The following is a 57,671-nucleotide window of genomic DNA, read 5'->3' as shown; positions in this document are numbered from 1 at the left end:
TCGAATTAACATTGATGAAGAATTGTGAGTTTTTCTTAATATAAAGAGCATGGCTTTTTCAGTGTGGCGTTTTTATTATTTGGAGACGTTTAAACATGAATGAGGTATCACATGGAAACCACACAAGAAAAAACGGAAACGCTTACCTTTGCCAAAAGACTGAAGTATTCAACGCGCACCAACCACGATAGTGTCGACTCATTGGTAATGAACTCAGAGCCATTTGCAAACGAAGAAAACTATATAAAGTTTTTGCGTTTACAGCATATTTTTCACTTGTCTGTTGCTCCCTTATACCAAAATGCTGATCTACAGGCCTTGTTTCCTGGTTTGGCTGATCTGCCTCGATTGTCAGCGGTTGAATCGGATCTGAATGATTTGGGCTTAAAGGCAGATGTTGATGCGTCTCTATTAGCAACGCCGACCAATTTGTATCAAGCCATTGGTTGGCTCTACTGTAGTGAAGGCTCCAATATCGGAGCGGCGTTTTTATATAAAGAAACACAGAAGCTGAAGTTTGATGCAGAGCATGGTGCTAGGCATTTAGCTGCTCACCCAGAAGGGCGAGCGCCACACTGGCGTAAGTTTGTAGCTCAATTAGATGCGTTGTCGCTAACGGAAGAGCAAGAAGCACAGGCGGTTAAAGGGGCAATGGATGCTTTTGCATTTTATAAGAAGACATTATCGAACTTGAACTCTTAAAGCCAGTGCTGAAACATAAGTATTATGGCGGCTACTACCACTAAGGGCAGATAACATTATCTGTCCTTTCTATGTTTAATAAGACTTACTTTACCTTAGGCCTCTCCTCTTCTTATCCCTACCATATTGGCTTAGCTACAGAATGGTCTACATTGCTTTTATTTGAATTTCTTTGAAAACATTCGAGTTCCTTGAGGTATGAAAGAGCCTTTTACTCAACTAAATGTCTGTTTTCGTGATAAATCTTATGATCTGTAATAAATTGATGTTATCCAACGTCTAGGATAGTGCTATTGTCAGATCCATATTATTTATAAAAGAGGGTTTTCTATGCGGGGGGTTACTAGTATTCGTGCTCGTCTAAGAGCGAGCTATTTAGTGTTATTGGCATTATTGGTCTTGGTGGTTGTGTTATCCGTCAGTCGTTTTCAGCTTTTGTCCGGTAACATCCGCAGTATCGTTGATGAGAATGCTGCTTTGGTGGAGCTGACTGGTGAACTGAATGTGAATGCGGAAAGCTTGGCAAGTCGTTTGTTATTACTGTTCGTTCTGGAAGAGCGAGATGCTCGGGTAGCAATTTATAAAGAAATTGATGAACGCAATAGAAATCTAGACAGCAGTCTTGAGAAAATGGCTCTGTTGGTACACACCCCAAAAGATAAGGGCAGTATTGAAGGGTTAAAAAAACAACGTAAGGTCTATCAGGAAGCTCTTCAGGCAACCGTCGAGGCGTTAGAGTTCGGTGAACTTGAAGAAGCTAAAAAATTGATGGCTGGTACTACTCGTAATGAATTACAAACGTTTTTAAAACAGACGTCTGCGTTGTCTGAATACCAACGTGATCTGATGCAACAGCGTCAGCAGAAAGTCTTGTCTGAATCTGAATTAGCCATTTGGTTAACGGTAGGTGTTGGTCTTCTCGCGGTTCTAATTGGTTTGGTAATGTCGGTTTTGATCTCTCGCAGCATTGTTAATCCACTGAATTATGTGATTGCCCTGTTAGACAAATTTGCTCATGGTGACCTTTCTCAAAACATTACCTCTGAGCAGAAGGGCGAGATTGGCCAGTTACTCGAGAGTGTTAAGCGTATGCAAATCAGTTTAGCTGATGTTGTCATGAAAATTGATAGAAGCGCTAAAACAGTGGTGAGCGCGGTGGAGGAGATTCGTACTAATGTGGCGGATGTTAACCACGGCTCTAATGCTCAAGCGGTTATGGCGAGTGACATTCAAGGTTCTGTTAGTGAATTGTCTAATGCTGCGAATGTTATGGCAGATCACGTCAGCGTATCGCGTAATCAAGCCGAAGATGCGCATGGTTTGGCCAAACACGGTAAAAAAGTGATTACTTCAGCAGCAACGGACATTACCGCTGTGGCGGCTTATATAGAAGAAACGTCCCAAGCGGTTGCTGAGTTAAATCAAAGTGCCATGACGGTAACTGAATTTGTGAACAGCATTCGTAATGTTGCAGAACAGACGAATCTTTTAGCACTGAATGCATCTATCGAAGCCGCTCGTGCCGGAGAGAGTGGTCGAGGTTTCGCCGTAGTTGCCGATGAAGTTCGGAATTTGGCAACGAACACAGCGGAAGTGACGGCTTCCATTGATAAAGTGATTACCACTATTAGTAGTTTGTCGATGCAAATTTCTAATGAAATGGTGCAAGGTCAAGAAAAAATGCGTCATGGTGTCGCGCAAATCGAAGATGTTGTCGCGCCTCTTAGCCAGTTAGAAGCAGATGCTGCCAAGTCATTAGAAAGTCTCGATGATTTGTCGCAATTAGCTCAACAACAGGCAAGGGAAGCGAATGATATTGCTGAGCATGTCACGCGTATTGTGGAAGTCACAGTCAGCAATGAGCAAACATCAAAACGTTTGAGTAAACTCACTGACGCTTTATCTGGTGCTGCAGAGCAAACAGACGAAGCGACGTCGACGTTTATCTTGCCGGCTAAGTAAGAAGTTTATTCACGTTTAAATATCAAACGATCTAAAGAAAAAGCACCTGCACCACGCCACATTATTAACAAGGCTATCGTTAGCCATGTGGCGTGGGTTGGGTAAGCATCTGGGTAGACAAAAAGCTGAATCACTAAAGTCATTCCCGCTAAACCAAGCGCGGCAAAGCGTGTCAAAAATCCACTCAAAATTAAAATAGGCAAAATATGTTCTGCCAAAGTGGCTAAAGTTGCCGCAATGACTGGTGATAACAATGGCAGATTATATTCATACTCAAACAGAAACAGGGTAGACTCTTTTAAATGTGGCCAGCCTAGCTGCATTTTCATTGCGATAATATCCAACGAAAAGCCTTCTATTTTTGTTTGCCCAGCTTTCCAAAACACCGCAGCAATAGAAAAACGTGCCACGAATAAAATTAAGGATTCGGGTATTTTTTTAAATATATTCTCAGTCGTTTGTAGCATAGCAGACATCATAGGTTGCCCCTTATTATTGGTTTTCTTTTAGGCGCCAGCTTCAGAGATTTTCGTGAGAAGCCTCCAATCAATGAGTTTTGCCAAACTGGAGCCGGGATCAAAATCATTATCGTCAGGTATTGCTTCACCAAATGCTTTACCTTGCATAAGATGCTTGATGAAAACGGCATCTGCGCGACTAACAATATGCACTTCAGCGAACAAATGAGACTTTGACAGAAGTAAGAGCTCGCTTTCCTCTATCCTTATATCAGTTAACGAACAACTTTTGCTATTTTTATGAGCTAGGTAAATTGACCCAATTGCAAATGGCGCAACAAGAATTTGTGTTGTTGGCGATAAGGTAAGGTATAAGTTGGCTGGATCGGATATGTTATTAAATGCCGCTACAACGTCTTCGCGTTCAAGCGTTTTGTTCTCTTGAGCATTAGTAAGCGTCAAAAGACTAAACTCAAGAGCAGCAAGATCACCTAAAAATGACACGCTTTTCGCTGGTTCAAAATGACGAATAAAGTCGGTGAAGTTGTCACCATAATCACTGATTATCGGTGATATAGGGGGATTAAGTTGGATAAACTCACGCGCCATAGCACGGAAAAAATCTTCACCAACAATAGTTTGTGTTACAGGGAAAATATCGGCTAGAGAATCTATTAATGATACAAAAACATTGTTGCGATATACGTTAAAACGCGCTTCTTTTTCGCTGTCTGAGTCGCCTTTCATTGCTTCGTAAAAGTCATTATTTTGATTAAATAAGGCAGATTTAAAAGATTTATTCATCTTCATTTCCCTGTTTAACCGCAGCTCTTATCGTGTCAGCGTGTAGAGCTTCAGCCAATAACTCTGTTAACGCAGGTAGATTGCCATCTCGCTCAATTAATGTTGGACGATCGCCAATAGTAGCCAAGGTATGTCGATATAAATCCCATACGCCTGGAGAGACTGGTTCGTCGTGACTGTCTATTTTTAGCGGAACGATCGGGTTGTTATCTATCGTGTGTCCAGCAAGATGAATTTGCCCGACAGCATTGCTTGGAAATTCATTGATGTAGACGTATGGGTCTGTTTGGTGGTTGAAGCAAGATACTTCGACATTATTTACATCCAGTAGTAGACCACAGCCTGTGCGATGGACCATTTCACGAATGAAGTCGGTTTCACTGCGGTCACAGTGCTTGTATTCGAAATAGGTCGATGGATTTTCGATCAATATACGACGTTTGAGTGCCGTTTGAAGTTGATCAATATGGTCACAAACTCGATTCAACGATACTTTGTTGTAAGCGACTGGCAATAAATCATTTAAGAAGGTGTTGCCATGTGTTGACCATGCAAGGTGTTCGGAAAAAAACTCTGGTTGTATGTCATTCACAAGCTGAGTAACACGATGTAAGTGTTGTTTATTTAGTGGCATTTCTCCACCAATAGATAGCCCGACCCCGTGGATTGTGCAGGCATATAATTCACGAATTTTTTGCAAGTAATGACGTGCAGGACCGCCTTGGCTCAGGTAATTTTCGGCGTGAACTTCAAAGAAGCCGAGGTTAGGGCGAGTATCGAGAACTTCGTGGTAATAGGAAGGCTTAAGGCTAATGCCTGTTTTTATGATAAAGCTCGAAGGCGCAGAAGCGCCTTGGCTTTGAATTGACTGAGATGACATAGGTTATTCGTCTTAGAAGGCTTTTAATTGGCCGTGGCCAGTAGACGATGTTTTAGACTCTAGGTCGGTACAAGTTCCAGCAGGCACTAATTTCCAAGCGTTTGACTGATAATCTGTTTTAGATGTGCCCGCACAAGAAGTACCTGGGCCTGCTGCACAATCATTTTGACCCGCCAATGCAACCCCGTAGCATTTTTCTTTACTGGCCGCTTCAGCTGGAGCTGCAACAGCAGTAAGAGCAATAGCAGTACCAAGAGCAAGAGATAAAGATGTTTTAGTATTTTTCATGGGTAAATCCTCATTCAACATAAAAGGGAAAGACAGAAATATCTTAATTGGTTACTGTTCTTTGACGTTATAGCGATAAAATTTATTACACAAAAATAAAAATTTATTTTTCTTCCGGTTCTTTTGCTTGGGCATATGACTTGGATAATTCTCGAATCGTCTCCATTTGTTTACCAAACTGACGGCAAGGTCCACAAATCGCAGTATGCATGGCAAGCGCCATTTTTTCTTTGGTGGATAAAGGCCGATCGAGCTTCTCCGAAAGCATCTGGGTCGCGTGTTTGCATTTTATCATTTTACGACTTCTCCTTTTGAAACCAGTGATCTTCTAAACATTCTCGTAAGCGTAGACGCGCACGATATAAAGTGACATTTAGACTGCTTACCGACACCTCTTCGTTATGACATATTTCAGGAGTATCCATCTCAAGAAACTCACGCATCATAAATAATCGACCGTATTTTGCTGGCAAAGCATCTAAACATGCATCGAAAATACGCCAAAAGTGCTCATTTTCAACGCCATGATCTGGTTGGTCCCATTTCTTTGGGCGCTCATCCTTTTGCCAGTGACCATTTTCTTCGAATAAGTGCTCTAGTAATGCCTCACCGCTTAGGTTTGGTCCATCTTCGAGTTGGCTTGCTGAGGTATGTCGTTTTTCCTTGCGTAATAAGTCGATGATCTTGTTCTTTAAAATGGAAAATACCCAAGTTTTAAATGCCGCCTGTCGTGCAAAACGCTCAATATTTTGATACGCAGAGAACATAGCTTCTTGTACTGCGTCTTCTGCTAATTGATTGTCTCGCACTTGAAGCTTAGCGAATTTGAACATTTGTGTACGTAATTCTTCAATAAAAACAGCATCTTGAAAGATATTCTTTGCTGCAGACTGATCTACTTCAACAGAAACATTCGCATGTATCATTTAAGCCTCTAGGTGTGCGTAATAGTTAGACGATGTGGGGTTAATATTTATTACAGTACGGGCATGTTATTTTCGCAAATCCTTTCTTATCTGTTTTTGCTGCTTTTTTGACTTTTGCCTATAGCGACGTTGCTTTTTGGGCCTGTGCTTCTGCTAAGTACTCATCTTTCAGTTTGACGTAGTTCAGTCCGGCATACTGAAAGTATTCGATCTCTTTATCATTGAGAGGACGGATTTGTTTCACCGGAGAGCCCATATACATAAAGCCTGTTTCTAGACGCTTACCAGGTGGTACCAACGAACCGGCACCAATGATGACCTCATCTTCAATCACTGCGCCATCAAGAATAGTCGTCCCCATGCCAACTAATACTCGGTTGCCAACCGTACAGCCGTGTAACATCGCCATGTGCCCAACCGTGACATCATCACCGATTGATAACGGATAACCTTCAGGTTTGTAGGTGCTGGCGTGAGTGATATGTAAGCAGGAGTTGTCTTGGACACTGGTTCTAGCGCCAATCGTAATACGATGCATGTCGCCACGAATCGCGACTAAAGGCCAAACGGAGCTGTCTTCACCAATGGTGACATCACCAATAATGACAGCACTATCATCGACCCAAACACGATTGCCAAGTTGTGGTGTTTTACCACGGAAAGATTTCATCGTCATAAATCCTCTCTTATAAGGGCTTGTGAATAGAATGTGTTATTAAATGAAGGAACTATTAACACAATAGGCTTTTATGCATTGAAAAAGTGTTAAGACAACCTATCTTAGTAAGCATAGTATTGACCAATGCATTACAGCGTTCAATTAATATAAAAGGATATCATGATATGTCACAGTCTGTATGGGACGCGACCAGCTTACCGAACTTCACCGACGTCGATGTTGCAAGCATCGAAACAGATCTAGAAAAGCTGTTAAAGCACAACCAAGAAGCCATTGACGCCTGTGTGAGTGAAAACACTAATCCAACATGGCAAAGCCTCGTATTGCCTTTGGATCAACTGCACGATGACCTCAACAATTTTTGGTCACCAATAGGCCATTTGAATTCAGTTAAAAACACACCAGAACTGCGGGCGGCTTATAATGCTTGCTTGCCGAAATTGACCCAGTTTTATACGGATCTTGGGCAAAACAAAGCCTTGTACCAAGCCTACAAAAATCTTGCTGAAAGCGATGCTGCAAAAACACTAACGCAACCACAAAGCGAAGCCTTGAAGCAAACCATCCGAGACTTCGAATTGTCCGGCGTTGGCTTAGAAGGGGAAGCTAAAAAGCGTTATGGCGAAATCAGTCAGCGTTTGTCTGAGTTGGGTAGCCAGTTTGGTGAAAACGTATTAGACGCGACACAAGCCTGGAGCAAGTTAATTACTGACAAAAGTGAACTGTCTGGCTTGCCTGAGTCTGCGTTGGCACAAGCCAAACAAATGGCCGAAGTCAAAGAAAAAGACGGCTGGTTGTTTACTTTAGATTTCCCATCTTACATTCCAGTGATGAGTTACGCCGATAATGCAGAGCTGCGCGAAGAAATGTATCGCGCTTTTGCGACTCGCGCGTCAGATCAAGGTGGCGACATCACATTCAATAATGCGCCTTTGATCGACGAGATTTTGGCATTGCGTCATGAGATGGCCCACATTCTTGGTTTTGATAATTACGCTGAATTGTCTGTTGCGACTAAGATGGCGGACAATGGCCAGCAAGTTATCGACTTTTTGGAAGATCTCGCCAAAAAATCAAAAAGCTCGGCAGAACAAGATCTTGCACAACTAACAGCGTTTGCGAAAGACGAAAACGGCGTGGAAAAATTGAATGCGTGGGATATGACCTACTACGCAGAAAAATTGCGTCAGCATAAGTACAATATCTCCCAAGAAGAACTGCGTCCTTACTTCCCAATGAACAAGGTTTTATCAGGATTGTTTCACGTGGCACAAACCTTATTTGGCGTAGATATTCGCGAAGAAAAAGAATTTGATAGCTATAACAAAGACTTGCAACTTTTCACCATCAGCAAAGACGGCGAAGACGTTTCTCGCTTCTATCTAGATCCTTATGCTCGCGAAGCAAAACGCGGTGGCGCATGGATGGATTCTTGTCGTACTCGTCGTCGTTTGAATGACGACCGTTTACAGCTACCGATTGCGTATCTTGTGTGTAACTTTACACCACCAATTGGCGACAAACCTGCCTTGTTGACGCATGACGAAGTCACCACCTTGTTCCATGAATTTGGTCATGGTCTGCATCACATGTTGACCCAAGTGGACGTTTCATCCGTATCCGGTATTAACGGTGTGGCATGGGATGCTGTCGAATTGCCAAGCCAATTTATGGAAAACTGGTGTTACGAACCAGAAGCGTTGGCTCATATTGCCGGTCATTACGAAACGGGCGAAGCATTGCCACAAGACTTGTTAGACAAAATGTTAGCAGCTAAAAACTTCCAATCTGGCATGCAGATGATGCGTCAGTTGGAATTTTCCTTGTTCGACTTCCGTTTGCACATGGAATACCAAAAAGGCATTTCTGTTCAATCGGTGCTTGATGATGTTCGTAGCAAAGTGGCTGTTACCACGCCTCCTAACTTTAACCGCTTCCAAAATAGCTTCTCGCATATTTTTGCGGGTGGTTACGCAGCCGGTTACTACAGCTATAAATGGGCGGAAGTCTTGTCAGCCGATGCGTTCTCTAAATTCGAAGAGGACGGCATCTTCAATAAAGATACCGGCGTACGCTTCCGTGATACCATATTGGCCAACGGTGGTTCTCGCCCAGCAGCGGAATTATTCGCTGAATTCCGTGGTCGTGAACCAAGCACCGATGCCTTATTGAGACACAGCGGCATCGCGGCATAAAACATAATGTAACTAATAATTGGATGAGGCTGGATACATGGAAGTTGAAGACTTATATATTGTCCAAACGTTAACTGAAAATGCCGATTTTTTAGAGCAACTCGGAACCAAAGAGAAGTTTTGGTTCCGAGATTTACTTTCGAAAAATAACCAACGTACATTATTTAAATATTCTCGACCGAATACTGGAGAGCATTGGTCTGAAAAGTGTGCCGAGCAGTTATGTTTATTATTGGGGTTGCCTCATGTCAACTACGATATTGCGATTCATAATGGTAGGTACGGAGTTACTTCTCCTAATATTGTTGATAAAAATGAACACTTAGTGATGGGAAATGAGCTGCTTCATAGAGATGATCCTGATGAATACCCTCGTCCTGTTGATTTTTATGACAATAAACAAAAAGTGACCAGCCATACAGTTACTAGAGTGCTCGCTTTTCTTGAGTTATCTGCGGTTTTACCGCCAAAGTCAGATTTCGATTTGCATGGTTTAGGTGCGGCGGAAGTTTTTGTGGTTATTTGATGTTAGATGCATTAATAAGTAATCAAGATCGGCATCATGAAAATTGGGCTGTGATAGTTGAATCTCAAGAAGGAAAAGCTACTTTTAGACTCTGCCCAACTTATGATCATGCTGCAAGTATGGGTAGAGAGTTATTAGATAAAGAGCGTAATGAAAGATTGACAACCAAAGATAAAAATCGATCTATAGAGCAGTTTGTGCAAAAAGCGCAATCGCAGTTATATAAACTTAAAACAGACAAAAAACCAATGAAAACGGTTGATGCTTTTATTCACGCAGTGCAGAAATATCCAGCAGCAAAGAAGCACTGGCTATCAACGTTAGACTTGCTCACAGAAGTACACATTAAGAGAGTGTTCGATCGAATACCACCTGATCTGATATCAGATATTGGTAGAGATTTTGCCTACAAGGTGGTTATTGAAAATCGAAAAAGGTTATTAAAATATTATGAATAAACAAACTGCATTCTTAACTTGGCAAGACCCAGACTCAAGAGATTGGCATGTGATTGGCGTTTTAGAGTATGAAAAAGAGCAGTATTCCTTTAGATATACACAAGGAAGCAGAGCGACAAATAACTTTGTTCCTTTTAGTGGAATGGAGAATTTAACCAAGGAGTATAGATCTTCAGGATTGTTTCCTGTTTTCCAAAATCGTTTGTTATCTTCCAAACGTCCGGAGTTTCCTAAGTTTATTTCGTGGTTGGGCTTAAATCATGAAACAGCAAATAGTATGGACGTGCTCACCAGATCTGGTGGCGTTCGAGGCACGGATAATTTACAGCTTTTTCCTAAAATTGAGCTTGGGGAGGGTGGTGAATTTGAACATGTGTTTTTTGTTCATGGTGTCCGATATTTGCCAGAGAGCGCACAAAAACGAATTGATTCTCTTAAGTCAGGAGACGTTCTATATGCATGCTTAGATATTCAGAATGAGTTTGATAATAATGCGGTTCTTCTTCGTACGCAAAATCCGCCAGAACTCTTAGGGTATATTCCTAGGTATTTGTCGTTAGAATTATTCTCTATTTTGACTGAAAATCAGAATACTATGTGCTTTAGTGTGGAGCTAATTTCTAATGAAGCGCCTGAGAGTTATAAATTGCTTTGTAGAGTACAAGGAAGCTTACCTACAGAATTACAGCATAGCTTTATGGCTGGTCAAGAATATCAGCCATTAACCGACTAAGGTAATTGAAATTATGACAGTAAAACGCTTTATCGCAGGGGCGGTGTGCCCTCGTTGTAGTGAGATGGATAAAATTCGTGCATGGCGCGACGATGACGCAGAAAAGCAATATCGTGAGTGCATTGCTTGTGGTTACACGGATGAGCAATCGACCATTGTGCAGGCGCAGCCTACTGAGATTCCAACACGAGTGAATACGCCTCACAGCAGCTCACCTCAAGCAGAAGAAATGGTGATTAATTTTATACCGAATCCGGGTTCGACCAAACACTAGAATAATTACAAATTTGAGGGACCTCTTTGTGAAAATGATAGTGGAAGTTATTGGGAGAGTAGATCAAGGTTATAGCAATCCATATGAGTGCCTTGATGAGAGTGGAAATTCTTTTATCGTTAAAGGCTTGCCTCGCTCGAGTCAAGTGAATGAGTGGATATGTGCTAATTTAGCAAAGGCATTTGGCCTGCCAATTGCTGATTATGAGCTGCTCGAAATACCTGAAGAGCTATACCTTGAGTTAGATTTTGATACTCGGTTTGACTTAGGGTGCGGTCCTATTTTTGGTTCGAAGAAGATTTAATTAGCGCAGTGGTTTGAGCCTAAAACGATGAAAAACATCGTCACTGAAGATGAAAAACTAAAAATTTTCCTTTTTGATTATTGGGTGAAAAATGCTGATAGAAACAGTGATAACACGAACCTTTTAGTTAGTGATAGGCGTATTCGGGTTATCGATCATAATTGTGCTTTTGATAAAAAATACACTAGAGATGATGTTTTTAGTCATCTATTTTATGATCAGATTAACAAAAAGCTGCTCAACGATTTGGCGTTTAGAGCCGAGTTGAATAGACATATGGAAGATATTTTACTTAATTTAAATAACATCATTGGTTCTATGCCAGAAGAATGGCAGTATAGTGATTCACCTGTAAATACACTTAAAGCAGATGTTGATCTTGTTGCAATTGAGAGCACTTTAAGCCGTTATACTGACGATGATTTTTGGTTTTTTGTATGAAAAAATATGCTTGTAAATACGTTGTTCTACGCTTTGCTCCCTATAGTGAAACTGGTGAGTTTGCTAATGTGGGTGTACTTCTTTATTCAAAAAGCCATAACTCCTTCGTATTCAAGTTAGATACTGCAGATATTGGTGCTAGGGTATCAAAATTTTTTCATATTGATGATAGGCAAGTGTTCAAATTTGCAATGACCTCTTATCAGAAAGAATTGGCTTTTGTTCAAGAACAAGTCGCTCATCATCACATGAGTGCAGAAGAGGCCTTTGACTTTTTGGTTAAACCTCGTGCAACTTTGTTGCGTTTCAGCGAGGTTCGAACCCTTATAACGGATTCAATTGACGGAACACTTAATAGTGTATTTGCTCGTATGGTCAGTCATAGCTCAGCCTCTCAGGTCAAAAACAGGCTAAAATTAGGTGGTATCTTAAGGTCTCAACTTGATTCTCTGTGTCTTGAATACCCTTTTAGACGACATAAGTTTTCAAAAAGCGTCTTCGAAGTAACCTATGACTTTACTCAGTTAAGTGAGCAAGGTGAACCGTTGAAGTTGATACAGCCTATTGAAATAAAAGACAAACTTACTGCAAAAGAAATTTTCGAAGTAGTAGGTAACAATGAAGTTCGTTTAAATCGTATGGCTAGCTTAGATTTGCTTCCCAAGAGGGTTCTTCTTCCGTTTTCTTTGAATGAAAATAGGACTAAAGAAGCCGAGGAGGCTTGGTCTATTGTTAAAAGTGAGTTGAATCATTTTGGTGAATTAGTTGATATTCATAATAAATCTGCTATTGAGAAATTTGCCAAGCATTGACCAGACGTAATTGAATATAAAAAAACGGATCGACTTTACAATCGATCCGTTTTTTTATTCCTCCAATTTCATTAAATAATGAACGAAATTTTACGCTTTTGTTAACCAAAAAATATCTAACGGTTCGATAAGGCTTAATGCGGGTAGATCTACTAATTCTTTGTTGAGTAAGTTTACTGCTGTGCCTTGCCCTATGAGTTCGCTTAGTGATTTACCTAGTGGAAGATGTCCCAGCGGCACTAGGTGTTCGCTCATGTTAGCGATGACTAATAGAGTTTTGTCGTCCATTTGTCGTTTGAAAGCAAATAGGTGTTGGCTACCTAAGGAAATTAATTCAAATTCTTGCGCAGCAAAAACCGGATTGGCTTTGCGGATTTGAATCATCTCTCGGATCAGCTGAGCGATTCTTCCCTGCGGCGTTTCAATGTCGGCAGCAAGAGCGAAATCATCCTTGGTGAACTTCTTACGATGCACCCAGCGGCTATCTTTTGCTTTCGTCGGATCGCTTAGGTAATCATTGTTGTTGAGTACGCCAAGGTCATCGCCTTGATACAATAAGGGGATGCCGGGCATGGCGAAGTTGATGCCGTTTAATAGGCGAATCCGTTTGATGGCATGATCGAGCAAAATTGGATCATTAGCTTGTATTGCATTCTCGACACCCGCAAGAGACGCTAATGTGCCGCATACTCGGCAATCGCCATTGACTGGGTTTTCTTGGAACGGAACGCCTGCGGCAAAAGAGCCATCGAATTGTCCGGTATAAAACTGATTCAAGAAATGACGGTGGTCATATCCATTCATGCTGAGACGATCAGAAACAGCATCGTCCCATAGCCAGCCAATGTCGTCGTGACAACGTATGTAGTTGACCCAAGTAGTGTGCTCTGGAATCTTAAAGCTACGTTCTAGTGATTGGTATAATAAATTAGTTTGGCGTGTGGCTAAACTTTCCCACAGCAAGGCCATCATGAGAGGGTTATAAGAGAGTGTACATTCATCAGCGCCAATGTATTTATTCACTTCATCAGGGTGAACAATGGCTTCGGATTTAAAAACCACTTGCGGTGCAGCTATGTCTAAGCAGGCTTTGAATGCTTTGATTAAATTGTGAGCCTTAGGTAAGTTCTCACACACAGTGCCTTTTTCTTTCCAAACAAACGCGAGAGCGTCCAAACGTAAAACATCACAACCATTTAAAATAAGGTGTAACATTTCTTCCACGACAGCGACAAAAACCGCTGGATTAGAATAATTCAGATCCCACTGGAATGAATTAAAGGTGGTCCATACATGGCAGTCTAATTCGGGTGAATAAGTGAAGCTACCGCGACGGATTTGCGGAAATATTTCACGCACCGTTTGGTTGTATTCCATGGCGTCTTGCTCGCCCATGAAGTGGTAGTAGTCTTGGAACTCTTGGTCACCTGATTTGGCAGCTTCTGCCCAACGATGCTCGTCTGATGTGTGATTAAAGACAAAATCCAACACCATGCGGATGCCTTTTTTGTGTAGCGCAGAAGCAAGGTCTTTTAAGTCTTTGTTGGTGCCCAAACTAGGTGACACGGTGCGGTAATCTGAAATCGCGTAACCGCCATCGCTATTGCCTTCCGGCGCTAGATAAAGAGGCATTAGATGAACATAGTTAACGCCTAATGACTCAAAATACGGAACTTTTCCGATCAGCGAGCTTAGATCGTCAGCCAGTAAATCAACGTACACAGCAATGCCGACATTTTGATTAGATTCGAACCAATACTCAGCTTTATCTTTGATTTGGGCTGGGCGTTTCTTCTTATGAAAATCGATAAAGGATTGCAGTAACACCTTAAGGTGGTAATGCAGATCAAAGCAGTGTCCATAAAGCGGGAGAAGCTGTTTGAAGAGTGATGCAAAACCTTTTTCTAAGCGCTTAACAAAGATCGTTTTTTGCTGAGAAGTTAGTTGGCTAAAATCTAATTCGGCTAACAAGCGTTGTTGTGTTCTTTGTGCTTCAAAAGCGAAATTCATGACCATATTTTGCCTTGTAGGACGTACTCGTGAAAAACGACGAGTTATCATTATGGTTACCTAGTCTAGAGCGTTAGGCTAAAAATTTGGTTGGAAAGCAGGCTTTAAAAACAAGGCCAGCGTACTTCGTTTTCCATGTAGAAAACGTAGCTTAAGGGGTATGGCGGGTCAATATGGGGGCTTTCTAAATACTGACTTAATTTCCGAGAAGACATGCTTCTCGGAAATGAATCGTCAGATTAGTTGTCAGCGTAACCGCTGCCGATGGCACTGAAAGGCATATCAAGCTCTAATTCGGGGACCTGTAAGCCAATCCACGCTGGAAAGGTGTTGCTGTTTGGACCTGGGAATACTGTGTATTCGTTTGCCCAAGGGTAGCGCTTTACTGCTTCATTTATTTTCGGAATCAATGTTTCCGCTTTTGGGCCAATAATAGAAAGCACTTTTTCTGGCTTCGCGCCAAACCAATAACGGTCAGGTGTGGTTGTTGTATATTCTGATAATGCTGGCAGTCCGCGGTTTACTCGCCAGCCGACCACTTCATGAACTGTGTATTCAGGGGCGTTCTTTTCTTTGGTTGCCACCCAAGTATGGACTGCAAGCCAACCGCGCCAGTTATAGGCGTCAGCGGCATAAAACTCGATGACTGCGCTTTTTTCTGTTTCTGGTGATGGCGCTATGCCAGCGGGCTCACGGCTGGCGGTACGCCAACTATCGTTCGAAGAGCACGCGCTTAAAAATAGGGTGATGAATAGTAGTCCTAGATACTTGGCCATACTTTGTCCTTTATTTTTGATGTCATTAGCATACGAGCATTGCAGAGAATAGGGAGCAATATTTTTCACATAGAGTGATGATTCCCTATTTCTTGTCGAATACAAAAATTGGATATAAAAAAACGCCAGAAGACTGGCGTTTTAGAGTTTTTGTTTCAATGAAACAGCAAATTAGTTCATTTCAGTAATAAAGTCTTCTTTCGCGCGACGCACTTTTTTCAGATCTTTCAACCAATCACCTTCGTCAGCGCGGTAACCCAAAGGAAGCAGAATAACCGAGCGAAGTCCGCGTTCTGTTAAACCTAGAATCTCGTCAACTTTTGCAGGGTCAAAACCTTCTATTGGCGTGCTGTCTACGCCTTCTTCAGCGGCGGCAATCAATGCGGTGCCAAGACCAATGTAAGCTTGACGTGCAGCGTGTTGGTAATTGACTTCAGCATCGCGAGGAGGGTAAGCGCCTAGAATCATCTGGCGGTAGTTTTCCCAGCCTTCGTTTTTAAAGCCACGTTCGTCGTTTACTAGGTCGAACATATTGTTGATGCGCTCTTCCGTGTAGTTGTCCCATGCAGCAAAAACTAAGAGATGAGAACCATCGGTTATTTGAGCTTGGTTCCAAGCATGAGGGACGATAGCTTCACGCAGCGCTTTATTTTTTACGACGATAACTTCGTACGGCTGAAGGCCGCTTGATGTGGCAGTAAGGCGAATGGCCTCTAGAATACGATCTACTTTTTCTTGCTCAACAGCTTTGCTTGAGTCCATTTTTTTTGTGGCATAACGCCAGTTCAATTTCTCTAATAAATTCGACATTTCAATTCCTTGGTAAGGTTTGTGTATGCAAGCAATATGGGGCTGATTTTGCTTGAGTACAAGTCGGATTTTCTGCAGAGAATGAGGAAGTTGAATGATCGGTTAAATGTTGGATTTGGTAGATATATTGCAATAATATCTACAATAATGCCCTGAAATGGTTCATTTTTGAGGCGGGATGCAGTAAGGTGCGGGCTTGAAAATTTCAATGGACCCCCTTCTAATGACATTTGCTCAAAAACCATCACTGTTTCAGCGTTATCTTCGCGGTAGTTTGGTATTACAAATTGCTATCGGTATTCTTTGTGGCGTAGTGCTGGCCTATGTTTCGCCAAGCCTTGCTTTGTCTACGAATCTGCTTGGTGAGTTTTTCGTCAAAGCACTAAAAGCCATTGCACCCATTTTGGTGTTTTTGTTGGTGATGGCATCGATTGCCAATCATAAACAAGCTCAACAAAGCCATATACGCCCTGTAATTGTGCTTTATATTGCGGGTACTTTTGTCGCGGCATTAACGGCTGTGATGTTCAGTTTTGTATTTCCGACGCAATTAAGCTTGGTCTCTCCTGATTTAAGCCAGAGTGCGCCTCAAGGGATTGGCGAAGTATTGCATACCCTGGTGTTTAAAATGGTAGATAACCCAGTCAATGCGTTGGTTCAAGGCAACTATGTCGGCATTTTAACTTGGGCAATTGGTTTTGGCTTGGGCTTGCGTCATGCGTCAGAAGCGACCAAATCTGCGTTGCAGCATATATCGACCAGTGTGACGGGGATTGTCTCCTTCATTATCCGCTTGGCGCCATTTGGTATTTTTGGCTTGGTTGCCAGCACAATAGCGGCAACTGGCTTTGATGCTCTATTTGGTTATTCACATCTGTTAGCCGTATTAATTGGCGCCATGCTCTTTATCGCGTTTGTGACCAATCCACTGTTGGTATTCTGGAAAATTCGTCGTAACCCGTACCCTTTGGTCTTTAAATGCCTAAAAGAAAGTGGAGTGACAGCATTTTTCACTCGTAGTTCTGCGGCTAATATTCCCGTTAACTTGGATCTTTGTAAGCGTTTGGATTTGGATGAAGATACTTATTCTGTATCGATTCCGCTGGGCGCCACGATCAACATGGCAGGCGCGGCCATTACCATTACTGTTTTAACTCTAGCAGCGGTGAATACCTTAGGTATTTCCTTAGATTTTGGTACGGCGCTATTGCTTAGTATGGTTGCTGCCGTGTCTGCATGTGGAGCGTCTGGTGTGGCTGGCGGCTCTTTGCTGTTGATTCCGTTGGCATGTAGCTTATTTAATATTCCTAATGAGATTGCCATGCAAGTGGTGGCGGTTGGTTTTATCATTGGTGTGTTGCAGGATTCAGCTGAAACAGCCTTAAACAGTTCAACAGATGTGTTGTTTACGGCAGCGGCTTGTCTTTCTAACGAAAAAGCGAGTTGAGATTGAGACTTGCTTGGTAAATAGAGTGTAATAAAAGAAAGGGAAGCATTTTGCTTCCCTTTCTTTTTAGCATGGTTTACTCGTCAACTGGTTGCTTTAAAGCTTGAATTGAGTAGCCTGTTGATCAAGCCGAACGGACAGTTTCTGCAAGTTAGTACTTGATGCTGTGAGTTCATTGGCAATTTCAGAAATTTCTGTTGTTAGCTTCGTTTTATTAACCAACCACTATCATGCTCTGATCTTGACTTGTTTTGCAAGATAGGAGAAGCATGGTGGATTATATAAGAAAGTTATATTTATGCAGGTTGTTTTTTGTACCCTATTAGTCGCTTATCTGATGAAAAATCCCATCTATAACGCCGTTTAAATGATGCAAAACTATTTTATTGAATAAGCTAAGGAGTTTTCATTGAGCAGTACATTCCGGTCTCTCTCTAATCCAAATTATCGTCTTTGGTTTGGAAGTGCAGCGATTTCGAATATTGGCGCTTGGTTGCAACGAACCGCTCAGGATTGGATCGTTATTGCGGAGTTGTCGGATAAAAATGCGTCAGCTGTGGGGCTGGTGGTTTTTTTGCAATTTGCGCCACAAATTTTGTTATTGCCTATCACTGGCTGGACCGCAGATCGTATGGATCGCCGTAAGCTACTTTTTATTACTCAGAGTTTAATGGCAACGCTTGCTTTGATATTGGGTCTGTTGGTGTTAAGTGGCCACGTTGTGCTTTGGCAAGTGTGTGCTTGTGCCTTCGCTTTAGGTTGTGTGGCTGCGTTTGATGCCCCTGCACGTCATGCCTTTGTGTCTGACATTGTCAGTGAGAAAGAGTTATCAAATGCGGTAGGGCTAAATTCAGTGGCGTTTAATTCTGCTCGTTTGGTTGGGCCAGCCATTGCAGGGGTGTTAATTGCTTTGATCGGAACTGGTTGGGTGTTCATGATCAATGTGCTGTCTTTTATTCCGTTATTAATTTCTCTACAGGTATTTAAAAAACGCTTGCCAGCGGTTGTTGCTGATAACAGCAAAGTAGCACCTGATATGGCGAAGTTTTTAGATGGTTTTCGTTATATTTGGCAGCATCGTGAGATGGCTATCATATTGATGATGTCTTTCTTGATTTGTAGTTTAGGGATGAATTTTTCCGTGTATTTATCGGCGATGACGGTCCATGTTTTTCAAGGTCATGCAGATCAATACGGTTTCTTGATTTCCATGATGGCAATTGGTTCTATCTCTGGGGCTATGGTGACAGCAAGCCGTCGTTCGTCACCGTCATTTCGCTTTATGATTTATGTGGCTGCGATGTTTGCAGTAAGCTGTTTTCTAGTCTCTATCAGTACATCATTTTTGGCATTTGCCGCCTTACTTATTCTACTTGGCCTGAGTTTACAGCTGTTTACTACCTCCACCGCATCTTACATGCAGGTGGCTACCGAAAAGCGTTATCGTGGTCGAGTGATGGCTGTGGTGTTGGCAACAGCGCTGGGGAGTACGGCATTAGGCGCGCCCTTAGTCGGCTGGGTGGCGGATGTGCTGGGTGCCCGTTGGGCGATTGGTATGGGCAGCTTCTCTGGCATTGCCGCTGCCTTGTTGGGTTTTTGGTTTTTGCGCAGACAAACGAAAGCTGAATTGAAAAATACAATGCTTTAGTTCAGCGTGAAGTGCTTAAATAAATAGCAGTCGTCTATAGTGATTATTTAGTGTACTTTTTATACATAGCGTCGCATGAAGCGGTTCACTCTTTTGAATAATTCTAAAAATATTGACGGAGAAATCTATGTCACAGCATCTCGTATTGAGTTTTATTGGAGAAGATCGTCCCGGTCTTGTTGAGCGTTTATCTGACACCATCGCTCGTCATCATGGTAATTGGTTAGAAAGCCGTATGGCGCATTTGGCTGACAAGTTTGCTGGCATTCTGATTTTTTCCGTCCCTCTTGAACATCAAGAAGACTTAGTTAATGCATTACAAAATTTTGAATCGTTGGGTTTGCAGGTCACGATTGAAGTGGCGAATCAGAGCGCTTCAGAAGGCTCAACATTGTCTTTGTCTGTTGTCGGCAATGATCGGCCGGGGATAGTGAAGGAAGTTTCTCAAGTGCTGCATTCATTAATGGTTAACGTCAAAGAACTAACCACCACTTGCGAACCTGCGCCGATGAGTTCCGATATGTTGTTTAAAACCGAGATGGTGCTGGCAGTCCCAAAAGATCTACCTTTGTCTGAACTGGAAGCCGCTTTAGAAAAGATCAGCAGCGATTTAATGGTGGAGCTATCTGTTAATCAATTTGCTTAGCGGCTTCATGTATATGCTCTTTTGTTGTTACTTCAGCGCGGTGTTTCATTAAATCGATTGATCATAAAGTCGATTAACAAGCGCAAGCGCAGTGGCATGTTGTTACGATCTCGATAGAGCATTTGGCAGCCTCTAGGTTGGTTGCTCCATTCAGGCAGCACTTGTCGAAGCTCACCTGAGTCAATCAAGGGTTTTGCATGGTAATTCGGCATGAAACCAATGCCAATACCGTCTTGTATGGCGCGAGTGAGTAAACTTATGTCGTCTACTTTGAGACGAATATTGCTGGTTGGTCTATGCGTTTCCAGCTTTCCTGACGTATTGTGTTGTAGCTTCCAAGTGGACATAGGCGAGCATAATACCGTGGGAAACCCTTCCAAGTTGCTGGGCGTTTTTAAACTAGATAGGTCTAAATGGGCAGAACCACAGATAACAAAGCGAATATCCGTTAAGTGCCTGCCAATCCAATGGTCTGCATTATGGTCACCGACGCGAAAGGCGATGTCGATGGCTTCTTCTTCAATATCTATTGTTTGATTCGAAAGGCGTAAGTCTAAATGAATGTCAGGGTATTGGTTTAAAAAGGCATTAAAATGCGGCGCTAGAACATGTACACCAAAATTCACGGGTGCCGAGATCTTAATAGAACCTTTTGCTTGTATTTTATCTTGTAAAAGGCATTCTGCTACATCCTCCAATTCGTCAAAAAGGGGCCGACTTCTTTCGTAATAGCGCTGTCCTGAATGAGTTAGTTGTACTCGATGCGCATCGCGGTTGAGTAATCGAATGCCCAAATCATCTTCCAGCTTTGCGATGCGTCGACTTAATGTGGAAAGAGGTATTTCCAGCGTAGTGGAAGCCTGTTTAAAACTGCCATGCTGTGCAACAGCGCAAAAACAACGCATATCATCAAGGGAATAATTAAATTTCATATTTGGAATCTGTGGTCTCGTTTTTGTCTATTTATACCGTATTTAAAATCTATACACTGTCTCTCATGTTTTCTCAAGTCCTATTATGGAGCCAGATATGAACCGTTCGGCGAATATGAATGCCGTGTTGTTATTAATGTTATGTGCGTTTTTTTGGGGAGCCTGCTTTCCTGTTGGCAAACATGCATTGGGAGAAGTAAATGCGCTAACTTTAGTGATTTGGCGTTTTGCTATTGCAGCTCTTTGTCTTTTTGTTTATGCCAAATGGAAAAACATGCCCATGCCTAGCCTAACGGTGAAACAATGGGCGTGGGCAATTGCTGTGTCGATCCTTGGGGTTGGCGGTTTGAACCTCGGCTTGTTTACTGGGTTGGCGCAAACCGATGCCAGTAATGGCGCTTTAATCATGGCACTCAGCCCGTTAGCAACGTCGCTGATTGGCTCTTTATTGCAACGTAAACTGCCTGCCCGTAGTGCTGTGTTTAGTCTAGTTGTGTGTTTGTCTGGCGTTCTGCTTGTGCTTACCAATGGCGAGTTAAAGCGGTTATTGGGTTTTGAGTTCAACCACGGTGATCAAATGATTTTTCTGGGGATGTTGTGCTGGAGCCTTTATACCTATTTAACGCAAGGCGTGAGCCGCTGGATGCCGATGATTCCTTATACCTTAGTTGGTATGTTATCAGGGTTAGGGGTGATTTCTTTGGTGGCTGCGTTGAGCACAGAGATACACCCTTTACAAGAAAGCTTGCTAATAAGCCGAGGCGTTTTAGGCGACTTATTGTTCATCGGTGTGTTTGGTACCGTGGGTGGTTACTTGTTGTGGATATCAGGCGTCAAGCAGTTGGGTGCTGCCAACGCCTCGTTGTTCTTTAATTTTGTTCCTGTCTTTGCCGCATTGACGGCCTTTGCTTACGGTCAAACTGTGACAAGTTTGCAGTTGCTAGGTGTGGCAATCGTGATAGCTGGTTTATTGCTACCAAGGATCGTTAAATGGCGGCAACAAGGCTTTAACCGTGGGGAAGCTAGGTCGGTTAGCTAAGCGGTTATTAAGTCAGAGTGATTCGATGTTTTCCAAGCACCACTCGGCTCTTTGCAAAACAGCGTACTTTTGTGCGTCGTTTTGCTTATCCCAATTTCCGTAAATCATGCCGATGCGTGGATTTTTTCCAAGCCGCTCTCGGTGTTTCACCATAAAGTGCCAATATAAACTGTTGAGAGGGCAAGACTCGTCGCTGGTTTTCTCTTTTACTTTGTAATGGCAATCACCGCAGTAATCGCTCATTTTGTGTATATAACTTCCGCTTGCGGCATAAGGTTTGGAGGCAATCCAACCACCATCGGCAAATTGACTCATGCCGCGTGTATTGGGCAATTCCACCCATTCGAGTGCGTCGATGTAAATGCCTAAATACCATTCGTCGACTTGTTGCGGCTGAATTTCGGTTAATAAACAAAAGTTACCTGTCACCATTAGACGTTGAATATGGTGAGCGTAAGCATAATCGAGAGATTGCCCAATGGCGCTGGCAAGGCATTTCATCTTAGTTTGCCCTGTCCAGAAATAGCTAGGCAAATCTCGCTCGGCGTTTAATTCGTTCTGTTGTTGATAATCTGGCATGTTGATCCAATACATACCTCGTACGTATTCACGCCAGCCGAGAATTTGCCTGACAAACCCTTCTATTTGTGCAATGTCGATGGCGTCGTTTTCGTGATAAGCCGAGACCGCCGCTTTGATTACGTGTTTTGGGCTGATCAATTTAACATTGAGTGCAAAAGACAAACGGCAATGGTACAGACTCCAACTGTGTGGCGTTTTGTTTGTCATGGCATCTTGAAAACGACCAAAGTTCGGTAGTAAGTTCTCGCAGAAAAAGGCTAATAGGTTCAAGGCGTCTTGGCTGGTCACAGGCCAAAGTAAATTGGATTCGGCATTGCCAAGGGAGGGGATATTGTGACGCTGGAGGCGTTCTAGCAAATGGCGCATATCGTGCTGAAAAGATAAAGGTGTTGGAATCTCGTTTAGGTCCTTTGTCTTGAGTTTGTTCCGGTTAGCGCTGTCGTAATTCCACTTTCCGCCTTCAGGTTGGCCATTCTCATCCATCAAGACGTTAAAACGCTGTCGCATTTTTCGATAGAAGTTTTCCATGCGAACACTGTGCTTAGGTTTGAAATGACGTGAAATGTCCTCAAAAGGCAGTAAAAAATGCTCGCTGTCTACCATGCAAAATTTAGGCTTTAAGTTTCTAGCGATCAGCTGGTGATATTGTTGTAAAACGCGATATTCATCGGGACGTTGTAGTTCTACATGGTCGATATTATGTTGCTTGGCGAGGTTTAAAACTACTTCTTCTAGGCTCTGGTTTTGAGTGTCATCTAAAGTTAGGTAGCACACGTCATGGCCGTTTTCTTTTAAGGCGCTAGTAAAGCGTTGCATTGCAAGAAAAAACGCACAGAGCTTCTGAATATGATGGGTGACATAGGTGGCTTCTGGGTGTAATTCGGCAATTAAATAGAGCACACCTTGATCCTGCTGTTTGAACCAAGAGTGCGTGGCGTTTAGTTGATCGCCAAGGATGACACGCAATGTGTGATAAGAGTTGTTCAATTTGTCCGGCCTTTGTACTTAATCGCTTTGATTGATGTTATTACGCAAATCATCGCTGTTTGGTTCTCTGTCTTCGTCACAGCGTAGTCACAAGGGGCTGAGAAAAGCACTTTTGAGCAAACTCAAATGTATCTATTTGTAATTATTTTGAAAAAAATGACATAGAAATCATAATGTTGAGCGAAAAATAACAAATCTAATTTGCTCTATAGGTCAAATAAAATGACACAGATCAATGAATGGTGTTTTTCGTTCTAAATTGCTATGTGTTTTTGTTAATCACTATATAGTGCTGTTCCCTGATATAAGCCAAATTAATGGTTCAGCTTCATTGACTTCATAATCTAATAAAAATGATAACTGTTGAGATAACATGAAAAGAAACCTACCCGTTTCGAGCACAGAGCGCACTTTTCCGGAAGGCGTTAAACTTATTTCTGTGACTGATCTAAAAGGAAAAATATTGGATTGTAATACGGCATTTGTTGATGTCAGTGGTTACAATAAAAAAGAGCTGATTGGTCAGCCTCATAATCTGGTTCGGCACCCAGATATGCCCTCCGCGGCATTTGACGTGATGTGGACACAGTTGAAGGCAGGTTTTCCTTGGATGGGCCTGGTAAAAAACCGTTGTAAAAACGGTGATTTTTATTGGGTTGATGCCTATGTAATGCCTATCACTGAAAACGGCCACACGGTAGGATACGAATCGGTTCGCATTTGTCCTAAACGGGAAGATGTAAAGCGTGCAGAAACCGTTTATCGAAAAATAAATGAGAATAAATCCAGTTTCAATCCTAGTGGTCTATTTAACCTCGAACATATTTTGCTCGTATTATCCGCCGTGATCATCGGTTTAACCGTATGGCTAGGCTCTTTCGAAAGCGCGTTGTTTCTATTCTCGTTTTTATTGTCTGTTTATGTGGTGGTTTTAAAGCGCCAACAAGGTAAGTTTTTAGGTTATTTACAACATAAATTAGGCAAAGCTGCATTTAAACACCCTGTCGCAACAGCGACTTATACCCGTCAGTCGTCCACTGTTGGTGACATCTCGGTTGGCATTAAAAGCTTACATTCAAGACTTGGCACCATACTTACCCGAATTGAAAACGGTGCCTCTGAAGTCGAAAAAGAAATGAAGATGTCCTATTCCTCTATTTCCAGCGCCAAAGTCAAAATACAGCATCAGCAAGAAGAAACTGATTTAATCGCAACGTCAATGACGGAAATGTCGTCTACCATTTCAGAAGTGTCGCAAAATATCGCAGAAACGGCGGAGTACGCGAGTAAAGCCTCTGATATTACTCAACACGCCGCGATTGCGGGAAATGACGCAAGGCTATCGATTGAGACATTGAACGCCACGGTAATGAGCATTGGCGAGTCGGTGAATCACGTAGCGGCGCTGGCTGATAAAATATCTACGTCGAGCAATTTGATTGATCAAATTGCCGAACAGACCAATTTATTGGCACTGAACGCTGCCATCGAAGCGGCGCGTGCGGGAGAGTATGGTCGAGGTTTTGCCGTGGTCGCTGATGAGGTGCGTCATCTGGCATCCAAAACACAATCATTAACTCAGGAAATCGACAAAGCTATAGAGGACCTATTAAAGGGGGTGAAAGCGACCTCGAAAGTGGCTGAAGAAGGTGTGATTATGTCCAAAGAAAGCTTAAGTAAAGTGGCCGTAGAAGATGAGCTGGTGAAAGAAGTTAATCTTGTTGTCGGCGAGATCGCCGCCCGTTCATTGCAAATGGCGGCCGCTACTCAGCAGCAATCTATCGTGATTGAAGAAACCAGTCATCAAGTACATAAGATCGCGAAGTTAGGTCATGAAAACACACAAAAAATGGAATCCACCGAAGCATCTCTTTTGCGCTCAACAGAATCCACTAAAGCATTGTACGAATTGGTTAAAAGGTTCAAGTAACAGATTATGGCGATAGACAAGGAAGGCTCCCTCTACAAAGCACTGTTTGAAGCGGCAGCGGATGGCATCATTATTATTAATGCTCGTGGCATTATTCAATCTTTTTCGCCTTCGGCTGAATTGCTGTTTGGTTATAGCGAAGCCGACGTATTTGGTCAGAATGTCTCCATATTGATGCCAAAAAGTGACGCAGACCGACACGATGGCTACCTGAAAAACTATCTTGATTCCGGCAAAGCCGCGATCATTGGCAAAGGTCGGGAAGTGACCGCGATGAAAAAGAGCGGCCAACTTTTTCAAATGCATTTATCTGTCGGACGAGCCGAAACACCAGAAGGTCAGCCATTTTTTGTGGGTATTTGCCATGATTTGTCTATGTATCAAAATGTGGTCGAACAATTAGAACGAGTGGACGTTCGTTACCGCAATGTATTTGATTCTGAAGGGCTTTTTATTGTTCGGATTTCCTTGGAAGGCACCATTATTTTGTCTAATAGGTCCTTTTCGCAACAATTTCATACCAATGAAATTGCCGGTGATGACTTTTTAGGTTGCGTGGCATCATCTTCAAAAAGAGACGCGCAGGTGCTGTTTTCGTTATCTGAAAATGGCTTTAAAAATGAATTAAAAATGTCCTTGATGATGAAAGCTTCCTCGTCTCATACGGAAGTAGAATGGCGGTTTAAATTAGTAAAAGACAACATCGGCTATCACATTCAAGGAGTGGGCATTGATGTGTCAGAAAAAGTGGTCGCCGCTAACGAAGCCTTCTTTTTGAGAAACTTTGATTCGGTCACCAAGTTGCCACAGCTCGATTATGTTCAACAGCTGTTTGATGGCAATCAAGTTGAAAACGCCTTGTTTTGTTTTATGGTGTTTGAACTGACGGATTTCGATCGTATTCGAAAACTAAACGGCGAAGTGTTGGCCGATAGAATGTTGGAAGAATTGGCGCGCTCCTTAGAAGATCAAGTCAGTTACCTGCATTGCAGCCGTTTACAAGCCAGCCGATTTTTGCTCATTTTTGTTGTTGATACTACGCAAAATTTGGAGCGGCAAGTAGAGGATAAAGCCACCACTTTACACACAGAATTACAGCGTACCGTTGGAGACATTAGTTCAGATATTCGTGTTGGTAGTGCGTATTTCGCCAAAAACAAAGACACTTTTAGTGACGTGGTTGAGCGTGCGCTGATGGCAATCGAATACTCTCGTCAAAATATGTTGTTTTTATCCTGTTATAACGAATCGATTCACCGAGCCGCAGATCGTAAAAAAGGCATTCAAAAAGCGCTCATCAAAGCCATTAAAAATGTCGAGATTGATGTGTATTTTCAGCCCAAAATTGACCTTAGACACAATTGTGTTGTGGCCTATGAAGCACTAATGCGTTGGTTTAGCGATGACTATGGCTTTGTTCCACCTTGGGAAGTGATCGAAGCCGCGCAAGAGTTGAATCTGCCTATTGAGTTAGACAAGTGCGTGATGAATAAAACCTTGTCGATCATCAAAGCCAATTCATCGATATTTAATGCCGATACGCCAGTGGCGATTAACCTCTCAGCGAAGAGTTTTGGTATGAAGTGTATTATTGATGAGCTGATTGAAAAAATAAACGCACATGACATTGACCCCAAATCGATTGAAGTCGAAGTCACGGAAGATGCCTTGCTCACCATTGGTGATCAGGTGAAATCAAACGCTTCTGCATTGAGAGAGGCGGGAGTCAAAATCTGCTTAGACGACTTTGGTACCGGTTATTCTGCCTTGAGTTACTTAGGAAAATTGCCTCTGGATAACCTTAAAATTGACCGCAGTTTCGTCATCGAGTCGGAGCAAGAAAGTGGCCGTTTGATGTTGGAAGCCATCGTATCAATCGCAAAGTCATTCCATTTAACGGTCACCGCAGAAGGTATTGAGACGCCGGAACAGCAAGCTTTCCTAGCGAACATTGGTTGTGAATACGCGCAGGGTTTTTATTACTCTAAAGCCATTCCAGTGGTGGATATTCCCCAATGGGTAGTACTTAGCCCCGTAACCAATTGAGATTAGAGTGTTACTAGCCTTTTTTGGGGGCCACCCGTTTGGCTGCTTCTGTTTAGTTGCTGCTAAAAACAGCCGCTTAAATGGATTCAGGGGTGGCTATGGAAAAAGCGACAATTCGCTGTTGCATGGAGCTGTCCTCTTTGCGCTCAATGACATCAAGCATCAGTTGGATGAGTTCGTTTGACATGAATTCGGCCGGATGATGTAAACCGGCTGCGATAAGCCCTTGCTGCAAGCCTACGCGAGCTTCCTCTCCCATGTCTCGGCATACGATCTTGATGTCTTTTTGCTGTTCAGTCGGCAATTCACGAATGGCGTTTAAAACCCCAGAAATGCCGCCGCCATTGACAAATATGCCTTTCAAATCCGTATGTTCTTGCAGCGCGTGTTTCACAACTTTGTAGGCTTCATCGGGTTCTTCTTTGGTCAGCAGTGTCTCTAAAACGGTGACGTCAGGGGCCATTTCTCGTATATACGAGCGAAAACTGGAATCTGAGATGTCTTGGCATTGATAACGATGACTGCCGATTAAAGGCACCACGCACGCGCCTTTTTCGGCAAGTTGGGTTAAGAACCAAGCGGCTGTTCGTCCAGCTTTCCAATTGTCGGTACCAACAAAACCTGCGCGGCTTGGCGCAGACAAATCCGAGATGTACGCAACAACGGGTACACCCTGATGCTTTAATTCATCAATAGCGTTGCTGATCAAAGGGTGATCGGGCGTGACAATCGCAATGGCATCCACTTTTTTGCCCAGCTCTAAGAGCTGTTGCGCGATGGCTTCTGGCGCAAGGTTGTCTTCAAACTCGACGGTGGCTTGAATGACGGCATGAGGGTAGCGATCGGCAGCGACCTTCAGGGCGTCGGCCCATTGCTGGTATATCAAACGATGCGACTGTTGCAGTAGAAAGCCCAGTTTTCGGTGGGGTAGATTATCGCGTTTGCGGGCTTTCAGAGTATTGATGCCGTAATAACCAATGTCTTCAGCGGCAACTAAAATGCGCTCGACCGTTTCGGGCCGTACGTGTTCTCGTCCGTGAATCAGTCGTTTTACGGTGGACGCGCTGACCCCTGCATGTGCGGCAAGATCGGTAATGGTTGGTCGCTTCATCGGTATTTCCCCAGTATCAGTCTGTGCTTCTTAACATAGCAAGTGAGAGGGCTCATGAATAGGATCAAAAGAGTTCATTTGTGAGACAAAATTTCATCGTTAAGCTTTCTAATAAACATCAATTTCTGGATTTATTAGTTTATGGTCAAAGTTTTAAATGAATTAAATGGTTCATTTATGGATGGTCTATTTTGAAACCTTAGCTCATTACCGTTCATTTTTCGCTTTTCTCTGTATTCATCAAACGCTAAGTTCTATGAGTCCTTTCGAAGGCATGTTCGATCTGCACAAAAGAAAAATAAAATGGAGGTAGTGACAATGTTAAATGGTGAAAAATGCATAGAACGACCATTACGGTGGGGAATGATTGGGGGCGGCCGAACTGGTCAAGTCGGCTACAAGCACCGCACGGCAGCGTTGCGAGATAACACCGCTTATCAGTTGGTGTGCGGAGCATTTGATTTAGATGCTGAGCGTGGCAAAGCATTTGGTAAGAACCTAAGTGTGGATGAAGATCGTCTTTACGCTGACTATCTTACGTTGATTGCCGAAGAATCACAGCGTGCTGATGGAGTAGAGGTGGTGTCGATTGCGACCCCTAATTTCACGCACTTTGACATCACCAAAGCTTGCCTTGAGGCCGGTATTCATGTGATTTGTGAAAAGCCGTTATTTTTCACCGTGGCAGAGTGTGATGTCATTGCCAAACTAGCAAGTGATAAGGGGTTAATTGTCGGTGTGACATACGGTTTTACAGGGCATCCATTGGTTCATCAAATGGCAGCAATGGTGAAAAGAGGGCTATTGGGCGACATTCGCATCGTGGATATGCAATACACTCATGGGTTTAATTCAGACGATGACCGCCATGCGGGTGAGGCCATGAAATGGCGTACCAACCCGGCCACAGCAGGGCCAACCTTTGTCTTAGGTGATATCGGCACGCATTTGTACTACTTGTCTGAAGTTGTTTTACCAGAGCTGACAATTGACAAGCTGCTGTGTGATCGAAAAGCTTTCATACCCAGCCGCGCACCTTTAGAAGATCATGCCACAGTCTTAATGCATTACAACAATGGTGCCCGTGGGCGGCTTTGGGTGTCGTCTGTAAACGCGGGCAATATGGGGAGCCAGCGTTATCGCTTTGTCGGATCTAAAGCGTCGATCGAGTGGTCGGATACACACCCTGATCAGCTTATCTATGAAGTGCAAGGACAACCTAATCAGATTCTTCATCATGGTATGCCCTACCTTGAGGATGAAGCCCTAGCCGTTGATCGTATGGGGGCATTACACACCGAAGGGCTGGGCGACAGCTGGGCCAATATTTACTTATGGATCGCTCAAGCAATTGATGCTAAGCAGCGTGGTGATGAGGGTTTTCTTAATAGCCATCACTATCCTGGAATCGAAGCGGGTACTGACGGTGTACGTTGGTTGGAAAACTGCGTTCGCTCCGCTGATAACGGGTCGGCTTGGGTCAATTTTGAATAACATTACAGATTAATGGACGCAATAATGAAACTCTCAATGTGTACGGATAGCCCAGGAAATCTTTCTTATACAGAGATGTTAGATAAAGTGGTCGCACTGGGGTTAGAGGGGGTGGAAATGACAGGGGACGGCTGGTCATGATTTGCAATGGTGGAAAGAATTCTTTTCGGTATGTCGAATAGTGGGTTACAACGACTGGGTCAGTTTGGAAATGGAAGACTTGACCATGTCTGTTGAAGCTGGCATAGATAGCTCTGTCGAAGCCTTAAAGCAAACCATCAGCCGTTAACACGACGGCTCAACCACCAAATGCCTCACCTATCTGTGGGGCATTTTTAAAGAGAAGTCTATGCCAGAGTACGTTAATACCGAAATTCCAGTGTCCCGCATTTCCGAAACGGGCATGGGGTTTCGCCATGAAGGAAAAGAATACTTTAGTGTTCACTTTGATCAGGAATTGAGAGTGTATGAAAACCGCTGTCCACATTTTGGCGTGCGATTAGAGTGGATGCCCGATCAATTTTTAGACTCGTCCAGAATGAATATCTTATGCAGCCGACACAGCGCACAGTTTGATATCAAAACCGGATTGTGTCACCAAGGCCCGTGCGTTGGGGATTCTTTACTGCCTGTTCAGCATCAAGTTCATAATCAGCAATTATGGATTAAGGTGTAGCGTGTATGAACAGTGAGATAAGCCCTCTGCTTTGATAATAATCGTACTGAAAGAACGGGCAAGCTGTTTGTAATATTTCCCCACGCTACAGGGTGATAACCGAGTACAAGCCGATCGACTGTTCAGCGGGCTGGAAATGGACTGATACTAGTTTTTGCCTCGTCCTCCATGAAAGCTCTTTAAGGCATTCCGCGCAAGGGTTGGGCTGACGCCGATTTATGTCTTCTAACGACTGCCAGACAAAGCGCCAATGCCGAATGATCGCTTAGTCGTAAGTCTCGTTTTAGCCACACCACAACGGGGTTAAGCGAACGCTCAATAATCATGTTGTGGTCGCTCATTGTGCAGGATAAATTGGCCAGTCGGCCGCATCCACTGAATCCAATTGGGTATCAAATATTTGGCCTTGCCACTTTTGAATAAACTGTTGATTTGGGTCGTATTGTTCAGTTTGTTTTTGCAAATTGAAATGACGGCCACCTTTGGGGTCGGCGCCAACTCCTGCGATGTATTGCCAATTCCCCCAATTGGAACCGACACTGTAATCGAGTAGCTGCTCTTCAAAATACGCCGCACCATAACGCCAGTCGATGCCCAGTTCATAGATCAAGCAGCTGGCAGCAATTTGTCGCCCTCGGTTGCTCATATAGCCGGTTTCATTAAGTTGCTTCATGCAGGCATTTACCAAGGGATAAGGCGTGTTGCCTTGGCTCCATTTGCGAAAGCGTTCAGCGTAATAACTGCCTTGATTTTGTCTTCTTGTTAACCCTCCAGGTAAGAAAAGCTGTTTGCCATAGCGTGTCGCATACCAATGAAAATACTCACGCCATAGTAGTTCGAAATAGATCCAGTATGTTGATTCGTTTGCGCCATGATCTCGCTCGTAAGCGTCGATACTGGTTTTGATTTGTCGAGCTGATAAACTGCCTTGCGCCAACCATGGCGAGAATTTGGTGGAGCTTTCCCAGCCATCTAGTTTGTTACGGGTTTCTTTATAATAGCTTGGTAGATCCGTTGAGAAGTAATCGCTTAGCTGGTCTATCGCAGCGTGTTCTCCGCCAGTAAATGCACTCCTATCTTCTACTTTATCAAGCTTCCAAGGGCGAATGCGTTGAATGTCGAACACCGGAACGGGTGGTAACTTTTGTAAGGCAGGTAAGGGGGCAAAAGTATCTATGTCTTCGACTAAACGACGGAATTTAGAAAAAGAATCAGGTAGTTCTGCTATATCAAAAGGCAACTGAGATGGTGTAAATAGGCTCAAACCATGACCCAAATGAATACGCACATCAGGGTATCGATTCGCTATGCTCTTAAGTGCTTGTCGTTCGTCCCAGCCGCCGTGGTGGTTTCGATATAGATGTGCAATCGGCACTTCGTTGAGCAGTATGTTTAAACTGGTGGCGGCATCTAATGTGCTTATGAATAATGTTTGCCCCAAGGATTGTAATTGCAATGCCAAACTCTGCAGGCCTTGCTTTAAAAAACGACGGCGATTCTTCGACATGCCTTGGGTTGCATAACGACTAGAAGAGCGGTGGTGAGGCTCATCGCAATAAAGACAGACAAGATAATCAACCTCCTGCGCCGCTTTCCATAGTACGCTCTGATCAGCGCAGCGCAGATCTTCTCCGAACCAAACTACACCTAGTTTCATTACATATTCCTGTTTATTCGTGACTCTTAACTTTAGTACGTATCTAAGAGAATATTGGTTTAAAAAATATGCATATCCGCTTTGTATCGATCGCCTCAAATAACTTTGTTTCAAAAGTTGGGTTTTTTAAATGAATTATTTTTTACCATCAAGCAAAAACCATAACAAAAATAGGGGTATAATGAGCAAAATTTTCCCGTTTACGTTAGAAGGTAGTGATAATTATGAGTCTTCCAAATTGCCCAAAATGCAATTCTGAGTATGTTTATGAAGATCAGGCTATGCTGATTTGCCCTGAATGTGCCCACGAATGGAACCCTAATGAAGTTGAGGTTGATGAAGACGCGCTTATTATCAAAGATATGGGCGGTAATTTATTGCAAGAAGGTGACAAAGTGACTTTGGCGAAAGACCTTAAGGTTAAAGGCTCATCCCAAGTATTAAAAATTGGCACCAAAGCGACAATTAAACGTCTTGTTGATGGTGATCACGATATTGATTGCAAATTAGATGGCGGTGGCGAAATGATGCTGAAGTCTCAATTTGTGAAAAAAGCCTGAAGCTGGTCGTTTTATCATCAAAAGAGAAGAGGAAGTTTCTCATTCTCACTTTTAAAATGAGCATAATAATGCTCATTTTTTATTTCGAATAAATACAAATGGGCCGCTATTTATCCAATATAGATGATATTTTGCATGTGTCTTAAGGTGAGTTTGCGGATCAAGTTGGCGTGAGCCGAAGTATGTTAACGTATGTAGAGTCAGTCAAAGGGAATCCCGCACAAGCTATTATCAACAAGATTTTTGAGTCTTTTGGGTCCAATCCAGCTTGGTGCCTATAGAATCGCATGTGGCGTGCTATTTATTGGTTGGAAAAGCTGAGCGCTAGTTTATTCGCTGCATTCAAGCCTTACTCAACCAAAGGCAATAGCCAGTCTTTGACTTCTTGCCATGATGTCGTATTCCCGTTCAATACTCTTCCGAGTAGGCTGCCCAGCAAAATAGTGTAAATCGGTATGGCGTTTGTTTTTCCGACGTATTCAGTCACCAGATCCAGATATTTCTTTTCCACTAGTTGCATATGTTGGTTGTGGTGAATTTGTTCGGCTGTCATGCCTCGGGTGAAATCAATCACCAAATTAAGCTCCCCTTTAAAACGTTCATCAATATGCTGTATCACTTCTAGCAAGGCATCCAGTCGTGTTTCTGGGCTGGTGTTTGGTGGGCAGGGAGAAAACGCCATGTCTTCTGACGTGATGTATTCAATGCACGCGGTGAACAGAGCCTCTTTACTGGCAAAATAATGGTACAGCGCACTTTTAGAAACCTTCAGTTCATCGGCGAGCTGTCGCATACCAAGTTGTGAATAACCATGCGCTAAGAAAACATGACAGGCTTTTGAAACAATGAGCTGTTTGTGTGCTTGGTGATCAATGATCTTTGGCATAAAAAATCTCTTTATTCGTCCATCCGGACTATAAAATAATGACAAAGCAATACGCAAGCTGCTATTTTTATAGTCCAAGTGGTCTGAAAAAGAAAAAGGATGAAATATTATGCGTATTAATTGGAATTATCCGCCAGTCAGGCGTGGTTTGGCGGGTGCGATTGATCGATTTATTGGGCCGGGTGCGACGCCAGCGGAAGTGCTTTTGCAAACGCTATTGCCTTTGGTAGCGGCGCTTGTTGCGGTTGTGTATGGCATGTTGCAGATGCCGGAGTGGTCTTATCTGCAATTATTTATGTGCGGTCTACTGGCGTTAGACATATCGGGTGGGATTATTACCAACGCCACCTCCACGGCAAAACGCTGGTATCACCGATCTGGTCAATCGATCCGCCAGCATATGAACTTTATCTTGTTGCACTTTCTGCAGCTGTTTTTAGTGGCGTATTTTTTTCTGTCGTTTGATTGGGTTTGGCTAATGGTCGCGGGCGGTTATCTAGTGGTGTCGGCCTTGATTATTTTAATGACCAGTGTGTATTTGCAGCGACCCGTTGCGATGATTTTATACAGTATGGCGTTTTTGATATCGCTGTATGGCCTGGCTCAGCCAGAGGGAATGGAATGGTTTTTACCACTGTTTTACTGCAAGTTGTTAGTCAGTCATTTACCGCATGAAGAGCCGTATCGACCTGACAGTGAAAGCTTGTCGTGACTTATGACAGGACCAATGAAGCGTTCAAGTCCGTCCTGTCGGCTTTTAGATCAACGTTTCTTGCTTAGTCGCCAATAGGCTTTGGTGTGGTTGTTCTTTCCCATTACTTGACGTTCATTGCGTAAAAAATGACGAACTTGTTTGCTGAGTCAGACTCAAAAGCCGTCTTCAGATTTACATCGGGCGGCTTTTTGGTATATACAGGTAAGGATAATTAATTAATCATAAATTGATGTTCAAACTTCAAATCTAGTAAAAAATGATCAAAAAAGTACTTTTATAAAACAACTTATAAAAAAATAGTTAAAAAAGTACCTATTTATCATTAACTTGTATTTTTGTGTCAAAATAGTATTAATATTTTGCTTTTATTGTATTTGTTTACTCCCTTCCGACTTCTTACACTCCTTCCCCCATATTTATGATGACAAAAAGAGCAATATGTTTTCTGCATCTTGATTGTGTTTTTGGCGGTTTTGCTTAGGTATTGTATTTCCTTCAAAAAGCACTCTTAAAGTAAATCAGAAAAAGATCGCTCAGAGAGGTGCTTTGTTTGCCTTTCATATAATTCCTATTAAAAGAATAAAGAGATAAGTAATGAATTTTGAAAAGCTAGATAGAGTCAATGAAGAGCAGTTGCCCATTGCAAAGCATAAGTTGCACGGCTGGAAACACTTTTTTGGTTTGTATGCCGGCGAACATGTGGCAGCAACTGAGTTTGTTATTGGTGCTACTTTCGTTGCTCTTGGCGCGAAAACGATGGACATTCTTCTTGGTCTTTTGATTGGTAATATTCTTGCCATTCTGAGTTGGACTCTGATTACAGCGCCAATCGCAACACAAACACGTTTAAGCCTGTATACCTATCTTGAGAAAATAACGGGTCAGTCTATGACTAAGCTCTATAACTGGGCAAACGTCATTATTTTTACCGTTATATCGGCCGCGATGATAACTGTCTCGAGTACGGCTGTTCGCTATCTTTTTAATATCCCTGCGCAATTGAACTGGTACCCGAGTAACTTTTGGTTTGTTTTAGTTGTTCTTGCTGTTGGTGTGGTGGTGGTATTTGTCGCCATGTACGGTTTTAAAGCGGTGTCTGAATTTTCTGGAATCTGTGGCCCGTGGCTTTTTGTTATGTTTGCTTCTGGTGCTCTGGTTATGTTGCCAGCATTATCTGAGTCAGTGTTGGGTTCAACGGTTATTCATAGTTTTAAAGATTTTGTAACGATTGGAGATCAATCGATCTGGACTGGAGTGAATGCTCATGGAGAACCGGGTATCGGTTTGGTCGAGGTAATTGGTTTTGCATGGGCTGCTAATACCATCACGCATTTCGGTTTAATAGATATGGCGTTGTTACGCTATGCTAAAAAGCCAATTTACGCTTTATCGACAAGCGCAGGTATGCTGTTTGGTCATTTTATTGCTTGGGTATCTGCTGGCATTATGGGAGCGGGTGCGGCTATTCTGGTGAAGAAATCTATTATTGAATTAGATCCAGGCGATGTGGCTTTCCAAGCGCTGGGTTTGTCTGGTTTTGTTATTGTTATTATTGCTGGGTGGACTACGGCGAATGCAAACTTGTATCGCGCAGGCCTTGCTGCTCAAGCAATTTTCCCTCATTACTCTCGTAAAGCAACCACACTCACAGTGGGTCTTTTTACTGTGGTGATTGCTTGCTTCCCCTTTGTCTTCAGTAAAATGCTGCCTATTTTAACCTATGCCGGTTTATTGGTAGTGCCTGTTGGTGCCATCGTATTTGCTGAGCATTTCTTGTTTCCGAAGATTGGCTTGACTCGCTATTGGGCAAGCTACAAAAAGCTTACTCATAGTACACCGGCAGTCGCCTCGTGGGGCGCTGGGCTTGTCTTTGGTTTTGGTTTAAATGCACTTGATGTGATGTCTTTCTATTACCTTTTCTTGCCAACATGGTTTTTCACTATGCTTGTGTATACCTTGCTCGCCAAACGCTACGGTGCCAGTGATAAATACCCTAAAGAAGAAGCGGAAATGGAACAGCAGGCACAAGTTATCCGTGAATATCATAAACAACAGGCCATTGAGCAAGCTCCTTATGTAGAGGACCGTTCAGCCTTTTCTAAACTGCTAACAGCCCTGTCATGGTTGAGCTTGTTGATCACCTTAGTGCTGGCTTACAACACCATGTTTGAAAGTGTAAATATGACTGCATACATCAATAATCGTGAGCTTTTTTATACTTATGGTTTTGTCTGCACGATTGTTTATTTTGTCACTGCTTATTGGGCTCTGAAGCGTAAAAAAGCGCTTCAAGCTTAACGATCTATTTTTTACGAGATTTACTTATGAACACGACCATTCAGCTTAATCAAAAAAACCTGCATAACTTACCTGACTCTTTTGTCGTACCTAAGTACGATCGAAGTCAGTTAAAGGCAGGTATTGTTCATATTGGCGTTGGTGGTTTTCACCGATCTCATGAGGCGTGCTACAACGATGACTTTTTGACGCTATCCCAATCAACAGAATGGGGTATCTGTGGAATGGGCTTACGTGAGGCAGATCGTAAAATCGGTGATATTTTAAAGCAACAAGATTATCTTTATACCTTGATTGTTAAGCACCCCGACGGTCGACAAGAAAATCGCGTAATAGGTTCTATTGTCGATTTTGTTTTGGCTAGCGATGATCCAGCGGCGGCGACGGACAGATTAGCTGACGCACAGACGAAAATTGTTTCGCTTACAATCACTGAAGGCGGCTACCATTTTAATCCTGCGACCAATGCATTTGATTTTGATCATCCTGATGTTCAGCATGACTTGGTTAATCCACACGCTCCCAAAATGATTTTTGGCTTTTTGACAGAAGCGCTTAGAAAGCGTCGTGCGAAAGGTTTGCCTGCTTTCACTATCCAGTCTTGTGACAATATCCAGCACAATGGCGATATGACACGTAAAATGCTGCTGGCTTTTGCTGAGAAACAAGATCCAACATTGGCACAATGGATTTCAAGCTCTGTGAGCTTTCCAAACGCCATGGTAGATCGGATTACTCCGATGACTACTTTACAAGATATTACGCTGCTTGAAGAAGCTGGAGTTCAAGATCTTTGGCCTGTAACGTGCGAACCATTTACGCAATGGATTATTGAAGACCATTTCTCTGATGGCCGACCTGATTGGGAATCTGTTGGCGCGCAGTTTGTAGGTGATGTGACGCCTTATGAGCTGATGAAAATTCGCCTTTTAAACGCAGGTCATTCTGTTTTGGGACTATTGGGCTCTGTTCATGGTCATGCCACTATTGATGGATGTATTGCCGATCCTCTGTTTGCTTCTTATGTACGGAGATTCATGGATGTTGAAGTAACTCCTATTTTGGCACCTGTTGATGAAATTAATCTAGACGAATATAAGAGCACTCTAATTGAGCGCTTCGGAAACCCAAATATTAAAGATAACTTGGCGCGAATTTGTTTGGAAAGCTCTTCAAAGCTGCCTAAATTTATTGTTCCAACCATAATGGAAAACCTCGAAAAAGGTGGCAGCATTAAATTCGCTGCTTTAGTAATTGCTGCTTGGTGTTATTACTCGGATAAAGGTGTGAGTAAAAACGGCGTAGCATTAGACATCGTTGATGATATGAAAGCTGAATTACACAGCTATGCCTCAAAAACAGAGCAAGATAGTCTCGCCTTTTTAAAATTGGACAGTGTTTTCGGTGATCTTGTGCAATCCAAAACGTTCACAGACGAGTATGTCGCTATGGTTCGAACCTTGTATACGAACAGAGATATTGCCGCTCAAATGGATGTCTTGCTGGGTGAAAGCCTATTGTTAACGGCTTAATGCTGTTGTTGTAGCCCGTTATATTTTAACAAACCGATATCATTCTTGATGTCGGTTTTTTTTGCGCTGCAGTTTGGAACCCTTTTGTAGTGCAGTATTTTTTTATTAATAATGAATGATAAGTGTTAACTTATTCATTAAATATGAAAATAAGATGTGAAAGGGTAAGTGGGTATGGATATTTCAGATCTGATTGTTTTTAAAGCTGTTGTCGAACACAAAGGAGTGACTCGAGCGGCTGAAGCCTTGCGTCGAGTCCCTTCCAATGTCACCGCACGGCTTAAAAAATTGGAAGGCGAACTTAATGTAGATCTTTTTTTACGAACAAATAATCGATTGTCCGTGACCTCTGCTGGGCTGAGGCTATTGGATTACACGGATAAAATCCTGCAATTGCAAAAAAGCGCTATTGCTGAGTTAACACAGGCGGAACCGTCTGGGTTATTAAGATTAGGTTCTATGGAAAGTAGCGCCGCTTCACGCTTACCAAGCATACTCTCGCGTTATCACGACACTTATCCTGCTGTGCAAATTGAGCTTATGACCTCGGCTTCAATGCCGTTAATAGAACGTGTTCTGGAAGGTGAGTTAGATGTTGCAATGAGTGCGGATCCACCAGACGACCCAAGGTTATCCTGTGTGCATTGCTTTGACGAAGAGTTGGTTCTTATCATGCCGGCCTCATGGCAAGATCAAGAGAAGCTGCCTGACTCGCTCACCATGGTGGGTTACAACAAAGGCTGCTCTTACCGAGATCGTCTGGAAAAATGGCTTAAAAGACAAGAACGGACTTGCGAGCGTATTATTGAGATCCCAAGCTATTACACCATGATTAGCTGCGTTATCGCAGGTATGGGGATCGGTATGGTACCGCGTTCACTCTTGTCACTGCATAAAACTGAAGGGCTGGCTTACCGCACCATTGATCAAGATATTGCCCACGCGCGAACCTACTTAGTGTCACGCAAAGATAACCCTTCGAGTGCGATAACCGCATTTGTGGAATGTACTTTGAATTTGCCTTAGGTACTAAGTCACTTTCAAATATCATTTGAAAGTGACTTTACTTAAATGGGCAACGGCTAAAATTCTTTTTCTGATTCGCTTAATGTTAGGTTTTGCCGCGTTTAGATTGTAGGCGCCAATAGGCTTTGGTGTGGTTGTTCCTTCCCATTACTTGACGCTCATTGCGTAAGAAATGGCGAACTTGTTTGGCTGAGTCAGACTCAAAAGCGGCCCACACCGCATCAATATTAGTGATCTTATCCAGAGCCGATAAGACGCTTTCGCCTTGTTGTTGAGCGGGGCAAACGATGCGCTCTACTTGAGCGTCATGTGGAAAGTCTGTGTGGCTGAAATAAGCTTGTTCCGTTTCATTCTCACTGAGCAAAATGATGTAAGGGGCGATTGGGTTTTGCCATTGGTCTAAAATGCCGGCCAGTGCTGGGTAAGCGGTTTCATCTGCGATGAGTAACGTTTGCCCTTGATGCAAGTGCGGGTGTTTGTCTGTGGCTTCTGAGCGACTGGAAACGATATCGCCTTTACGGAGGCTTTTCGTCCATTGGCTACCTGGCGTGTTGCCATGGGTGAAAATATCAACATGAGCTTGATCGATAAAGTCAGATCCTTCAGATTGCCACGCTTTACGGAGTGTATAGAGACGTACGTCCTTGTTGGCACTCATCAAGAGTTTTTGACGATGCTTATTGGACAAGTGTTTCATGAGCCAGATAAAGGCACGATCAAATAGGTTTTTCTGCCATGATTTTTTGGCTTGTGGCGAGGTCGCTAATTCAGGCCGTTTTTGTAAACTTTTTAACACAAAAGCAAAAGCATGGCCTGGGTAATAATCCGGTAACGGCGTTGAAGATTGCAGCGTTAGTCGGGTGATATTTTGGGTGATATTCTGCGTGTTTATGACTTCAAAATAACGTTTTCCAGTGCCGCTAAAGTCACGACCTTGTTTCACGATTGCCGCATAAGCAAGGTATAAAATCTTATCTTCTAGGCTACCGTTAATGACAAAAGGCGCAAAAATGTCTTGCTGATTCTCTGATGTGCTGTTCTCTGATGGTTTGGCTTCTAATGTGTGAGCTTGAATCAACACCCCCTCTTCAAAGAGGTCCACTATCTTCGCTGACACTATTTTGAATGAGCCGACTAAATGGCTTTCTGCGATGGCCAATACTTCTTCGCTGTGGTCTTGATTAACGTGCTCAAGTATATCGAGTTTGTGGTCTGGGTCTTGAATGGGGGAACGTGATTCCATGTTACCTCTGGTGAGCTGATGGCTAAGGCTTTCAATAAGCATAGGGGCAAATTAAGCCCCTATGCTGAGTGACTGTATTAGTGTTAGTTTTGGTGTTAGAAAGAGCTACAAACGGTACAGGGCACTGATGCCAATCGTACGAGTTTGTCCTACAGTCGCGACAGTACCTTCACGATAATACACCACGTCTTCGTCTGTGAGGTTTTTAACATAGCCTGTTAACGTCAGATTTCCTAATAGATATTGAGCACGAGCATCAAGCACGGTGTGATTGCCAGCCTCATTTGCGTCGCTGTTATCAAGGGTGGAATAATATTGCCCAACATAATTTGCATCGGCGCCGAATGACCAATTGTCACCTAGGTATTGAGTGAAACCTAAGCCAATGTTTGTTTCTGGTGCCCCCGATAACTGGTTGCCTTCATTGGTATCATTGTTATCGATCTCGGAGCGCAATAAACCAACGGAACCGCGTAACTCAAAGTTGTTCGTCAACCAAGTGCTGGCTTCCAACTCGAAGCCATAAGTATGGGCCGCGTCGATATTTACAACGGAAAAGCCACTTGCGGCTTGATAATCCGTGTAGTCATTATAGAAAATATTCGCACTTAATCGTGTGCCGTTGGCAAAGACACTTTTGCTGCTAACTTCGTAAGCTGTGACGGCTTCACTGTCGAATTCATAAGCGTCATTGGTAGAAACATTGATGCCGGTGCCAGAAGGGCTATAGCCTTTGCGAATGCTGACGCCAAGCGTGGTAGCTTTTGATACCGCATGAGTGAGGCCGACTTTAGGAAGGTAATATGTCTGATCTAGGTCTTGGTCGACATCGCTGCGTCCAAAGAAAGAGCCAGTTTTATCAATGTCTTCGTGTTCGATGCGTAATCCTACACTGGCTTGCGTCAAATTAGATAGGGCATAACTTGTTTCGCCATAGGCAGCGGTGGTATTGGTTGTGTAGCTAGTGTCTATGTTTAAGGCGCCTTGTGTGGCATCAATCACAGAATCTTTGCTAGAAGCATAGAGCCCTAATACACCCGACCAGTCAGATTGTTGGCTATTAAAAATAACGCGGTTTTCTAACGAGGTAGTGTCTTGCTGAATGTCATATGTATTGGTGGCGGTTGCAACAGAATAGCCATCTGCGTATAGATCAGAATTACTATGACTGATGTGAAGTGAGTTGGTTAGGCCGCTACGGATTTGATAATCCACGTCCAGTGCAATGGACTTGTCTGTTGAATCTTGTTGGCGTGAGATGGTGCTACTGTTCAAGGTAAGCGTTTGGCTATCAATACCTTCTTCTGTATTACTGGCGAAGCGGATGTGTTCACCGTCGTTTTTATGATGGTTGACGGTCAATTTAGCAGAGAGCTCTGGAATACTAGCAGGCTGCCACAGTAGTTTGCCTCGAATATTAAGGCTCTCTGATTCGCTTAAGTTCGGCGTGTCATCATACCCATTGGTATCATAGTTCAGCCAGCCTTCTCCTTTGGTTTCATCGATGGCGATACGATACGCCAATTCATCTTCAATAATGGCACCAGAAGACATGGCCGCCACATTGTATTTTAGGTTGCCATTTTTGTAGCTTTCTAAACCCGCTTGAACCGCCGCTTCACTTTCAAACGTTGGATCATTGGTATTGATGACAAGGGCGCCGGCGATCGCACTCGCACCTTGTGCTGTGGATTGTGGTCCACGTAAGACTTCTACTTGTTGAGCGTCCCATAAACCGACAGGTGAAAAGTTGTATCCTGACCAGTCTTGAGACGTACCGTCAACTACGGTGGCCACTCGGGCACGAGACCCCGTTATCAATGCCAGACCACCGGTCGCAGCGCCACCGCCAGAAATGCCTCGAACGTTAATGTTACCAAAGGAGCCTGGAATGACATTCGGTGCTTGTGTCGCGATGTCTTTGGCTTGTTTTGTTTCGCCTGTTTCAAGTTCATCAGAGGTTATAACCGTGACCGCTGTGATGGTATCTTTCAAGCTCTTATCCATCTTTTCGCCTGTGATGACGATGGTATCGAGATCCACTTCAGCCGCGATTGTAGGCTGAACCATCATGGCGCTAATAACCGATATGGCGACTAAGGAGAGCTTGTAAGGGTTATAAGGTCGTATGTTTATTGTTTTCGACATTGAATGTTTTCCTTTTGTGAAATAGGGCTAACGAGTGGCATGACTGCATGGCGAAGAAGCCTGCATTGGACTTTCTTTTAGTAAGGGGCGAATAACGCAGGCGATCAGCAGCGTGATGACGGCCCCACCAGCGACAACACCGCTGTATTGCAAATGTTTTGCTAGAGCGAGACTGGCAGCGGAATAGGCGAAACCAAGCAATGAAGCCACGCTGAATTGAAGCGTGAAAAATGTCGCTTTCCTTAGCGTTAGGGCCGCTTTGTCCATCATGATGGTGGAAGAAACCACCAACATTGCAGGGAAACTGATGAAATGTAAGGTAATGGCAGCGTAAACCATGACCTTACTGGTCGCACCTAATGTTAGAAACAGCACAAAGATAAGGGAGGTGAATTGTATAAAGGTGACTGTGACAAGGGCATTGGTGCGGCCAATTTGATTGATCAGCGGCGTGGCGAGTAGAGCGGAAAACAACCCCACAATAGAACCGTATATCTTCATCACGAAGCCAATATCGTCAAGCGGCCAACCTTGATCAACCAGAAGTGGGTTTAATAAAGCGAATCCACAGGTCGAGCCAATAGGATAAAGTCCTAATATTAGAAACCAGCGTTTATGTTTAAGAATGAATTGCTTAATGTCTTTTAGAAGGTGATGAGTACTTTCGTTTTGTTGGGTTGGTTCAGCGGCATGGTCAGGCTCTTTGAAGAAAAGCATTTGCACAAGTGAAATGGCGGTCAAAGCGGCCAGCAACCATAAGGATCCTTGCCATTCTAACCAAGGGTAAAACATTAAGATTAAGCCACCGCCAATGATATTACCGAGTAAATTTCCTGAGAATTGAACGCTGTTAGCAAACTTGCGGGTGTTTGAATCAAACAATTTGCAGGAGAGCCCGTCAATCGATACATCTTGTATGCTCATGAAGAAAACATAACAAGCTAACACCAGCAGTATGCCGCTAAATTGTGTTTCGAAGTCTAAAGCCCCTGCTAGGATAAGCAGTAATGTCATTGCGCCTTGGGCGAGCACAAGCCAGCTTCTGTATCTACCTTGTAGATTTACTAAACATATATATCGTAAGTTTACGTGAAATTTGTCAATTATCGGGGCATAGAAAACCTTACCAGCCAGAGGCAGTACAGCGAGGTTCAATAGGGCTAATTGATCCAACGCTGCGCCCTGTTGACGAAGAATAGCAACGGCGGCGGAGAGAATGAAAGCGACGCCTATATATTGAGTTACGTAGGTGCTGGCTAACATGAACCAAGGGTATTGGCTGTTTTTCATGGTTGAATCCTAAGGGTGATCTTATGCAGATACTGGAGGCGCAACAGAGCGACCAAGCGGTATTTTGCATAAGGGGTTAAAAGTCGAAGTAAGCGTTTGAGGAAAAAGAAGCAAGCCAACTAAGACGTTTTAACGAGTCTATCGAGGAAATAGAAGGCGCTCTTTCGAAAGCAGACATGTTACTTTTGAAAACGGAAAAAATGGCTAAGCGGAATGTCGTATGAATAAGGCTTGGCGATACTCGCTTGGGGTGACACCCACTTCGCTCTTAAACAAGGTGGCAAAATGCGCTTGGCTTTTGAAGCCAATATCGTGAGCAATATCGGTAATAGGCTGACTGCTGGCGAGTCGTTTTTGAGCCGTCTCGATGCGAATTTTTCGAAGCCAGTCACGAAAACTCATGCCCAGTAATTGCTTGATATCCTGTTTGACATAGGTGCGATTGCTGCCGGCTAGGCGAGCAACCGCCGACAGAGGCCAATCTAGTTGTAAGTTCATTTGTACATGATTTAAGGCATAATTTAATTGATCAATTCGAATGTTCTGAGTGGCTTGGCTTTTTAAGCGATGCTGGTGAAGAAATAGAGCCAATACTTCTTGTGCTTTGGCTTTAATAAAAAGCTCTCGTTCAAACCCTTGTAACTCACAATCCCAAACGGCTTCACAGCATTGCAGTATGTCCACTGGAATTGGCCCCGCTTCTGCTAGTCGCACCTGGGGAACATTGTGCGGCACATTGGTGGTTAATTCAGGCAATATGCTCCTTTTTCCTAGGTGCTCCAAAGATAAGTGAATGGAGAAAGTTTGCCAGGTACTGTCACTTTGAAAGCTCATGTAAGAAGGGCATGATTCATCAACTAACGCTACCATGTAGTTGTGACTGTAATCCCTTTTTTTATCCATTCCTTTATTCAATGTTTGGCACTGACACTTACCTATCATAGAAATATACAGGCCGGGCTGGTGAACATTCACAATAGAAGTGTCTTCATCAAAATGATGGTTAACAGTACGAACCCAACTGGATGGGTCGAAATCTAAGTTAAATTGTTCAAACGTTGCGATTTGCTCAACAGAATGAAAAGACACGATGTTTTCTCCTAACGAAGTAGTGCTGGTAACAGCAGAAACAGATAACACTTATATTATTAATAATCATTATCAATTGCGAGGTTATTTTCTAAAATTCGCTACATTGAATAGGGTTCGAAGAATGACAACGCAGTGTTGTGTATTTAGAGCCGTTACATGCGTATTTATTGAATAATTACGACGTATGATGACCTAGGCTTAAATACTCAATGAAAATCAATACGTCACGCATTCATCAAAGTGAAGGGGAATCAAATGACATTGGCCGTCATGTTTAAAAAATTAACATTAGGAATAGTGGTTTTGGCAATGGTATCAACATCGGTTCAGGCGGTTGAAGTAATGAAAGACATACGCTACGGAGATCGGGAGCGAAATCAGTTAGACATCTATTTGCCTGACAATGTATCGAATCCGCCTGTTGTGGTTTTCATTCATGGTGGGCGATGGTTTCGCAATGACAAGTCCCAAATTGCGCTTTATGATCGGGTGAATCAATTGATGGAAGCTGGTATGGCCTTGGTGTCGATTAATTACACTTACAGCACGCAAGCCACTTGGCCAACGCAATTAGAGGACTTGAGAGCCGCATTCGACTTCGTCCGAAATAACGCGAAACAATACGGTTATGATGGTAGTAAGGTGGCTGTATGGGGGCAATCCTCAGGCGCTCATTTGGCGTTATGGTCAGGGTTTGATCAAGCGCAATCAGCAGCCACTCAACTTGACGCTGTGGTGTCATGGTATGCTCCTTCTGATTTGTATCATTTGGCAATAGACAGAAAGCAGGACGACGTAACGGATCGCAAGGCTATGGATGAAGAGCCGACACCGGAATCCATATTGGTGGGCGCGAAAGTGTCTGAGCATAAAGCATTAGCAGATGCGGCCAGCCCCCTGACGTTCCTACAAACCCTACCAGAGAATATTCGTATTCCAGCCACTTTACTGGTGCATGGTACGAGTGACTTTGTCGTCTCCCCTTTGCAATCTGAAAGACTGTATTCTGTTATGAAAGGTCGTTCAGGAGTGAAATCGGTTGAGCTTCGTTTTGTGGAAGGTGGTGGTCATGGTGGTGATAAGTTTAATGCCGAAGTGGCACCTGTAATCAATTTTCTAAAGCGCGCCTTTGCTAAATAAAGGCGCGTAGTGAGGTTTTGGGTTGTTCACTATACAACCCTCTTTTTGTCTAGCACCCATTTGCCTCACTTAAAAGATTGAGCATGCGAGGTGTTAGGCAATGCATTTACGAACAAGTTTACGGCGTAAAAAATGAATCGGAATGTTTCCGACGAGTGTTCCCAGCAAAATACAGAGTAAGGCAATGCTTAACCCTAAGGTCCATCTTTCCCCAAACATAGGCACGGCCAATACGCTTGCAAAGACTGGCACTAATGCCATCAGGCTACCCATTCTAGTCGCACCAATTAAATGAACAGCACGTCCATAACAGACCATTTGAACGGTAGTTGCCATCACGCCTTGATAGAACGCTTGTAGACCAATCATTTCCCACGAGGCCTGACTTATTTGGTGAGGGAGAAATAAGGCATAAATTGGTGTAAATAAGCCGGTTGTCACCGCAATAATCCCCAGTGTTGCCTGCCACGGTGCAAACTTCCATCGACGTAATAGTACGGTAAAAATGCCCCAGAATACGCATGCAAGGATGAAGCTGGCATCGCCTAGCCAATAAGATGTTCCTGACAGTAGAGTTTCAGATAGGAGTACGATAATACCCAGGCTACTGAGCAAAATTCCGAACCAAGCAAGGTTACTATGACGTTCATTCGCCAGAAAGTAAGCGAATACGGCAATCATGATTGGCATTAGGCCAGGCAGTAATAATGCGGCATGGGTCGCGGGCGCATGGTCAAAACCATTGAACACGGATAAAGCATATGCGAGCCCACCAATGCTGCCTAACACCAGCATACGCCATTGAAAAATGGTATGACGGTGCTGCCAAATAAAAGGGAAAAATAAGATAAAAGCAGTGCCGAATCGAACCATCATCATATCCGGTAAGGCCAATGCCGCCAGCGAACCCGCCTTCGAAACCAAGATAAAGCCTGTCCAAATCGCGACCGCGGCGAGCGCATAGCCAATGCCAGCAATAGATAGGGTGCTCGAGTGTGTATTGTTCATGTGGGTGCCTTTTTCTGTTTGTCTTTTAATCAGTTTAGGCTGTTTTTACTTTCATTAATAATGAATAATAAAGAACAAATCATTCATATTAATTGAATGTTATGGGCGGAGAAAGTAAGGCTCGGTTTGAATACTTCAGATTTAATTGTTTTTAAAGTTGTAGTGGAATGTGGAAGTGGTGAATAGTGGTCAAAATATATTTGAGCTGTAATTAAATTGGCATTTAATAAAAAAACATGTCATTTTATGTCCCCTTAAATTTTAAGGAAACATTTGTCTTATGAAAAAACTCACCGCCTCTTTACTTTTTGCGTTACCTTTATTGGGCAGTAATGCTGCCTTTTCAGCAGACCAAGACACTGTTTGTAAAGCGAAAGAATATAATATGGCACTGCGTTATCAGCAGCAGTCTGCCGAAGTTATGGCACTGCAGTTGCAGGCATACCAATTTGCCACGCAGCGCTTTATACAGATTTTGGCGAATCATAACTCAGATAAAAAACCCGCTGTTGTGTTAGATTTGGATGAAACAGTCATAGACAATACACCATTATTAGTTCGTGATGTAAATAATTGCCACGATTATACTTCTTGGGATACTTGGAGCGATTGGGAGAAAAAAGGCGAACCGACCTTAATTCCAGGCGCAAAAGATTTTATCGATTTTGTCACGCAGCAAGGCGTGAAAATCTACTATATCTCGGATCGTTTTCAAGAGAACAAAGCCGACACACTTAAGACACTGAAAAAGCTGAATGTTGCTCAAGTAAGCAGTGACAATGTGTTGCTTTATACCGAGTCGAAAGAGTCTCGCCGTGAGATTGCCCGTAAAAACCATGATATTATTATGTTAATTGGTGACAGCCTGCATGATTTTGCTGCTGAATTTAAAAACAAAGAATCGACAGAGTATCAGCGTGGTCTAGTTGCCAAAGAAGCCAAGCATTTTGGTAACAATTGGATTGTTATGCCTAATGCTTCATATGGTTCTTGGTCGAAGTCAGAGCTACAAGCATGGAATGAAAAAGCCGCAAAATAATGCGGTTTTAAATTTTGAAAAGCCAATACAGATCGACGTTTGTATTGGCTTTATCGAATTCGTCTTTTAGTAATGGTAACGGCAATGAACAATATACGGCGTCTTCTTATTTTTTTACTGCCAATAAAGATAATCTTTCCATACATTTTCAGCCCAAGATAAAATCATTCCTCAATCCGTTCTCTTATCTGTGTTTTGCCTGCTTCTACTTCTACAATGGCTTCGTTTAAACGAGAAGCGTTTCTTGGACTAGCCATCAAATAGGCCGTTTCTTCATACGCTTGAAAATCTTCCAAACTAATAAGTACAGCCGGTTTACCGCCCTGACGAGTAATGAGAGCAGGCTTATGATCGTCATTTACTTTATCAAATGTGCTAGCAAGGTTTGCTCTAAAAGTTGAGTAACTTAGCGTATACATATTTTACTCCTGCAAGTAAGTGCTTGAAATTGTACTTGTACTGGTTTTTATACGTAATGTTTTAATTGTTTGTTTCTATCTTGTTTGCATAGTTTTGAGCATAAAAAAACGCCCTTTGCGAAGTGCAAAGGGCGTATCAAGGTCTGAATGAATAGCCACTGAATAGAAAGAAGGGGTCTCCAATTCAGCGTGTGTCTTACCTAATCGGCTATTGGCGGATTAGGTAATCAAATGCACCGAGGGCAGCCGTTGCACCTGAACCCATTGAGATGATGATTTGTTTGTATGGTGCGGTGGTCACATCCCCTGCGGCAAAAACGCCCGGTAATGAGGTTTCACCATGTCCGTTCACCACAATTTCTCCGCGGTTGGTCAGTTCTAGTGTGTCTTTTAGGAATTCACTGTTTGGTACCAAGCCGATTTGTACAAAGATACCAGCGACATCAACAAGATGTGACTCATCTGTTTTACGATCTGTGTACTTCAAGCCAATGACACGTTCGCCATCGCCCAATACTTCAGTTGTCATGGCATTCTTAATAATGGATACGTTTGGCAACGATTCTGCTTTTTTCACCAATACGTCGTCTGCACGTAGGGTGTCACCAAATTCAAGAACCGTTACATGTTCAACGATACCAGCAAGGTCAATGGCGGCTTCAATACCCGAGTTACCACCACCAATGACGGCTGTTTTCTTACCTTTAAACAATGGGCCATCACAGTGTGGGCAGTAGGCTACGCCTTTACCACGGTATTCTTGTTCGCCTGGTACGTTCATTTCTCTCCAACGAGCGCCAGTGGCTAATACCACGGTTTTACTTTTAAGAATGGCACCATTTTCCAGTTCTACTTCGACAAATTCTTTCTTTTCTAGACGAACCGCTTTTTGGGTTTTCATTAGATCAACATCGTAATCTAAAACGTGCTGTTCTAAGCCTGCGACCAATTTAGGGCCGTCTGTTGCTTTGACGGAAATAAAGTTTTCAATCGCCATGGTGTCACTGACTTGTCCGCCAAAACGTTCTGCTACGATGCCGGTACGAATGCCTTTACGAGCAGAGTAGATTGCTGCTGCCGCGCCTGCTGGCCCGCCACCAACGACCAAGACGTCGTAAGCTTCTTTTTCGGATAATGCCGCCGCTTGTTTATCGGACGCACCTGTGTCGACCTTGTTCAATATTTCATCCAGCGTCATACGACCTTGACCAAAGTGTTCGCCATTTAGGTAAACAGAAGGAACAGCCATGATGTTGCGCTCTTCTACTTCGCTTTGGAAAAGTGCGCCGTCGATCATGGTCGCTGTTACTTTCGGGTTGAGTACGGCCATTAGGTTAACGGCTTGTACGACGTCTGGGCAGTTGTGGCAAGAGAGGGAAATGTACACCTCGAAGTTAAGTTCGCTGTCCAAACCTTTAATTTGCTCTAGTATTTCTGGCGCCGCTTTTGAAGGGTGGCCACCGGCTTGTAATAAGGCAAGTACTAGAGACGTAAATTCGTGTCCCATCGGAATCCCCGCAAAGCGAACACGAGGCGCTTCGCCTTTCGGACCAATGGCCATTTGTGGTGCACGACCAGATGGATTTTCATCTGTGATCAAGGTGATTTTCGTGCTGTTTAGGGACTCAATGTCTTGCGCAAGTGCAAGCAGTTCAGCCGATTTGTCATTGCCATTAGTGGACACAGTAACCTCAATCGGATTAACGATATTTTTAAGGTAGGTGCCCAATTGTTGTTTCATATTTGCGTCTAACATAGTGTCTAATCCGTTTAAAATTGAGAGTTACCATAAATTTCGGGCGAAAAAAGTCATACCTAGCAAGCGTGGCTTGAAGATTGAGTACCGAAATTTGAATTATTGAGGGCTGTTGTCCAAGAGTTGGCGAAAGCCCGAAGTTGGGTGCGGCGCACCCAACTGCAGGGAAGTCGTCTTAGATTTTGCCGACTAGATCTAGAGAAGGAGCAAGAGTCGCTTCACCTTCTTTCCATTTCGCTGGGCAAACTTCACCTGGGTGAGCTGCAACGTATTGTGCCGCTTTCACTTTGCGAAGTAGGTCTTCAGCGTCACGACCGATACCTTCTGCCGTGATTTCCATTGCTTGGATAGTACCTTCTGGATCGATTAGGAAAGTAGCACGATCTGCAAGGCCTTGACCTTCACGCATTACGTTGAAGTTGTTAGTGATGTTGCCAGTTTGGTCACCAACCATGAAGTAGTTGATTTTACCAATGGTGTCAGAGCTGTCGTGCCAAGCTTTGTGAGTGAAGTGAGTGTCTGTTGACACAGAAAATACTTCAACGCCGCGAGATTGTAGCTCTTCGTATTTATCTGCTACGTCACCAAGCTCAGTTGGGCAAACGAAAGTGAAGTCAGCAGGGTAGAAGAAGAACACGGCCCATTTGCCTAGTACGTCTTTTTCAGAGATTTCTACGAATTCGCCGTTTTTAAAAGCAGTTGCATTAAAGGGTTTGATTTGAGTGTTGATCATTGTGTATCTCCTAATAAGTGTTTGCGTTACCAACGAGATACATAATAGAAGACATCCAGAAATTAATAAAATTGTTATTATCTAGTGTGCTAATTTAAAAAAACTATAACCGAGTGGGTCAGATGGTTCATCTGGGTACAAGGCTCGGATTTCAACAATGTGTGGCATGAGCTTAATGGCCAAGTCGGCTAAGCCAGGATCGAAGTGTTTGCCTTTTTGTTCGTCTACATACTCGATAGTTTGTTCAGTAGTCCAAGGCTCCTTATAAGGTCGTTTGGACATCAAGGCATCAATCACATCGGCGATTGCCACTATGCGGCCTTCTAATGGAATTTGATCTGCCATCAAGTTGTTCGGGTAACCACTGCCATCCCATTTTTCATGATGTGTTAACGAAATCACACTGGCCATCAGTAGCAAGGGGTCATCGTCAGATTCAAGAATCTGCGCACCGATAAGAGGGTGATGTTTCATCTGAACCCATTCCTCAGGCGTGAGTTTGCCTGGTTTGCGAAGAATGTCGTCAGAAATCCCAATTTTACCAACATCATGCATAGGCGCGGCTTGAAAAATGCGTTCTACCCAAGCCTGATCATTGACGATGTGTTCGGCCAATAGGCGTGTGATGTGACTCATTCTGATAACATGCGCGCCGGTTTCATTGTCTTTATATTCAACCGCTCTACCAAGATGTTGAATGATACGTATTTTGCTGTCTTGCAGCGCTTGGGTGCGTTCTTGAACCTGTTTGAATAGTTGTTGATTTTGATTGTGTAAGGCTAAATGAGTGCGTACACGGGCGCGTACTAATCTGGGAGTAAAAGGTTTGGTAATATAATCCACAGCTCCTAGATCGAAGCCGTATTCTTCATCCCCAGCGTCATGTTTGGCGGTCACAAAAATGACTGGGATGTGAGCGGTTGTTGGGTCCGCTTTTAAGCGTGAACAAACTTCGTAACCATCCATTTCAGGCATCATTACATCAAGTAAAATAAGGTCTGGCTTTGGCATGTCTTTATCTTGTGCGATGGCCAAGGCACGTGCACCGCTAAGGGCGACTTTTAATTGGTAGTCGTCACGGAGAGAGGCGGCCAATAGATCGATATTTTCCGGTGTGTCATCAACCAGCAAGATGCTTGCTTGCTGTGTGTCATCGACGGGATAAAGGTTGCTGATATTGGTCATAATCTAACTCGCTAAGATTGAATCTTTTTGTCTAAATTGTCGATGCAAGCTAAGGCGCTATCAAAGTCATAATAGGTTACAGCATCACAAATTAATTTGAATAAGGCTTTTTCATCGGCCTTGTTAAAGTAAGGGGCAAGCTTCAGTGCAAGATCTTGTGCTTGTATTGAGTTTTGCTCCAAGTAATGGCGCAGCTCTCTGAGTTGCTGTTGTTTTTCTTCGACGTTTAAGGCTTTTTCCTCATGTTGAAGGTCGATGTCTTTTGGCAATTTTGATTGCCACAGCATCAATCCACTGAGGATGGTTTCGAGTTCGAATGCCAGCTCGGCTTTGGCGTCTTGTTGTAAGCAATCTGCCTCTAACTTGGCGGCTATCCTGCTCAGGCTGGTCATGCCAAGTGTGGCGGCAATCGATTTTAAGGTGTGGCTCAAACGAGTCGCATCGTCCCATTCTTGTCTTACCAAATGTTGTTCGAATTCCGTGATAAAGGTTTGGTATTTTTCAAGGAAACGGGTCAACATTTTGCAATAGAGGGCTTCTGTGTGAGCATGCTTTAGACCTTGTTTAATGTTGATGTTCGGCAGGTGAGGCAAGGCCAAGTTTGGTAATAAATTTACTTCTTCATCAACAGGTAAATCGGTCGACGAGGTGTGCGCTGATGGCGATGTCGCCTCAGGCAACCATGTGGACATAGTCGAAAACATATTGTGGATGTTAATGGGCTTAGCAATATGATCGTTCATGCCAGCTTCCATGGCTCTTTGAATGTCATGAGTTAATACGTTGGCGGTCAGAGCAATGATAGGCAAATCTGCAAATTTTGCTTGTTGGCGAATGAGACGCGTTGCTTGATAGCCATCCATTACTGGCATCTGGCAATCCATTAGCACCAGATCAAAGATTTGACGGTCAACCAGCTCTAGGGCCTCTTGACCATTCATTGCCACGCTCAGTTCGACTTTTTGTTGGTTCAATAACTCTTCTGCCAACTCTCGGTTGATCTCGTTATCTTCTACTAACAGAACACGCGCACCCTGTAGGTTCAAATACTGCGCTGGTTGCTCGCTTGGTAAGACTTGCTTGGTGATCACCGTTTGATCCATACGATGAGACGACATGATGGCATCAAATAAACTCGATAGAGTCACTGGCTTGGTCAAGTAGCCTGCGATGTTCAAATCACTGGAAGCTTGTCTTACCGTGGCTAGGCTGTGCGCCGTCACCATGATCATAGTCGGCAGCGTATTGGCGGACTGATCTAGTATGTGGCGACAGGTTTCGATGCCATCCATTCTAGGCATTTGCCAATCTACCAAAATAAGCTGGTAATCATTGCCTTCTGATTTCGCTCGTTGCACTCTTTCAAGGGCTTCAAAGCCATCTTTTGCAGAATCACAACACAGCCCCAAGGCTTTGACGTTCGAACTGAGTATTTCTCGTGCGGCGTCATTATCATCCACTACTAAAACGCGTTGGATGCTTGGCATGTGCGTCACATCACCCTTTTGGCTTATGGCATCGGATGTGGACAGTTGAATGGTGAAGTGGAACGTACTGCCGAGATGTTCCTCACTTTCCACCCAGATTTCGCCGCCCATGAGCTCCGACAATTGCTTTGAAATGGCCAGCCCTAAGCCGGTTCCGCCAAAACGTCGAGTCGTTGACGAATCCGCTTGCGAAAAGGAGCGAAAAAGATGCTTTTTACTCTCTTCGCTAATGCCGATGCCGGTATCTTGGACGGAAAAATGCAACTCTATCTCTTGATCATTGAGGACCTGGTTTAATTCAACATGGATAATGACTTCGCCACTGTTGGTGAATTTGACCGCATTGTTGCCTAAATTAAGTAGGATTTGTCTGAGGCGTAAGGCGTCTCCAACAAAGTGATTCGGTAACTCTGGTGAGACATTAAAGATGAGCTCAAGACCCTTGTCCTCGATTTTTAACGCCAAAATATTGGCCACATCCGACAACACATCTTGCAGGTGGAAAGGGTGCTTTTCGATTTCTACTTTACCAGCTTCAATTTTTGAAAAATCTAAGATGTCGTTAATGATGCCGAGTAGTGATTCTGCAGACCCCAAGACCTTTTGAATGTAGTTTTGAGGTTTCTCATCAAGCCCTGTTTGTAACGCCAGATGAGACATGCCGATAATGGAGTTCATTGGTGTACGAATTTCATGACTCATGTTGGCTAGAAAGTCACTTTTTGCTTGGTTGGCTTTTTCGGCGATGTCTTTCGCTTGTTTCAGCTCAAAGGTTTGCTCTTCAATCTCGTGTTCCAATTGCTCTTTGTAAGACTCTAAAGAGCGCTGGGTTTGTTGACGTTTGGTGATGTCTCGCCACGTGCAAATGATGGCTTTCTGATCTTGGTATGAGACCGACAGTAAGGTCATGTCTGCGTATATCGGCTGTGCTTTATCACCTTTGAAAAGCCATTCAGCCTGTGCTTGACCTGTTGCTTTAACGGTTTTGATCAGTGTCTCAAGTTCCCCTGCCGAATGTTTTCCATTGGCTTGAAGGGTTGGCGTGAGATGGATGAATGAACGTTGCTTGAGATCACTGCAAATATGGCCTAATTTGCTACAAGCTGCTTTATTACACTCTACTATTTTTTCGTTCACCATGATCCAAGCGGGATCGGGAGAGGACTCAAACATAGAGCGAAAACGGTCTTCGCTTTCTACGATGTGTTTCAGCTGACGAGACAGTTTCTTTGAAATGGCCCACGCTAATAAAAGCGTGATCAAAATCGTTCCCACGCTGATAAGACCAGATTGCACGCTAACGGCTTGCAGTTCGTCCCCAATCCGTTTTTCAAATGAATGAGATTCTTTTTGTACCAAAACATTGATCTGATCAAGATAAGACTCAATGGGTAAAAACGTATTGTCCAGCACTTGACCGAGAACGTCAGCTTCGCTGGTGAGCGCGATGTTTTTTTGTAGGTCACTCAGCAGCGCGGTTTGTGCTTGAAGTACCGTTTGTATGCTGTCTGAACGTGGCTGTTCATTGCTATAGAGAATGGTTTGCAGATCACTTAGCTGTCGTTCAATACTGGATGCATAAGCAGGGTAAGCAGAACGAATTACCTCAATAGCCTCTTCCAAAAGCACAATAGACGGGGTCAAGGTGTTATTGATGACGTCGTTTAACTCGTTAATGTTATTGACATAAAATAGTGAAAATAAAGCACTATCAAGGGCGATTACATCTTCGATTATGGTTGTTAGCGCGTTATCTAGATGGGTGTCTCTCAAACTTATATAGTATTCAAGAAGATTGGATTGGTTGCCCTCTTGCTGATCGTTGTATTCGTATAGGGTGCGATTTTCCTGTTGGCGATAGCGACTGTTTAAGGCGTTTGCTAGGCTGCGCAGGGCTTCGACTTTCAATTGAGCTTGTTCGATGCGTTGGTTCAAATCAGACTGTGCAACAAATTCCGCTTTGCGTTCATGCCAGTGTTCGATGCGATTAAAAATACTCTCAATTGCCATGCCTTGTTGTTTGAGAAGGTCTGCCAAAGCCAACAGTTCTACTTGCTGTTCTGAACTGTTCTGTAAGTTGGTCGCCGCTTTTTGGTACTGTTTTAGCCACGCTTCTGACTCCAGATCATGGTTGTGATCACTTTCCGTCAAATGTTGGTGCATGGTGTTGTGCTGAGCGGGAACGATTTCACGCAGTTGAACCGTGTTGCGCAACATGGCATTTTGTTGCTCAACCAACTGTTGCTGTTGGATGCGTAGATTTTGAATGGTGTCGAGCAAAATGGCCGCACCAATGAGAGTTGCAAACAGCACCACGCCTGCCATGACCCAGACAAGTAGAAAAGTAGTATTGTTGAAACGGTTAAATTTACGCATTAGGTCCCTGTTTTTAATAGCATGTAACGGTTTGAGCAGATAATTTTGGATCATCACAAGTCCATTTGAGGGGCGCGATAGAATCAAAAGGTATGAACTGAGACTTTTTAAAATTCTGCTTTCGTTTATACATTAAGCGTAACGGATATGCTCGTAAAACTCAGACGGTGATGTGTCATGATGTGTAAGGATGGCTGTCTGTTTGTTGCGCTCTTTTACTGCTGTGATACAAAATGTAAAAGAGCTGACCTAATAGCGCGCTATTAGGTCGCATACTTTGTGTTGCGAAACCAATGTTATTGCGTTGGCAGAGAGGAAAAGAGGCGCTATTTTAACTTAGCGCCTTTGGCTGAATCGATGAGGTGCGACTCTGTTAGACTATCGCCACTGAGTAAGTCGAGCCATTTGCAAATGACGCTCTTGTTCTGCTTGATCAACTGTGATGGGAGTGAACTGGATAACATCTCCCGGCTTTTGTTGTGCCAAAATACTACCGCCAATACGAGTTACACAGCCTATTTTGGGATAACCACCGATGGTTTGTCTGTCTTGTAATAAGACAATAGGCTGGCCATCTTTGGGAATTTGAATGGCGCCATAAGCAATGCCTTCGGAGATAATTCCTTTCAGATTGGAATGTATCTCTTGCCCTTCTAAGCGATAGCCCATGCGGTCTGAATTTGATGACACTTTATAATCGCTAGAGAAAAAGTTTGCCCGTTCTAAAGAAGAAAAAGATTGGTATTGATAGCCCAAAATTACCGGTATTTCTCTATTGCCATAATTCGGTATCGCCAAGCGCGGTACTGATCGTTTTTCATGATCATGGTAAGCTTGATAGGCTAAGACGTCACCTTTTTGCAGCTTGTCGCCGTTACCTGTTAATCCACCAATTTTTTCACGTACCACGGTGGCAACGCTACCTAATGTCGGTTCACAGTGGAAACCGCCTTTCACCGCAAGATAAGCACGTAACCCCCAAATTGGCTGCTGGAAAGCTAACACATCGCCTTTTTTAATCGCGTAAGTTTGCCAAGGCGTGATGCTTTTGTCGTTCAGTGTCGCAGCAAGATCTGCACCTGTGATAGCTATGCTAGTGTCTGCTTGCGCTTCCAATGTCAACATGCCAAAGGTGATTTCTATTTCTGGGCAATTGCAGTCGTTGTCGAGTAGGGCATTGCCCCAGCGAAAAGCGACTTCATCCATTGGTCCACCTGTGGTTAGGCCGATAGACTGGTGCCCATGACGCCCCAAGTCTTGAACCAACGCTAATAAACCAGGTTTGATTACGTTAAAAGCCATCGAGCAGCCCTCCTTGCACTAAGAACTCATCCCGAGAAATAGGCTCGAATCGAACAGAATCCCCCATCGCAATAAGCGCGAGATTTTTACTGCCCCAATCAATCAAGTTGACAGGAGTACGTCCAATAATTTGCCATCCGCCTGGTGTCACACTGGGATAAACCGCCGTTTGATTTTCGGCTAATGCCACGCTGCCAGTAGGT

53 protein-coding genes and 2 pseudogenes (2 of these 55 only partly in view) are annotated in these 57,671 nt (G+C 43.4%); 26 read left to right on the top strand and 29 right to left on the bottom strand.

What is annotated here, in order from left to right:
• From DFP80_RS07625 to DFP80_RS07615, 3 genes are all read left to right on the top strand, one after another.
• On the top strand, positions 1-28 hold the 3' portion of the coding sequence (locus tag DFP80_RS07625) for a YbaN family protein (RefSeq protein ID WP_241560237.1). It extends 338 nt beyond the left edge of the window; 28 of the gene's 366 nt are visible here — the last part of the coding sequence; the start codon falls outside the window, past its left edge; it ends in the stop codon at positions 26-28.
• 83 nt (positions 29-111) lie between these two features.
• On the top strand, positions 112-702 hold the full coding sequence (locus DFP80_RS07620) for a biliverdin-producing heme oxygenase (protein ID WP_113916207.1): 591 nt from the start codon (positions 112-114) through the stop codon (positions 700-702).
• A gap of 330 nt (positions 703-1,032) precedes the next feature.
• Positions 1,033-2,664: a methyl-accepting chemotaxis protein gene (locus DFP80_RS07615; RefSeq protein WP_113916206.1), complete on the top strand. Its 1,632-nt coding sequence runs from the start codon at positions 1,033-1,035 to the stop codon at positions 2,662-2,664.
• Between the two features lie 5 nt (positions 2,665-2,669).
• On the opposite strand, the gene DFP80_RS07610 is transcribed toward DFP80_RS07615, so the two are convergent.
• The 7 genes from DFP80_RS07610 to DFP80_RS07580 form a co-directional block, all read right to left on the bottom strand.
• A complete protein-coding gene (locus tag DFP80_RS07610) occupies positions 2,670-3,143 on the bottom strand; it encodes a DoxX family protein (protein WP_206610586.1) in 474 nt (157 codons plus the stop codon).
• A 27-nt stretch (positions 3,144-3,170) separates the two neighbouring features.
• Entirely contained in the window at positions 3,171-3,926 is a 756-nt protein-coding gene (locus tag DFP80_RS07605; protein ID WP_158601359.1) for an HvfC/BufC N-terminal domain-containing protein, read from the bottom strand.
• Positions 3,919-4,806 (bottom strand): MNIO family bufferin maturase, encoded by an 888-nt coding sequence (bufB, locus tag DFP80_RS07600; protein WP_113916204.1) that lies wholly within the window; start codon positions 4,804-4,806, stop codon positions 3,919-3,921. The genes DFP80_RS07605 and bufB overlap by 8 nt, the downstream gene beginning before the upstream one ends.
• A gap of 12 nt (positions 4,807-4,818) precedes the next feature.
• Positions 4,819-5,094 (bottom strand): BufA1 family periplasmic bufferin-type metallophore, encoded by a 276-nt coding sequence (locus DFP80_RS07595; protein ID WP_113916203.1) that lies wholly within the window; start codon positions 5,092-5,094, stop codon positions 4,819-4,821.
• A 103-nt stretch (positions 5,095-5,197) separates the two neighbouring features.
• Positions 5,198-5,389 carry a zf-HC2 domain-containing protein gene (locus tag DFP80_RS07590; protein ID WP_113916202.1) on the bottom strand — a complete coding sequence of 64 codons (192 nt, stop codon included), beginning with the start codon at positions 5,387-5,389 and terminating at the stop codon, positions 5,198-5,200.
• A 1-nt stretch (position 5,390) separates the two neighbouring features.
• The gene (locus DFP80_RS07585; protein WP_113916201.1) at positions 5,391-6,020 is read right to left on the bottom strand and encodes an RNA polymerase factor sigma-70; all 630 of its coding nucleotides are present in this window, start codon (positions 6,018-6,020) and stop codon (positions 5,391-5,393) included.
• Positions 6,021-6,138: 118 nt separating this feature from the next.
• Entirely contained in the window at positions 6,139-6,696 is a 558-nt protein-coding gene (locus DFP80_RS07580) for a gamma carbonic anhydrase family protein (RefSeq protein WP_113916200.1), read from the bottom strand.
• Positions 6,697-6,863: 167 nt separating this feature from the next.
• Between DFP80_RS07580 and prlC the strand changes: the two genes are divergently transcribed.
• The 7 genes and pseudogenes from prlC (at position 6,864) to DFP80_RS07545 (ending at position 12,442) form a co-directional block, all read left to right on the top strand.
• Positions 6,864-8,894, top strand: coding sequence for an oligopeptidase A (gene prlC / locus DFP80_RS07575; protein ID WP_113916199.1), 2,031 nt, complete (start codon positions 6,864-6,866; stop codon positions 8,892-8,894).
• A gap of 37 nt (positions 8,895-8,931) precedes the next feature.
• Positions 8,932-9,420 carry a hypothetical protein gene (locus DFP80_RS20810; RefSeq protein ID WP_206610587.1) on the top strand — a complete coding sequence of 163 codons (489 nt, stop codon included), beginning with the start codon at positions 8,932-8,934 and terminating at the stop codon, positions 9,418-9,420.
• Positions 9,420-9,878 carry a HipA domain-containing protein gene (locus tag DFP80_RS20805; protein ID WP_206610588.1) on the top strand — a complete coding sequence of 153 codons (459 nt, stop codon included), beginning with the start codon at positions 9,420-9,422 and terminating at the stop codon, positions 9,876-9,878. The genes DFP80_RS20810 and DFP80_RS20805 overlap by 1 nt, the downstream gene beginning before the upstream one ends.
• Positions 9,871-10,611 (top strand): HIRAN domain-containing protein, encoded by a 741-nt coding sequence (locus DFP80_RS07565; RefSeq protein WP_113916198.1) that lies wholly within the window; start codon positions 9,871-9,873, stop codon positions 10,609-10,611. The genes DFP80_RS20805 and DFP80_RS07565 overlap by 8 nt, the downstream gene beginning before the upstream one ends.
• 13 nt (positions 10,612-10,624) lie before the next feature.
• Positions 10,625-10,885 (top strand): YheV family putative zinc ribbon protein, encoded by a 261-nt coding sequence (locus tag DFP80_RS07560; RefSeq protein ID WP_113916197.1) that lies wholly within the window; start codon positions 10,625-10,627, stop codon positions 10,883-10,885.
• Between the two features lie 34 nt (positions 10,886-10,919).
• A pseudogene (locus DFP80_RS20985) lies at positions 10,920-11,630 on the top strand (HipA family kinase).
• The gene (locus DFP80_RS07545) at positions 11,627-12,442 is read left to right on the top strand and encodes a DUF3037 domain-containing protein (protein ID WP_113916194.1); all 816 of its coding nucleotides are present in this window, start codon (positions 11,627-11,629) and stop codon (positions 12,440-12,442) included. The pseudogene DFP80_RS20985 and the gene DFP80_RS07545 overlap by 4 nt, the downstream one beginning before the upstream one ends.
• 90 nt (positions 12,443-12,532) lie before the next feature.
• Here DFP80_RS07545 and DFP80_RS07540 read toward each other — a convergent pair whose 3' ends face one another.
• The 3 genes from DFP80_RS07540 to DFP80_RS07530 all read right to left on the bottom strand — a co-directional run bounded on the left by DFP80_RS07540 (position 12,533) and on the right by DFP80_RS07530 (position 16,038).
• Positions 12,533-14,503: an alpha-amylase family protein gene (locus DFP80_RS07540; RefSeq protein ID WP_241560238.1), complete on the bottom strand. Its 1,971-nt coding sequence runs from the start codon at positions 14,501-14,503 to the stop codon at positions 12,533-12,535.
• 188 nt (positions 14,504-14,691) lie between these two features.
• Positions 14,692-15,228, bottom strand: coding sequence for a DUF3750 domain-containing protein (locus DFP80_RS07535; RefSeq protein ID WP_113916192.1), 537 nt, complete (start codon positions 15,226-15,228; stop codon positions 14,692-14,694).
• A 171-nt stretch (positions 15,229-15,399) separates the two neighbouring features.
• Positions 15,400-16,038, bottom strand: coding sequence for an NAD(P)H-dependent oxidoreductase (locus DFP80_RS07530; protein ID WP_113916191.1), 639 nt, complete (start codon positions 16,036-16,038; stop codon positions 15,400-15,402).
• 223 nt (positions 16,039-16,261) lie between these two features.
• On the opposite strand from DFP80_RS07530, the gene sstT reads away from it, so the two are divergent.
• The 3 genes from sstT (at position 16,262) to DFP80_RS07515 (ending at position 19,779) form a co-directional block, all read left to right on the top strand.
• Positions 16,262-17,485, top strand: a complete 1,224-nt coding sequence (gene sstT, locus DFP80_RS07525; RefSeq protein WP_258546977.1) for a serine/threonine transporter SstT — start codon at positions 16,262-16,264, stop codon at positions 17,483-17,485.
• A gap of 409 nt (positions 17,486-17,894) precedes the next feature.
• Positions 17,895-19,133 (top strand): MFS transporter, encoded by a 1,239-nt coding sequence (locus DFP80_RS07520; RefSeq protein WP_113916189.1) that lies wholly within the window; start codon positions 17,895-17,897, stop codon positions 19,131-19,133.
• Positions 19,134-19,260: 127 nt separating this feature from the next.
• Positions 19,261-19,779: a glycine cleavage system transcriptional repressor gene (locus DFP80_RS07515; RefSeq protein WP_113916188.1), complete on the top strand. Its 519-nt coding sequence runs from the start codon at positions 19,261-19,263 to the stop codon at positions 19,777-19,779.
• Positions 19,780-19,811: 32 nt separating this feature from the next.
• On the opposite strand, the gene DFP80_RS07510 is transcribed toward DFP80_RS07515, so the two are convergent.
• Complete coding sequence (locus DFP80_RS07510) at positions 19,812-20,711, bottom strand: LysR family transcriptional regulator (protein WP_113916187.1); 900 nt, start codon at positions 20,709-20,711, stop codon at positions 19,812-19,814.
• A gap of 97 nt (positions 20,712-20,808) precedes the next feature.
• Between DFP80_RS07510 and DFP80_RS07505 the strand changes: the two genes are divergently transcribed.
• Entirely contained in the window at positions 20,809-21,750 is a 942-nt protein-coding gene (locus DFP80_RS07505; RefSeq protein ID WP_113916186.1) for a DMT family transporter, read from the top strand.
• 12 nt (positions 21,751-21,762) lie between these two features.
• On the opposite strand, the gene DFP80_RS07500 is transcribed toward DFP80_RS07505, so the two are convergent.
• Positions 21,763-23,319 (bottom strand): cryptochrome/photolyase family protein, encoded by a 1,557-nt coding sequence (locus DFP80_RS07500; protein WP_113916185.1) that lies wholly within the window; start codon positions 23,317-23,319, stop codon positions 21,763-21,765.
• A gap of 373 nt (positions 23,320-23,692) precedes the next feature.
• On the opposite strand from DFP80_RS07500, the gene DFP80_RS07495 reads away from it, so the two are divergent.
• Both DFP80_RS07495 and DFP80_RS07490 read left to right on the top strand, forming a co-directional pair.
• Positions 23,693-25,249 (top strand): methyl-accepting chemotaxis protein, encoded by a 1,557-nt coding sequence (locus DFP80_RS07495; protein ID WP_113916184.1) that lies wholly within the window; start codon positions 23,693-23,695, stop codon positions 25,247-25,249.
• Positions 25,250-25,255: 6 nt separating this feature from the next.
• Positions 25,256-27,295 carry an EAL domain-containing protein gene (locus DFP80_RS07490; RefSeq protein WP_113916183.1) on the top strand — a complete coding sequence of 680 codons (2,040 nt, stop codon included), beginning with the start codon at positions 25,256-25,258 and terminating at the stop codon, positions 27,293-27,295.
• A gap of 76 nt (positions 27,296-27,371) precedes the next feature.
• Here DFP80_RS07490 and DFP80_RS07485 read toward each other — a convergent pair whose 3' ends face one another.
• Positions 27,372-28,181 carry a substrate-binding domain-containing protein gene (locus DFP80_RS07485; protein WP_241560239.1) on the bottom strand — a complete coding sequence of 270 codons (810 nt, stop codon included), beginning with the start codon at positions 28,179-28,181 and terminating at the stop codon, positions 27,372-27,374.
• A gap of 93 nt (positions 28,182-28,274) precedes the next feature.
• A pseudogene (locus DFP80_RS21060) lies at positions 28,275-28,406 on the bottom strand (LacI family DNA-binding transcriptional regulator); the annotation flags it as partial.
• A 318-nt stretch (positions 28,407-28,724) separates the two neighbouring features.
• On the opposite strand from DFP80_RS21060, the gene DFP80_RS07480 reads away from it, so the two are divergent.
• The 3 genes from DFP80_RS07480 (at position 28,725) to DFP80_RS07470 (ending at position 30,576) form a co-directional block, all read left to right on the top strand.
• Positions 28,725-29,900 carry a Gfo/Idh/MocA family protein gene (locus tag DFP80_RS07480; RefSeq protein ID WP_113916181.1) on the top strand — a complete coding sequence of 392 codons (1,176 nt, stop codon included), beginning with the start codon at positions 28,725-28,727 and terminating at the stop codon, positions 29,898-29,900.
• A gap of 142 nt (positions 29,901-30,042) precedes the next feature.
• Positions 30,043-30,189, top strand: a complete 147-nt coding sequence (locus DFP80_RS07475; protein ID WP_241560240.1) for a hypothetical protein — start codon at positions 30,043-30,045, stop codon at positions 30,187-30,189.
• 60 nt (positions 30,190-30,249) lie between these two features.
• A complete protein-coding gene (locus tag DFP80_RS07470; protein ID WP_241560241.1) occupies positions 30,250-30,576 on the top strand; it encodes a Rieske (2Fe-2S) protein in 327 nt (108 codons plus the stop codon).
• 179 nt (positions 30,577-30,755) lie between these two features.
• Here the strand turns inward: DFP80_RS07470 and DFP80_RS20635 are convergent, their stop codons facing one another.
• Both DFP80_RS20635 and DFP80_RS07465 read right to left on the bottom strand, forming a co-directional pair.
• Positions 30,756-30,902: a hypothetical protein gene (locus DFP80_RS20635; protein WP_158601360.1), complete on the bottom strand. Its 147-nt coding sequence runs from the start codon at positions 30,900-30,902 to the stop codon at positions 30,756-30,758.
• A gap of 11 nt (positions 30,903-30,913) precedes the next feature.
• Complete coding sequence (locus DFP80_RS07465; RefSeq protein ID WP_113916180.1) at positions 30,914-32,233, bottom strand: DASH family cryptochrome; 1,320 nt, start codon at positions 32,231-32,233, stop codon at positions 30,914-30,916.
• 224 nt (positions 32,234-32,457) lie between these two features.
• Between DFP80_RS07465 and DFP80_RS07460 the strand changes: the two genes are divergently transcribed.
• The gene (locus DFP80_RS07460; RefSeq protein WP_113916179.1) at positions 32,458-32,793 is read left to right on the top strand and encodes a zinc ribbon domain-containing protein YjdM; all 336 of its coding nucleotides are present in this window, start codon (positions 32,458-32,460) and stop codon (positions 32,791-32,793) included.
• 349 nt (positions 32,794-33,142) lie between these two features.
• On the opposite strand, the gene DFP80_RS07455 is transcribed toward DFP80_RS07460, so the two are convergent.
• Positions 33,143-33,679 carry a TetR/AcrR family transcriptional regulator gene (locus tag DFP80_RS07455; RefSeq protein WP_113916178.1) on the bottom strand — a complete coding sequence of 179 codons (537 nt, stop codon included), beginning with the start codon at positions 33,677-33,679 and terminating at the stop codon, positions 33,143-33,145.
• A gap of 109 nt (positions 33,680-33,788) precedes the next feature.
• Here DFP80_RS07455 and DFP80_RS07450 point away from each other — a divergent pair, with 109 nt between their 5' ends.
• From DFP80_RS07450 to DFP80_RS07435, 4 genes are all read left to right on the top strand, one after another.
• A complete protein-coding gene (locus tag DFP80_RS07450) occupies positions 33,789-34,391 on the top strand; it encodes a hypothetical protein (protein ID WP_113916177.1) in 603 nt (200 codons plus the stop codon).
• Positions 34,392-34,988: 597 nt separating this feature from the next.
• Complete coding sequence (locus tag DFP80_RS07445) at positions 34,989-36,692, top strand: purine-cytosine permease family protein (protein WP_113916176.1); 1,704 nt, start codon at positions 34,989-34,991, stop codon at positions 36,690-36,692.
• Positions 36,693-36,718: 26 nt separating this feature from the next.
• A complete protein-coding gene (locus DFP80_RS07440) occupies positions 36,719-38,224 on the top strand; it encodes a mannitol dehydrogenase family protein (protein ID WP_113916175.1) in 1,506 nt (501 codons plus the stop codon).
• Between the two features lie 174 nt (positions 38,225-38,398).
• Positions 38,399-39,250, top strand: coding sequence for a LysR substrate-binding domain-containing protein (locus DFP80_RS07435; RefSeq protein WP_113916174.1), 852 nt, complete (start codon positions 38,399-38,401; stop codon positions 39,248-39,250).
• Positions 39,251-39,335: 85 nt separating this feature from the next.
• On the opposite strand, the gene DFP80_RS07430 is transcribed toward DFP80_RS07435, so the two are convergent.
• The 4 genes from DFP80_RS07430 to DFP80_RS07415 form a co-directional block, all read right to left on the bottom strand.
• Entirely contained in the window at positions 39,336-40,493 is a 1,158-nt protein-coding gene (locus DFP80_RS07430) for a siderophore-interacting protein (RefSeq protein WP_113916336.1), read from the bottom strand.
• A gap of 105 nt (positions 40,494-40,598) precedes the next feature.
• Positions 40,599-42,641, bottom strand: a complete 2,043-nt coding sequence (locus DFP80_RS07425; RefSeq protein ID WP_113916173.1) for a TonB-dependent receptor — start codon at positions 42,639-42,641, stop codon at positions 40,599-40,601.
• A 27-nt stretch (positions 42,642-42,668) separates the two neighbouring features.
• Positions 42,669-43,931: an MFS transporter gene (locus tag DFP80_RS07420; RefSeq protein ID WP_113916172.1), complete on the bottom strand. Its 1,263-nt coding sequence runs from the start codon at positions 43,929-43,931 to the stop codon at positions 42,669-42,671.
• Between the two features lie 204 nt (positions 43,932-44,135).
• Positions 44,136-45,020 carry a helix-turn-helix domain-containing protein gene (locus DFP80_RS07415; RefSeq protein WP_113916171.1) on the bottom strand — a complete coding sequence of 295 codons (885 nt, stop codon included), beginning with the start codon at positions 45,018-45,020 and terminating at the stop codon, positions 44,136-44,138.
• A gap of 258 nt (positions 45,021-45,278) precedes the next feature.
• Here DFP80_RS07415 and DFP80_RS07410 point away from each other — a divergent pair, with 258 nt between their 5' ends.
• Complete coding sequence (locus DFP80_RS07410) at positions 45,279-46,163, top strand: alpha/beta hydrolase (RefSeq protein ID WP_113916170.1); 885 nt, start codon at positions 45,279-45,281, stop codon at positions 46,161-46,163.
• Between the two features lie 93 nt (positions 46,164-46,256).
• Here the strand turns inward: DFP80_RS07410 and DFP80_RS07405 are convergent, their stop codons facing one another.
• Positions 46,257-47,171 carry a DMT family transporter gene (locus DFP80_RS07405; protein ID WP_113916169.1) on the bottom strand — a complete coding sequence of 305 codons (915 nt, stop codon included), beginning with the start codon at positions 47,169-47,171 and terminating at the stop codon, positions 46,257-46,259.
• Between the two features lie 280 nt (positions 47,172-47,451).
• On the opposite strand from DFP80_RS07405, the gene DFP80_RS07400 reads away from it, so the two are divergent.
• On the top strand, positions 47,452-48,210 hold the full coding sequence (locus DFP80_RS07400; protein WP_113916168.1) for a 5'-nucleotidase, lipoprotein e(P4) family: 759 nt from the start codon (positions 47,452-47,454) through the stop codon (positions 48,208-48,210).
• A 164-nt stretch (positions 48,211-48,374) separates the two neighbouring features.
• Here DFP80_RS07400 and DFP80_RS07395 read toward each other — a convergent pair whose 3' ends face one another.
• The 7 genes from DFP80_RS07395 to pxpB form a co-directional block, all read right to left on the bottom strand.
• Complete coding sequence (locus DFP80_RS07395; RefSeq protein ID WP_113916167.1) at positions 48,375-48,629, bottom strand: type II toxin-antitoxin system Phd/YefM family antitoxin; 255 nt, start codon at positions 48,627-48,629, stop codon at positions 48,375-48,377.
• A 208-nt stretch (positions 48,630-48,837) separates the two neighbouring features.
• A complete protein-coding gene (ahpF, locus tag DFP80_RS07390) occupies positions 48,838-50,385 on the bottom strand; it encodes an alkyl hydroperoxide reductase subunit F (RefSeq protein WP_113916166.1) in 1,548 nt (515 codons plus the stop codon).
• 175 nt (positions 50,386-50,560) lie between these two features.
• Positions 50,561-51,118, bottom strand: coding sequence for an alkyl hydroperoxide reductase subunit C (gene ahpC / locus DFP80_RS07385; RefSeq protein WP_113916165.1), 558 nt, complete (start codon positions 51,116-51,118; stop codon positions 50,561-50,563).
• Positions 51,119-51,199: 81 nt separating this feature from the next.
• Complete coding sequence (locus tag DFP80_RS07380; RefSeq protein WP_113916164.1) at positions 51,200-52,303, bottom strand: response regulator; 1,104 nt, start codon at positions 52,301-52,303, stop codon at positions 51,200-51,202.
• An 11-nt stretch (positions 52,304-52,314) separates the two neighbouring features.
• Entirely contained in the window at positions 52,315-56,166 is a 3,852-nt protein-coding gene (locus tag DFP80_RS07375; RefSeq protein WP_158601361.1) for a hybrid sensor histidine kinase/response regulator, read from the bottom strand.
• 378 nt (positions 56,167-56,544) lie between these two features.
• Positions 56,545-57,468 (bottom strand): 5-oxoprolinase subunit C family protein, encoded by a 924-nt coding sequence (locus tag DFP80_RS07370; RefSeq protein WP_113916162.1) that lies wholly within the window; start codon positions 57,466-57,468, stop codon positions 56,545-56,547.
• On the bottom strand, positions 57,458-57,671 hold the end of the coding sequence (gene pxpB / locus DFP80_RS07365; RefSeq protein ID WP_113916161.1) for a 5-oxoprolinase subunit PxpB. 491 nt of this gene lie beyond the right edge of the window; the window shows 214 of its 705 coding nt (coding positions 492-705); its start codon lies beyond the right edge, outside the window; it ends in the stop codon at positions 57,458-57,460. Before pxpB ends, DFP80_RS07370 begins: the two co-directional genes overlap by 11 nt.

This window comes from Marinomonas rhizomae, from assembly GCF_003315485.1.
Taxonomy (GTDB): domain Bacteria; phylum Pseudomonadota; class Gammaproteobacteria; order Pseudomonadales; family Marinomonadaceae; genus Marinomonas; species Marinomonas rhizomae.
The sequence above is the reverse complement of the archived record's forward strand: the minus strand, read 5'-3'. Positions and strand labels throughout refer to the sequence as shown.

Excerpts from the sequence above, each read along its gene's own strand:
- DFP80_RS07430 (WP_113916336.1), bottom strand. The coding sequence starts at position 40,493 with ATGGAATCACGTTCCCCCATTCAAGACCCAGACCACAAACTCGATATA.
- DFP80_RS07495 (WP_113916184.1), top strand. The coding sequence starts at position 23,693 with ATGAAAAGAAACCTACCCGTTTCGAGCACAGAGCGCACTTTTCCGGAA.
- DFP80_RS07605 (WP_158601359.1), bottom strand. The coding sequence starts at position 3,926 with ATGAATAAATCTTTTAAATCTGCCTTATTTAATCAAAATAATGACTTT.
- DFP80_RS07405 (WP_113916169.1), bottom strand. The coding sequence starts at position 47,171 with ATGAACAATACACACTCGAGCACCCTATCTATTGCTGGCATTGGCTAT.
- DFP80_RS07395 (WP_113916167.1), bottom strand. The coding sequence starts at position 48,629 with ATGTATACGCTAAGTTACTCAACTTTTAGAGCAAACCTTGCTAGCACA.
- DFP80_RS07460 (WP_113916179.1), top strand. The coding sequence starts at position 32,458 with ATGAGTCTTCCAAATTGCCCAAAATGCAATTCTGAGTATGTTTATGAA.
- DFP80_RS07400 (WP_113916168.1), top strand. The coding sequence starts at position 47,452 with ATGAAAAAACTCACCGCCTCTTTACTTTTTGCGTTACCTTTATTGGGC.
- DFP80_RS07590 (WP_113916202.1), bottom strand. The coding sequence starts at position 5,389 with ATGATAAAATGCAAACACGCGACCCAGATGCTTTCGGAGAAGCTCGAT.
- DFP80_RS07490 (WP_113916183.1), top strand. The coding sequence starts at position 25,256 with ATGGCGATAGACAAGGAAGGCTCCCTCTACAAAGCACTGTTTGAAGCG.
- DFP80_RS07530 (WP_113916191.1), bottom strand. The coding sequence starts at position 16,038 with ATGTCGAATTTATTAGAGAAATTGAACTGGCGTTATGCCACAAAAAAA.
- DFP80_RS07435 (WP_113916174.1), top strand. The coding sequence starts at position 38,399 with ATGGATATTTCAGATCTGATTGTTTTTAAAGCTGTTGTCGAACACAAA.
- ahpF (WP_113916166.1), bottom strand. The coding sequence starts at position 50,385 with ATGTTAGACGCAAATATGAAACAACAATTGGGCACCTACCTTAAAAAT.
- sstT (WP_258546977.1), top strand. The coding sequence starts at position 16,262 with ATGACATTTGCTCAAAAACCATCACTGTTTCAGCGTTATCTTCGCGGT.
- DFP80_RS20805 (WP_206610588.1), top strand. The coding sequence starts at position 9,420 with ATGTTAGATGCATTAATAAGTAATCAAGATCGGCATCATGAAAATTGG.
- DFP80_RS07585 (WP_113916201.1), bottom strand. The coding sequence starts at position 6,020 with ATGATACATGCGAATGTTTCTGTTGAAGTAGATCAGTCTGCAGCAAAG.
- bufB (WP_113916204.1), bottom strand. The coding sequence starts at position 4,806 with ATGTCATCTCAGTCAATTCAAAGCCAAGGCGCTTCTGCGCCTTCGAGC.
- DFP80_RS07380 (WP_113916164.1), bottom strand. The coding sequence starts at position 52,303 with ATGACCAATATCAGCAACCTTTATCCCGTCGATGACACACAGCAAGCA.
- DFP80_RS07565 (WP_113916198.1), top strand. The coding sequence starts at position 9,871 with ATGAATAAACAAACTGCATTCTTAACTTGGCAAGACCCAGACTCAAGA.
- DFP80_RS07620 (WP_113916207.1), top strand. The coding sequence starts at position 112 with ATGGAAACCACACAAGAAAAAACGGAAACGCTTACCTTTGCCAAAAGA.
- DFP80_RS07445 (WP_113916176.1), top strand. The coding sequence starts at position 34,989 with ATGAATTTTGAAAAGCTAGATAGAGTCAATGAAGAGCAGTTGCCCATT.
- DFP80_RS07480 (WP_113916181.1), top strand. The coding sequence starts at position 28,725 with ATGTTAAATGGTGAAAAATGCATAGAACGACCATTACGGTGGGGAATG.
- DFP80_RS07580 (WP_113916200.1), bottom strand. The coding sequence starts at position 6,696 with ATGACGATGAAATCTTTCCGTGGTAAAACACCACAACTTGGCAATCGT.
- DFP80_RS07450 (WP_113916177.1), top strand. The coding sequence starts at position 33,789 with ATGCGTATTAATTGGAATTATCCGCCAGTCAGGCGTGGTTTGGCGGGT.
- DFP80_RS07375 (WP_158601361.1), bottom strand. The coding sequence starts at position 56,166 with ATGCGTAAATTTAACCGTTTCAACAATACTACTTTTCTACTTGTCTGG.
- DFP80_RS20635 (WP_158601360.1), bottom strand. The coding sequence starts at position 30,902 with ATGATTATTGAGCGTTCGCTTAACCCCGTTGTGGTGTGGCTAAAACGA.
- DFP80_RS07420 (WP_113916172.1), bottom strand. The coding sequence starts at position 43,931 with ATGAAAAACAGCCAATACCCTTGGTTCATGTTAGCCAGCACCTACGTA.
- DFP80_RS07440 (WP_113916175.1), top strand. The coding sequence starts at position 36,719 with ATGAACACGACCATTCAGCTTAATCAAAAAAACCTGCATAACTTACCT.
- DFP80_RS07615 (WP_113916206.1), top strand. The coding sequence starts at position 1,033 with ATGCGGGGGGTTACTAGTATTCGTGCTCGTCTAAGAGCGAGCTATTTA.
- DFP80_RS20810 (WP_206610587.1), top strand. The coding sequence starts at position 8,932 with ATGGAAGTTGAAGACTTATATATTGTCCAAACGTTAACTGAAAATGCC.
- DFP80_RS07455 (WP_113916178.1), bottom strand. The coding sequence starts at position 33,679 with ATGCCAAAGATCATTGATCACCAAGCACACAAACAGCTCATTGTTTCA.
- DFP80_RS07540 (WP_241560238.1), bottom strand. The coding sequence starts at position 14,503 with ATGATAACTCGTCGTTTTTCACGAGTACGTCCTACAAGGCAAAATATG.
- DFP80_RS07505 (WP_113916186.1), top strand. The coding sequence starts at position 20,809 with ATGAACCGTTCGGCGAATATGAATGCCGTGTTGTTATTAATGTTATGT.
- DFP80_RS07510 (WP_113916187.1), bottom strand. The coding sequence starts at position 20,711 with ATGAAATTTAATTATTCCCTTGATGATATGCGTTGTTTTTGCGCTGTT.
- DFP80_RS07370 (WP_113916162.1), bottom strand. The coding sequence starts at position 57,468 with ATGGCTTTTAACGTAATCAAACCTGGTTTATTAGCGTTGGTTCAAGAC.
- DFP80_RS07410 (WP_113916170.1), top strand. The coding sequence starts at position 45,279 with ATGACATTGGCCGTCATGTTTAAAAAATTAACATTAGGAATAGTGGTT.
- DFP80_RS07610 (WP_206610586.1), bottom strand. The coding sequence starts at position 3,143 with ATGATGTCTGCTATGCTACAAACGACTGAGAATATATTTAAAAAAATA.
- DFP80_RS07515 (WP_113916188.1), top strand. The coding sequence starts at position 19,261 with ATGTCACAGCATCTCGTATTGAGTTTTATTGGAGAAGATCGTCCCGGT.
- DFP80_RS07425 (WP_113916173.1), bottom strand. The coding sequence starts at position 42,641 with ATGTCGAAAACAATAAACATACGACCTTATAACCCTTACAAGCTCTCC.
- DFP80_RS07465 (WP_113916180.1), bottom strand. The coding sequence starts at position 32,233 with ATGAAACTAGGTGTAGTTTGGTTCGGAGAAGATCTGCGCTGCGCTGAT.
- DFP80_RS07545 (WP_113916194.1), top strand. The coding sequence starts at position 11,627 with ATGAAAAAATATGCTTGTAAATACGTTGTTCTACGCTTTGCTCCCTAT.
- ahpC (WP_113916165.1), bottom strand. The coding sequence starts at position 51,118 with ATGATCAACACTCAAATCAAACCCTTTAATGCAACTGCTTTTAAAAAC.
- DFP80_RS07560 (WP_113916197.1), top strand. The coding sequence starts at position 10,625 with ATGACAGTAAAACGCTTTATCGCAGGGGCGGTGTGCCCTCGTTGTAGT.
- DFP80_RS07535 (WP_113916192.1), bottom strand. The coding sequence starts at position 15,228 with ATGGCCAAGTATCTAGGACTACTATTCATCACCCTATTTTTAAGCGCG.
- DFP80_RS07595 (WP_113916203.1), bottom strand. The coding sequence starts at position 5,094 with ATGAAAAATACTAAAACATCTTTATCTCTTGCTCTTGGTACTGCTATT.
- DFP80_RS07470 (WP_241560241.1), top strand. The coding sequence starts at position 30,250 with ATGCCAGAGTACGTTAATACCGAAATTCCAGTGTCCCGCATTTCCGAA.
- prlC (WP_113916199.1), top strand. The coding sequence starts at position 6,864 with ATGTCACAGTCTGTATGGGACGCGACCAGCTTACCGAACTTCACCGAC.